53 protein-coding genes (2 of these 53 only partly in view) are annotated in these 56,303 nt (G+C 69.8%); 27 read left to right on the forward strand and 26 right to left on the reverse strand.

What is annotated here, in order from left to right; translation table 11 throughout:
• The 5 genes from D0Z08_RS16005 to D0Z08_RS16025 all read right to left on the reverse strand — a co-directional run.
• Positions 1-2,269, reverse strand: partial view of an ExeM/NucH family extracellular endonuclease gene (locus D0Z08_RS16005; protein WP_182481333.1) — the 5' end (the start) only. 4,778 nt of this gene lie to the left of the window's left edge; the window shows 2,269 of its 7,047 coding nt (coding positions 1-2,269); its start codon is at positions 2,267-2,269; the stop codon falls past the left edge of the window.
• 221 nt (positions 2,270-2,490) lie between these two features.
• Positions 2,491-3,153 (reverse strand): CDP-diacylglycerol--glycerol-3-phosphate 3-phosphatidyltransferase, encoded by a 663-nt coding sequence (pgsA, locus tag D0Z08_RS16010; RefSeq protein ID WP_118926251.1) that lies wholly within the window; start codon positions 3,151-3,153, stop codon positions 2,491-2,493.
• On the reverse strand, positions 3,150-4,610 hold the full coding sequence (gene rimO / locus D0Z08_RS16015) for a 30S ribosomal protein S12 methylthiotransferase RimO (protein ID WP_118926252.1): 1,461 nt from the start codon (positions 4,608-4,610) through the stop codon (positions 3,150-3,152). The genes pgsA and rimO overlap by 4 nt, the downstream gene beginning before the upstream one ends.
• A gap of 73 nt (positions 4,611-4,683) precedes the next feature.
• The gene (locus D0Z08_RS16020; protein WP_220454209.1) at positions 4,684-6,435 is read right to left on the reverse strand and encodes a helix-turn-helix domain-containing protein; all 1,752 of its coding nucleotides are present in this window, start codon (positions 6,433-6,435) and stop codon (positions 4,684-4,686) included.
• A 5-nt stretch (positions 6,436-6,440) separates the two neighbouring features.
• Complete coding sequence (locus D0Z08_RS16025) at positions 6,441-9,050, reverse strand: DNA translocase FtsK (RefSeq protein ID WP_118926253.1); 2,610 nt, start codon at positions 9,048-9,050, stop codon at positions 6,441-6,443.
• A 232-nt stretch (positions 9,051-9,282) separates the two neighbouring features.
• Between D0Z08_RS16025 and D0Z08_RS16030 the strand changes: the two genes are divergently transcribed.
• A complete protein-coding gene (locus D0Z08_RS16030) occupies positions 9,283-12,450 on the forward strand; it encodes a M4 family metallopeptidase (protein ID WP_118926254.1) in 3,168 nt (1,055 codons plus the stop codon).
• A gap of 74 nt (positions 12,451-12,524) precedes the next feature.
• Here D0Z08_RS16030 and D0Z08_RS16035 read toward each other — a convergent pair whose 3' ends face one another.
• Both D0Z08_RS16035 and dapA read right to left on the reverse strand, forming a co-directional pair.
• Positions 12,525-14,210 (reverse strand): ribonuclease J, encoded by a 1,686-nt coding sequence (locus D0Z08_RS16035; RefSeq protein ID WP_118926255.1) that lies wholly within the window; start codon positions 14,208-14,210, stop codon positions 12,525-12,527.
• Positions 14,207-15,097 (reverse strand): 4-hydroxy-tetrahydrodipicolinate synthase, encoded by an 891-nt coding sequence (dapA, locus tag D0Z08_RS16040; protein WP_118926256.1) that lies wholly within the window; start codon positions 15,095-15,097, stop codon positions 14,207-14,209. Before dapA ends, D0Z08_RS16035 begins: the two co-directional genes overlap by 4 nt.
• Before the next feature lie 120 nt (positions 15,098-15,217).
• Here dapA and D0Z08_RS16045 point away from each other — a divergent pair, with 120 nt between their 5' ends.
• On the forward strand, positions 15,218-16,690 hold the full coding sequence (locus D0Z08_RS16045; protein WP_182481334.1) for a sulfatase family protein: 1,473 nt from the start codon (positions 15,218-15,220) through the stop codon (positions 16,688-16,690).
• A gap of 4 nt (positions 16,691-16,694) precedes the next feature.
• On the opposite strand, the gene D0Z08_RS16050 is transcribed toward D0Z08_RS16045, so the two are convergent.
• Positions 16,695-17,639 (reverse strand): LLM class F420-dependent oxidoreductase, encoded by a 945-nt coding sequence (locus D0Z08_RS16050; RefSeq protein ID WP_118926258.1) that lies wholly within the window; start codon positions 17,637-17,639, stop codon positions 16,695-16,697.
• Positions 17,640-17,705: 66 nt separating this feature from the next.
• Between D0Z08_RS16050 and D0Z08_RS16055 the strand changes: the two genes are divergently transcribed.
• Complete coding sequence (locus D0Z08_RS16055; RefSeq protein WP_118926259.1) at positions 17,706-19,055, forward strand: pyridoxal phosphate-dependent decarboxylase family protein; 1,350 nt, start codon at positions 17,706-17,708, stop codon at positions 19,053-19,055.
• A 3-nt stretch (positions 19,056-19,058) separates the two neighbouring features.
• Here D0Z08_RS16055 and D0Z08_RS16060 read toward each other — a convergent pair whose 3' ends face one another.
• Together D0Z08_RS16060 and D0Z08_RS16065 are read right to left on the reverse strand one after the other, a co-directional pair.
• Positions 19,059-19,562 (reverse strand): dihydrofolate reductase, encoded by a 504-nt coding sequence (locus D0Z08_RS16060; protein WP_118926260.1) that lies wholly within the window; start codon positions 19,560-19,562, stop codon positions 19,059-19,061.
• The gene (locus tag D0Z08_RS16065; RefSeq protein WP_118926261.1) at positions 19,559-20,353 is read right to left on the reverse strand and encodes a thymidylate synthase; all 795 of its coding nucleotides are present in this window, start codon (positions 20,351-20,353) and stop codon (positions 19,559-19,561) included. The genes D0Z08_RS16060 and D0Z08_RS16065 overlap by 4 nt, the downstream gene beginning before the upstream one ends.
• A gap of 33 nt (positions 20,354-20,386) precedes the next feature.
• Here D0Z08_RS16065 and D0Z08_RS16070 point away from each other — a divergent pair, with 33 nt between their 5' ends.
• A complete protein-coding gene (locus D0Z08_RS16070; RefSeq protein ID WP_118926262.1) occupies positions 20,387-21,169 on the forward strand; it encodes an aminoglycoside adenylyltransferase domain-containing protein in 783 nt (260 codons plus the stop codon).
• A gap of 25 nt (positions 21,170-21,194) precedes the next feature.
• Here D0Z08_RS16070 and D0Z08_RS16075 read toward each other — a convergent pair whose 3' ends face one another.
• On the reverse strand, positions 21,195-21,464 hold the full coding sequence (locus tag D0Z08_RS16075; protein WP_118926263.1) for a hypothetical protein: 270 nt from the start codon (positions 21,462-21,464) through the stop codon (positions 21,195-21,197).
• Positions 21,464-22,567 carry a glycine cleavage system aminomethyltransferase GcvT gene (gene gcvT / locus D0Z08_RS16080; RefSeq protein ID WP_118926264.1) on the reverse strand — a complete coding sequence of 368 codons (1,104 nt, stop codon included), beginning with the start codon at positions 22,565-22,567 and terminating at the stop codon, positions 21,464-21,466. Before gcvT ends, D0Z08_RS16075 begins: the two co-directional genes overlap by 1 nt.
• A 44-nt stretch (positions 22,568-22,611) precedes the next feature.
• Between gcvT and D0Z08_RS16085 the strand changes: the two genes are divergently transcribed.
• Positions 22,612-24,108, forward strand: coding sequence for a leucyl aminopeptidase (locus D0Z08_RS16085; protein ID WP_118926265.1), 1,497 nt, complete (start codon positions 22,612-22,614; stop codon positions 24,106-24,108).
• A 4-nt stretch (positions 24,109-24,112) separates the two neighbouring features.
• On the opposite strand, the gene D0Z08_RS16090 is transcribed toward D0Z08_RS16085, so the two are convergent.
• Entirely contained in the window at positions 24,113-24,508 is a 396-nt protein-coding gene (locus D0Z08_RS16090) for a hypothetical protein (protein WP_245994012.1), read from the reverse strand.
• A 156-nt stretch (positions 24,509-24,664) separates the two neighbouring features.
• Between D0Z08_RS16090 and lpdA the strand changes: the two genes are divergently transcribed.
• The 3 genes from lpdA (at position 24,665) to D0Z08_RS16105 (ending at position 28,888) form a co-directional block, all read left to right on the forward strand.
• Positions 24,665-26,071 carry a dihydrolipoyl dehydrogenase gene (gene lpdA, locus D0Z08_RS16095; protein WP_118926266.1) on the forward strand — a complete coding sequence of 469 codons (1,407 nt, stop codon included), beginning with the start codon at positions 24,665-24,667 and terminating at the stop codon, positions 26,069-26,071.
• A 37-nt stretch (positions 26,072-26,108) separates the two neighbouring features.
• The gene (gene sucB, locus D0Z08_RS16100) at positions 26,109-27,896 is read left to right on the forward strand and encodes a 2-oxoglutarate dehydrogenase, E2 component, dihydrolipoamide succinyltransferase (RefSeq protein WP_118926267.1); all 1,788 of its coding nucleotides are present in this window, start codon (positions 26,109-26,111) and stop codon (positions 27,894-27,896) included.
• 92 nt (positions 27,897-27,988) lie between these two features.
• Positions 27,989-28,888, forward strand: coding sequence for a TIGR01777 family oxidoreductase (locus tag D0Z08_RS16105; RefSeq protein ID WP_147381441.1), 900 nt, complete (start codon positions 27,989-27,991; stop codon positions 28,886-28,888).
• On the opposite strand, the gene D0Z08_RS16110 is transcribed toward D0Z08_RS16105, so the two are convergent.
• A complete protein-coding gene (locus tag D0Z08_RS16110) occupies positions 28,834-29,445 on the reverse strand; it encodes a hypothetical protein (RefSeq protein ID WP_118926269.1) in 612 nt (203 codons plus the stop codon). The two genes, D0Z08_RS16105 and D0Z08_RS16110, sit on opposite strands and share 55 nt — an antisense overlap.
• Positions 29,446-29,554: 109 nt before the next feature.
• On the opposite strand from D0Z08_RS16110, the gene lipB reads away from it, so the two are divergent.
• The 5 genes from lipB to D0Z08_RS16135 all read left to right on the forward strand — a co-directional run bounded on the left by lipB (position 29,555) and on the right by D0Z08_RS16135 (position 34,117).
• Positions 29,555-30,286 carry a lipoyl(octanoyl) transferase LipB gene (lipB, locus tag D0Z08_RS16115; RefSeq protein WP_245994014.1) on the forward strand — a complete coding sequence of 244 codons (732 nt, stop codon included), beginning with the start codon at positions 29,555-29,557 and terminating at the stop codon, positions 30,284-30,286.
• Between the two features lie 112 nt (positions 30,287-30,398).
• A complete protein-coding gene (locus D0Z08_RS16120; protein WP_118926271.1) occupies positions 30,399-31,349 on the forward strand; it encodes an ABC transporter ATP-binding protein in 951 nt (316 codons plus the stop codon).
• On the forward strand, positions 31,346-32,332 hold the full coding sequence (locus D0Z08_RS16125) for a hypothetical protein (RefSeq protein ID WP_118926272.1): 987 nt from the start codon (positions 31,346-31,348) through the stop codon (positions 32,330-32,332). Before D0Z08_RS16120 ends, D0Z08_RS16125 begins: the two co-directional genes overlap by 4 nt.
• A gap of 75 nt (positions 32,333-32,407) precedes the next feature.
• Complete coding sequence (gene lipA, locus D0Z08_RS16130) at positions 32,408-33,355, forward strand: lipoyl synthase (RefSeq protein WP_118926273.1); 948 nt, start codon at positions 32,408-32,410, stop codon at positions 33,353-33,355.
• A 51-nt stretch (positions 33,356-33,406) separates the two neighbouring features.
• Entirely contained in the window at positions 33,407-34,117 is a 711-nt protein-coding gene (locus tag D0Z08_RS16135) for a DUF4191 domain-containing protein (RefSeq protein WP_118926274.1), read from the forward strand.
• A gap of 98 nt (positions 34,118-34,215) precedes the next feature.
• On the opposite strand, the gene D0Z08_RS16140 is transcribed toward D0Z08_RS16135, so the two are convergent.
• A complete protein-coding gene (locus D0Z08_RS16140; RefSeq protein ID WP_118926306.1) occupies positions 34,216-34,656 on the reverse strand; it encodes an RDD family protein in 441 nt (146 codons plus the stop codon).
• A 232-nt stretch (positions 34,657-34,888) separates the two neighbouring features.
• On the opposite strand from D0Z08_RS16140, the gene glnA reads away from it, so the two are divergent.
• Positions 34,889-36,307, forward strand: a complete 1,419-nt coding sequence (glnA, locus tag D0Z08_RS16145) for a type I glutamate--ammonia ligase (RefSeq protein WP_118926275.1) — start codon at positions 34,889-34,891, stop codon at positions 36,305-36,307.
• 451 nt (positions 36,308-36,758) lie between these two features.
• Here the strand turns inward: glnA and D0Z08_RS16155 are convergent, their stop codons facing one another.
• Positions 36,759-37,256: a MarR family winged helix-turn-helix transcriptional regulator gene (locus tag D0Z08_RS16155; RefSeq protein ID WP_118926276.1), complete on the reverse strand. Its 498-nt coding sequence runs from the start codon at positions 37,254-37,256 to the stop codon at positions 36,759-36,761.
• Positions 37,257-37,354: 98 nt separating this feature from the next.
• Here D0Z08_RS16155 and D0Z08_RS33010 point away from each other — a divergent pair, with 98 nt between their 5' ends.
• The 6 genes from D0Z08_RS33010 (at position 37,355) to D0Z08_RS33025 (ending at position 39,657) form a co-directional block, all read left to right on the forward strand.
• The gene (locus D0Z08_RS33010; protein WP_245994015.1) at positions 37,355-37,579 is read left to right on the forward strand and encodes an NAD(P)-binding domain-containing protein; all 225 of its coding nucleotides are present in this window, start codon (positions 37,355-37,357) and stop codon (positions 37,577-37,579) included.
• Positions 37,558-37,926, forward strand: coding sequence for an NAD(P)-binding domain-containing protein (locus D0Z08_RS33015; protein ID WP_245994017.1), 369 nt, complete (start codon positions 37,558-37,560; stop codon positions 37,924-37,926). Before D0Z08_RS33010 ends, D0Z08_RS33015 begins: the two co-directional genes overlap by 22 nt.
• 39 nt (positions 37,927-37,965) lie before the next feature.
• Positions 37,966-38,475 (forward strand): VOC family protein, encoded by a 510-nt coding sequence (locus D0Z08_RS16165; protein WP_118926277.1) that lies wholly within the window; start codon positions 37,966-37,968, stop codon positions 38,473-38,475.
• A complete protein-coding gene (locus tag D0Z08_RS33020; protein WP_245994024.1) occupies positions 38,472-38,648 on the forward strand; it encodes an alpha/beta hydrolase in 177 nt (58 codons plus the stop codon). The genes D0Z08_RS16165 and D0Z08_RS33020 overlap by 4 nt, the downstream gene beginning before the upstream one ends.
• Before the next feature lie 69 nt (positions 38,649-38,717).
• Positions 38,718-38,987, forward strand: coding sequence for an alpha/beta hydrolase (locus D0Z08_RS33415; protein WP_281271741.1), 270 nt, complete (start codon positions 38,718-38,720; stop codon positions 38,985-38,987).
• Entirely contained in the window at positions 38,980-39,657 is a 678-nt protein-coding gene (locus D0Z08_RS33025) for an alpha/beta fold hydrolase (protein ID WP_281271742.1), read from the forward strand. The genes D0Z08_RS33415 and D0Z08_RS33025 overlap by 8 nt, the downstream gene beginning before the upstream one ends.
• 24 nt (positions 39,658-39,681) lie before the next feature.
• Here D0Z08_RS33025 and D0Z08_RS16175 read toward each other — a convergent pair whose 3' ends face one another.
• Complete coding sequence (locus D0Z08_RS16175; protein ID WP_118926278.1) at positions 39,682-40,644, reverse strand: AraC family transcriptional regulator; 963 nt, start codon at positions 40,642-40,644, stop codon at positions 39,682-39,684.
• 225 nt (positions 40,645-40,869) lie between these two features.
• Here D0Z08_RS16175 and D0Z08_RS16180 point away from each other — a divergent pair, with 225 nt between their 5' ends.
• The 5 genes from D0Z08_RS16180 (at position 40,870) to D0Z08_RS16200 (ending at position 44,680) form a co-directional block, all read left to right on the forward strand.
• On the forward strand, positions 40,870-41,448 hold the full coding sequence (locus D0Z08_RS16180) for a flavin reductase family protein (RefSeq protein WP_118926279.1): 579 nt from the start codon (positions 40,870-40,872) through the stop codon (positions 41,446-41,448).
• 26 nt (positions 41,449-41,474) lie between these two features.
• Positions 41,475-43,091: a 4-hydroxyphenylacetate 3-hydroxylase family protein gene (locus tag D0Z08_RS16185; protein WP_118926280.1), complete on the forward strand. Its 1,617-nt coding sequence runs from the start codon at positions 41,475-41,477 to the stop codon at positions 43,089-43,091.
• Between the two features lie 86 nt (positions 43,092-43,177).
• The gene (locus D0Z08_RS16190) at positions 43,178-43,804 is read left to right on the forward strand and encodes a hypothetical protein (protein WP_118926281.1); all 627 of its coding nucleotides are present in this window, start codon (positions 43,178-43,180) and stop codon (positions 43,802-43,804) included.
• 146 nt (positions 43,805-43,950) lie between these two features.
• The gene (locus tag D0Z08_RS16195; RefSeq protein WP_118926282.1) at positions 43,951-44,262 is read left to right on the forward strand and encodes a transposase; all 312 of its coding nucleotides are present in this window, start codon (positions 43,951-43,953) and stop codon (positions 44,260-44,262) included.
• A gap of 52 nt (positions 44,263-44,314) precedes the next feature.
• Positions 44,315-44,680, forward strand: a complete 366-nt coding sequence (locus D0Z08_RS16200; protein ID WP_118926283.1) for a helix-turn-helix domain-containing protein — start codon at positions 44,315-44,317, stop codon at positions 44,678-44,680.
• A gap of 331 nt (positions 44,681-45,011) precedes the next feature.
• On the opposite strand, the gene D0Z08_RS16205 is transcribed toward D0Z08_RS16200, so the two are convergent.
• Positions 45,012-46,256, reverse strand: coding sequence for a PucR family transcriptional regulator (locus tag D0Z08_RS16205; protein ID WP_147381442.1), 1,245 nt, complete (start codon positions 46,254-46,256; stop codon positions 45,012-45,014).
• Positions 46,257-46,385: 129 nt separating this feature from the next.
• On the opposite strand from D0Z08_RS16205, the gene D0Z08_RS16210 reads away from it, so the two are divergent.
• Positions 46,386-49,031, forward strand: coding sequence for an ATP-binding protein (locus D0Z08_RS16210; RefSeq protein ID WP_220454210.1), 2,646 nt, complete (start codon positions 46,386-46,388; stop codon positions 49,029-49,031).
• Here D0Z08_RS16210 and catC read toward each other — a convergent pair.
• From catC to D0Z08_RS16245, 7 genes are all read right to left on the reverse strand, one after another.
• The gene (gene catC, locus D0Z08_RS16215) at positions 49,021-49,302 is read right to left on the reverse strand and encodes a muconolactone Delta-isomerase (RefSeq protein ID WP_118926285.1); all 282 of its coding nucleotides are present in this window, start codon (positions 49,300-49,302) and stop codon (positions 49,021-49,023) included. The genes D0Z08_RS16210 and catC overlap by 11 nt on opposite strands.
• A gap of 35 nt (positions 49,303-49,337) precedes the next feature.
• The gene (locus tag D0Z08_RS16220; RefSeq protein WP_118926286.1) at positions 49,338-50,441 is read right to left on the reverse strand and encodes a mandelate racemase/muconate lactonizing enzyme family protein; all 1,104 of its coding nucleotides are present in this window, start codon (positions 50,439-50,441) and stop codon (positions 49,338-49,340) included.
• Positions 50,438-51,361 carry a LysR substrate-binding domain-containing protein gene (locus D0Z08_RS16225; RefSeq protein ID WP_118926287.1) on the reverse strand — a complete coding sequence of 308 codons (924 nt, stop codon included), beginning with the start codon at positions 51,359-51,361 and terminating at the stop codon, positions 50,438-50,440. Before D0Z08_RS16225 ends, D0Z08_RS16220 begins: the two co-directional genes overlap by 4 nt.
• Positions 51,362-51,493: 132 nt before the next feature.
• Positions 51,494-52,141 (reverse strand): 3-oxoacid CoA-transferase subunit B, encoded by a 648-nt coding sequence (locus D0Z08_RS16230; RefSeq protein ID WP_118926288.1) that lies wholly within the window; start codon positions 52,139-52,141, stop codon positions 51,494-51,496.
• Positions 52,138-52,917 carry a CoA transferase subunit A gene (locus D0Z08_RS16235; protein WP_118926289.1) on the reverse strand — a complete coding sequence of 260 codons (780 nt, stop codon included), beginning with the start codon at positions 52,915-52,917 and terminating at the stop codon, positions 52,138-52,140. Before D0Z08_RS16235 ends, D0Z08_RS16230 begins: the two co-directional genes overlap by 4 nt.
• Entirely contained in the window at positions 52,914-53,690 is a 777-nt protein-coding gene (pcaD, locus tag D0Z08_RS16240) for a 3-oxoadipate enol-lactonase (RefSeq protein ID WP_118926290.1), read from the reverse strand. Before pcaD ends, D0Z08_RS16235 begins: the two co-directional genes overlap by 4 nt.
• Positions 53,687-54,904: an acetyl-CoA C-acetyltransferase gene (locus D0Z08_RS16245; RefSeq protein WP_220454211.1), complete on the reverse strand. Its 1,218-nt coding sequence runs from the start codon at positions 54,902-54,904 to the stop codon at positions 53,687-53,689. Before D0Z08_RS16245 ends, pcaD begins: the two co-directional genes overlap by 4 nt.
• Positions 54,905-55,135: 231 nt before the next feature.
• Between D0Z08_RS16245 and D0Z08_RS16250 the strand changes: the two genes are divergently transcribed.
• Entirely contained in the window at positions 55,136-56,029 is an 894-nt protein-coding gene (locus tag D0Z08_RS16250) for a LysR substrate-binding domain-containing protein (RefSeq protein ID WP_118926291.1), read from the forward strand.
• 10 nt (positions 56,030-56,039) lie between these two features.
• Here the strand turns inward: D0Z08_RS16250 and D0Z08_RS16255 are convergent, their stop codons facing one another.
• A protein-coding gene (locus tag D0Z08_RS16255) for an IclR family transcriptional regulator domain-containing protein (protein ID WP_118926292.1) crosses the window boundary here: on the reverse strand, positions 56,040-56,303 show its final stretch. 564 nt of this gene lie beyond the right edge of the window; the window shows 264 of its 828 coding nt (coding positions 565-828); its start codon lies off the right edge, out of view — the gene reads right to left on this strand; it ends in the stop codon at positions 56,040-56,042.

Genomic DNA, 56,303 nt, shown 5'->3' on the forward strand with positions numbered 1-56,303 from the left:
GGGTGGTGCCGAAGAGGATGTCCGACTGGCCGACCGGGACTACCGCGGCCGGCTGGTAGATGAACGCGTTGCGGATGACGTCCTGCTCGGCGACGGCGCCGGCGTTGGTCGCCTCACTGGGGCTCTTGACGTACTTCCACTTCGTGGTGCCGGCGGCGTCGTTGAGGAGCTCGACCAGGTGTGCGAGGGCGTCGTCGCGGTTGGTCTCGCCCGGGAGCTTGATGGAGTTCTCCATCTCCTCGAGCGCGATGACCTCCGCGTCGAGGGCCTCGATCGTGTTGACGAGCTTGTCCTCCTGGCGCTCCAGGCTGACCTGGGTGGCGGCACCACGCGGGCCGCTGCCGTTGTTGGTGTTGGCCTCGTTGGCCGGCGTGTCCGGGTTGTCGAGGTTCTGGACGCCGCAGGAGTCGTTGCCGATCCGGTTGCCCTGCCGGTCGTTGAAATAGGTGCACCGGGTGTCGAGCGGCGGGTCCTGGATCGGGCCGGAGGCGGCGTACGCCTCGCCCGTGGTGTTGAAGTAGTTGAGGACGTTGAACGTCGCGATCGAGATGTCGCCGCCCACGTCGGCCGGAGTCAGGTTCTCCGCGCGGGTGTCCTCGAAGGTCACCACGTTCGAACCGGGGTAGGTGGCGTCGCCGGTCACCTGCCGGCGGGGCTGGAACTTCCAGATGCTGTTGCGCCAGTCGAGGATGACCGGCGACTGGAGGGTCGCCCGTGCGCCGACCCGCGGCGGCGAGGCAACCGGGTTGCCGTTGCCGGCGGTGAGCCAGGGCAGCGGCACCGCCTTGTTCGTGTTGTTGGAGAGATAGTTGAAGCTCGCGCCGTCGTCGAGCGTCACGGCGCGAGCCGCGTTGTCGTCGATGATCGCCTGGATGCCTGCGGTGTCGCCGGGCGACGCGAACTCGGTCGGCTGCCGCAGCGGGGTGTTACCGGTGGCGAGGCCGATCTCGGCGAAGCCGTTGGTCTGGAAGGTGTTGGTGATGGTGAAGGTGTCGGTGGGCGCGAGCAGCATGCCCTCCTGCGCCTCGCGGCCCGCGGTGGACGTCGGATAGGCGATCTCGAGACCTGTGACCGCGGCGAGCGGGCTGCCAAGCTCGACGACGTCGGCCGCGCTGGCGGGCGTGATCTGGGTGCTGTCGAAGAACTCGCTGACCGGGCCGGTGACCTGGACGGAGTCGCCGAGGGCGATGCCGACCGGGATGTTGACGGCGTTGCTGCCGCCGAAGATGAAGAGCGCGTCGGAGGCGCCCGGGGTGGCGTCGGTCGCGCCGCCGGTGCCCGCGGTCTGCACGAACATGCCGTTGAAGCCGCCCGTGCGGTAGAGCGCGGTGACGACACCCTGGACCGTCTTGACGTCGCCGGGCGTGTTGCCGGTCGCGGGCGCGAACGGCGAGCGCGAACCGGTGCCCTGGACCTCGTGGATCGGCGTGACCTCGGCCGGCTGGTTGACGGTGAGCGTGAACGTGACATCGTCGGTCGCGGCCGCGTCGTCGGTGACGGTCGCGGTGATCGGGAAGGCACCGGTCTCGGTCGGCGTACCGCTGAGCTCGCCCGCGGTGGACAGCGTCACGCCGGCAGGGAGGGTGCTCGCGGTCGCCCAGGAGTACGGCGGCGTGCCGCCCGTGGCGTCGAGGACGACCGGGGTCATGGGCTCGTCGACGACCGCCTCCGCGTCCGGCTCTGCCGTCGCGGCGAGCGCCACGGGCTCGTCGGTGTCATAGCCGTTGGGCGTGCCCTTGCCGTTCGCGGCCGGACCGGTCCAGGTGTTGTTCTCCAGTCGCTGGAGTGAAAGTCCGGCGAGCTCGGTGCCAGCCTCGGACACACCGATGTCGGTAGACGTCTGACCGTTCGCCGGCCCGTTCGTCGCCGCGAACGAGCCCTCGTACGACAGGAACTCGACAACCGTGCCGCTGTTCACCAGCGCCAATCCGTCCGGCGCACCGTTCTGGAGCCCGGCGATGTCGAACGCGAGTGCTCCCCAGCCGTCTGCCTGGTCGGTCGTCGTGCCCGAGAGGTTGGTCGTGGGTGTGTAGGTGACACCCCCGGTGCCGTTGTAGAGCACGATCGAATAGCCCGTCAGGTTCATGCCCGCGGGCGCGGTGACCTCGACGAACTCACCGACGTCGGCGCCGGTGTTGTCGTAGTGGAACTCGGAGATGAAGACCCCACCGACCGCCTGGGCGGATGGGACAGGGAAGGCAAGGGTGAGACCGGTGACGGTCAGTCCGAGTCCGAGGACTCCGGTCAAGACCTGACGAGCTGAAGGCATGAGGCACTTTCCGCGAAGACGAGCACGACGAGGAGACCTGCCTCGCGGGCGGATTGCTTGGCGTCGCGAGCAGACGTGGGGGAAGTCGCACTGACCCTAAGTCCGATCACCGACAATCGCGCAAGGAATTTGCGAAACCTGGCGCAACGATTTCGGTACGAAACGAGAATTTCAGCGCGAAAGGACTAGACCGGGCCCCGAAAGTTTTACCGACGGGCTGGTCAGGAAGCCGCGGCGGCCTTCTTGCGGATGGCGTGGCGCTGCTTCCAGACGTCCCGGAAGAACTCGTAGCCCGACCAGATCGTCAGGCCGAACGCGATCGCGAGGAACCCGAGGGCGACGACGTAGGTGACCTCACCGGGGACCTCGAGCCAGTCGGCGAGGTTGTCGTCGAGGAGCGGCAGCGTGAGGAAGCCGAGGGCGAGCGCCTGGGCCATGGTCTTCCACTTGCCGCTCTGGGCGGCAGCGATGACGACCGCCTTGAGGACGGACAGGCGGAGCAGGGTCACCGCCCACTCCCGGACCAGGACGACGATGGTGATCGTCCACATCCACCAGGTGTTCATGATGATCGCCAGGCCGACGAACGCCATCCCGGTGATCGCCTTGTCCGCGATCGGGTCAGCGATCTTGCCGAAGTTCGTGACCAGGTTCCGCTTGCGCGCGATGTCGCCGTCGACCTTGTCGGTGATCATCGCCGCGACGAAGATCGCCCAGGCCACCGTGCGCCAGGTGGCCGAGTCGCCGCCGTCGACGAGCAGCGCCCAGCCGTAGAACGGGACCGAGGCGATCCGGAGCGTGGTGAGCGCGTTGGGGAGGTTCCAGTTGCTCGGCTTCTCCGTCGCAGGGGCCGGCGTCGTCGTACCTTCGTTGATGCTGTTCATCGCTTGTCTCCTGTCGCCTCGGCGACCGCACCGATCGTCGCTGTCGCGACCAGGTCCACCCCGTCGCTCTCGACCACCACGGCCCGCACCAGGTCGCCGACCTGGGCGTCGGGGCACCCGCGCACCAGGGTGCTGCCGTCGACCTCGGGGCCCTGGTGGGCCGCCCGGCCCTCGACGTGGCCAGGGCGGTCGGTGGCCAGGTCCTCGACCAGCACCTCGACGGTGCTGCCGATCCGCTCCTCGGCCCGATCCCCATTGAGCGCGGTGACCAGGTCGGTCACGTGCGCGAGCCGGGCGCGGATCTCGTCCTCGTCGTGCTTGCCGTCGTACGTCTCGGCCTCGGTGCCGTCCTCGTCGGAGTAGCCGAACACCCCGGTCACGTCGAGCCGGGCCGCGACCAGGAAGTCGCAGAGGATCTCGAGGTCGCGCTCGGTCTCACCGGGGAAGCCGACGATCACGTTGGAGCGGACGCCTGCCTCCGGGCTCAGGGCGCGGACCTGGTCGAGCAGGGCGAGGAAGCTCTCCGGGTCGCCGAAGCGGCGCATCCGCCGCAGCACGGCGTTGCTCGCGTGCTGGAACGACAGGTCGAAGTACGGCGCGACGCCGGGCGTCGTCGCGATCGCCTCGATCAGTCCCGGGCGGGTCTCGGCGGGTTGCAGGTAGGACACCCGCACCCGGTCGATCCCGTCGATCGCGGCCAGCTCCGGAAGGAGGGTCTCGAGCAGCCGGAGGTCGCCGAGGTCCTTGCCGTACGACGTGGAGTTCTCCGAGACCAGGAACAGCTCGCGCGCGCCCTGGCCGGCCAGCCAGGCGCCTTCAGCCAGTACGTCGGAGGGCCGGCGGCTGACGAACGACCCCCGGAACATGGGGATCGCGCAGAACGTGCAGCGTCGGTCGCAGCCGCTGGCCAGCTTGAGCGCTGCCATGGGCCCCGAGTCGAGCCGGGTCCGGGCCTCGAGGGTCGCGGGGCCTGCCGACGGCCGCTCGGCGGGGCTGATCGGCAGCAGCTTGCGCCGGTCCTGCGGGGTGTGCGCGTGCGGACGCTCCCCCGCCACGATCGCGCGCAGCCGCGAGGCGATGTCGGTGTAGTCGTCGAAGCCGAGGACCGCGTCCGCCTCGGGGAGCGAGTCGGCGAGCTCGGCGCCGTACCTCTCGGCGAGGCAGCCGACCGCGACGACGGCCTTGACGTTGGCACCGGCCCCGTCCTTGAGGTCAGCCGCCGCGAGCAGGGTGTCGATCGAGTCCTTCTTGGCCGCGTCGACGAACCCGCAGGTGTTGACGACGACCGTGTCCGCGTCCTCGGGGTCCTCGACCAGGGCGAAGCCGTCGGCAGCGAGCCGGCCGGCGAGCTCCTCGGAGTCCACGTCGTTGCGGGCGCAGCCGAGGGTCAGCAGGGCGACCGACAGTGTCGATCGGGGCTCGGAACCGGCGGGTGCGTGCGTCTCAGGACTGGTCATGGCTACCGGTCAGTATGGCGGCTGGCCCCGTGAGGCACGAAACGCCGAATCCGCCCCAGCCCCGGTTCGGGGGTCAGCAGGCAGCGAGGGTCTTGGTGGCTTCCGCGCCGGTCTCACCCAGCGGCAGCGGGTCCTTGCAGTCGACGCCCGCGGTCACCGAGCCGTCCGAGGTCCAGATCCGGACCGGTGGTTCGACCTTGAGGTCGGCAGTCTGCCCGAACGCGAGCTTGCCCTCGAAGACGATGTCCCCGCCGCTGTCGCGGACCAGGACCCTCGCCCCGCCACCCGTCGCCGTCAGCGTGACCGGCACGGGGTCCGCCTTGGCACCGCTGCCGATGCCGCCACTGCCGCCGGCCTGCTTCAGCGTCGAGGGCTCGCCGAGCGCGACCGGGCCGTCCATCACCAGCCTGGCGATCGACCAGATCAGGACCGCGGCCATCACCGCGGCGACCAGCACCGACCAGTTCCGGCCCCCGCGGGTGCCGCGGATCGAGCCGCCGACCCCCGTAGCGAGCTCGGACTCGAAGACCCGGCGGGGGTCGATGGGTGCGTCGGCGTACTTCTCGTCGTACGACGCGACGAGCGGGCCGGCGTCGACGCCCAGCACCCGCGCGAGCGTGCGGAGGTGGCCGCGGGCGTAGAAGTCGCCGCCGCACGGGCCGAAGTCGTCGACCTCGATCGCCTCGATCACGTGCGGACGGATCCGGGTGCGCTCCGAGAGCTGGTCGACGGTCAGCCGCAACCGGTCGCGGGCGGACTCGAGCTGCGGGCCGATGACCGGGTTCGACGCCTGGTGCACGACCAGGTCGTCGAGGACGACGGTCAGCGTGTGCTCGACCGCGTCGGGCTCGTCCGCCGGCTCGGAGCGCAGCGCGTTGGCGCCGATCGTCGGGTGCGACCCCGTGGTGGAGTCGAGCGAGCCGCGCGCGAATCCCGCGTGCTGCACCTCGACCCGCGCCGCGCCGACCACCGGGCGACCCGGACCCGGCGACGGCGACGGCGACGGCGGGACAGCGTCGTCGGTGACGGCGTCGTCGGTGACGGCATCGATCTCGTCGGTGGACGCGTTCGCGATGACCGGGTCGATGTTGTCGACGGTGTCGTCGTCGGCCGCGGCGGGCCGAATGCTGGGGAACCGGAACCGCTTCTCGACCTCGGCCGCGATCCCCCGCCGCTCGAGCTTGACCGTGTCCTCCGACAGCGGCCCGATCTCCGCGGGCGCAGCGGCGGGCGTCGGACTCGTGACCTCCTCGGCCTCGGGGACCTCCTCGTCCAGGTCCGGCACCACCTCGACGACGTCGGCACGGCCGTCGGCGAGGCCGGCGAGCTCGTCGCTGATCGTCCGGGAGTCGGCGCCGACCACCCGGGTCGCGAGGGTGAGCGGCACGATCAGCTGCTGCCCGGAGTCCCCCACCACCAGCAGGTGGCCGTCGTGGAACGGCAGCCGCCGCGGCAGGTGCTCGAGGCACTCGATCTGCTCCCACGCGATGCCCTGCCAGTCGGCACCCTCGCGGAGCCGGACACCCAGCTGGTCCGCGACCAGCAGCGGCGCCCGGGCGTCGGCCACGGCCGCGACGTGCAGGATCGTGATCACGCCGAGCACGGCGAACAGGGCCCAGTCGAGCGGGCTGCCGTCGCCGAAGCCGCGCAGTGCGAACGCCACCGTCAGCGCGGCAGCCGTCGCGCCGACGACAGCGGAGAGGACGACGTTGCGTCGTACCTCCACCTGGTCGGTCTCCGCCTCGGCAAGCTCGGCGGGCGTGGTGTCGGCGGGCGTGGTGTCGGCGGTCGGAAGGTCGGGTTCAAGGATCTGGTCGTCGTTCATGTCCGTCACTCCCCCTGGATGGTCGCGATCACGGAGTCGAGCTCGTCGGGTTTCACCAGCACGTCGCGCGCCTTGGATCCCTCGCTGGGACCGACCACGCCGCGACTCTCGAGGATGTCCATCAGCCGGCCGGCCTTCGCGAAGCCGACGCGGAGCTTGCGCTGCAGCATCGACGTCGACCCGAACTGGGTCGACACCACCAGCTCGATCGCCTGGACGACCAGGTCCATGTCGTCGCCGATGTCGTCGTCGAGCACCTTGTTGCTGCTCTGCGGGACCGTGACGTCCTCACGGTAGGTCGGCTCGAGCTGGCTCTTGCACTGCTTGACGACCTCCTTGATCTCCGCCTCGGTCACCCAGCTGCCCTGGACTCTTATCGGCTTCGAGGCGCCCATCGGGAGGAACAGTCCGTCACCCTGGCCGACCAGCTTCTCCGCACCGGGCTGGTCCAGGATGACCCGGCTGTCGGTCACGGACGAGGTCGCGAACGCGAGCCGCGAGGGCACGTTGGCCTTGATCAGCCCGGTGACGACGTCGACGGAGGGTCGCTGCGTCGCCAGCACCAGGTGGATGCCGGCAGCGCGGGCGAGCTGCGTGATCCGTACGACGGAGTCCTCGACGTCGCGCGGCGAGACCATCATCAGGTCCGCCAGCTCGTCGACGATCACCAGCAGGTAGGGGTACGGCGTGAGCACCCGCTCGCTCCCCGCCGGCACCTCGACCTTGCCCGCCCTGACGGCCTTGTTGAAGTCGTCGATGTGGCGGAACCCGAAGTTCGCGAGGTCGTCGTACCGCATGTCCATCTCGCGGCACACCCACGCCAGCGCCTCGGCGGCCTTCTTGGGGTTGGTGATGATCGGCGTGATCAGGTGCGGGACGCCCTCGTAGTTGTTGAGCTCCACCCGCTTGGGGTCGACCATGATCATCCGGACCTCGTCCGGCGTCGCCCGCATCAGCACCGACGTGATCATCGAGTTGATGAAGCTCGACTTTCCGGAGCCGGTGGCGCCGGCGACCAGCAGGTGCGGCATCTTCGCGAGGTTGGCGACCACGAAGCCGCCTTCGACGTCCTTGCCGAGGCCCGACACCATCGGGTGGTGGTCGTTGCGGGCCGCGTTGGACCGCAGCACGTCACCGAGGGAGACGATCTCCTTGTCGACGTTGGGGATCTCGACGCCGACCGCTGACTTGCCGGGGATCGGGCTCAGGATCCGTACGTCCTCGGAACCGACGGCGTAGGAGATGTTGCGCGCAACGCCGAGGATCTTCTCGACCTTGACGCCGGTGCCGAGCTCGATCTCGTAGCGCGTGACGGTGGGGCCCCGCGTGTAGCCGACCACCTGGGCGTCGATGGCGAACTCGTCGAGCACCTGGGTGAGCTTGTCGACGACCGCGTCGCTCGCCTTCGAGCGCGCGCGGTGGGGCGACCCGGGCTTGAGGACGTCGTTGGCCGGCAGGGTGTAGGCGATGTCGCCGGACAGCGCCAGCTGCTCGACCCGCTGCGGCATCGGGCTGTGCGGCGGCGGCTCGAGATCGCCGGTCTCGTCCTGCGCGAGCGCGGCCGGGACGGCGGCGTCGGTGAGCGGGATGTCGATCGGCTCGCGGAGCTCCATCGACTCCTCGACAGCGGCGGCGGCCTTGCGTCCCCGGCGTTTCTTCGTGGGCTCCTCGAGGAGAGGCGTGTCGTACGCCGGGTCGCCCATCAGCGGGTCGATGGTGTCGCCCATGTCACCAGCGCCTCGCTTGACCCGGATCGGCTGGGTCGGCTCGCCTCCGTCGGCGGCGGCCGGGTGCCGGCCGAGCAGCACATCGCTCAGGTCGCGGAGCCGGTCCGGGAGCCGGTAGAGCGGGGTCCCCGTGATCACCAGGATTCCGAAGAACGCCAGCAGCAGGAGCAGGGGTACGACGACCGCCGGTGACCGGAGCAGGTCGAGGAGCAGTGCCGATACGACGTACCCGACGGCGCCACCGCCCTCGCGCAGCGGCGTGGTGTCGCCGCTGACCGGCTGCGGGCTCCCGTTGGCGATGTGCACGATGCCGAGCAGGCCGAACGCGAACGTGGTCCAGCCGATGACCTGGCGGCCGACCGGGCCGTTGGCAACGGGGTCGCGCATCACCCGCCACGCGGCGAGGAGCACGAGGAACGGCACGAACCAGCCGACCTTGCCGACCGTGCCGGCGACGACCGTGCGGACGAAGTCCATGACCCCGCCCGGCATCTCGAACCAGACGCCGGCGGCGACGACGAGCGCGAGACCGACGAGCAGCAGCCCGACGCCGTCACGGCGCTGCTCGGGCTGGATCTCCTTGGCGCCGCCGACGATCCCGCGCACCAACGCTCCGACGCCGTGCGCGATGCCGAGCCAGATCGCGACGATGGCGCGTGCGAGCGCGCCGAAGGCCTGCGACACCGGGCCGGGTCCGTTGCGGACGGCGCGAGGTGCCGGTCGGCGCGATGCCGAGGCCTTCTTCGCGGGTCGCTTCTTACTCGTGCTGCGTTGGGGTGTACTCCGCGATCGCGAGCTGGTGCTGGCCCTCTTGGTGCTGCCGCTGTTGCGGCTCGTGGACGTGCTCCGGCTGCGCGACCGCGTCGGGGAAGACGTACGGGTCGCCATGCTGATGACCCTACTCATTCGTCACATCTGCCCCATGGATCACGGAAGCGTGTCGGCGCCCCAAACGCCCCTTCCTCCACAGCGGCCGGTAATCGTTATGACACGGTGACCAGGCAGCGGAAATCGGGCGAAGCTGGGTATGGACCGGAGCCGAACGCCCTCTTAAGGTGCCGGATGGTGCGGGTCTGTCGACCGCGCTTCCCGGAAATACATCTTTCGAAGGGACCCCTCGGTGAAGAATCTCAACCGGGGCCGCAGTTTTGCGCTCGGCCTCGCCCTCGTTGCCACCGCTCTGGCGGCACCACCAGCGCTCAACGCGTCCGCCGCTCCGGCGGCACGGCCCGACCCCTCCATCGTCGACGAGATGCGCTCGACCGCGTCCGGCAACCTCGCCCTGCGCACGAACCCGGCGACGGGGAAGGTCGGCTTCGCGCGCGTCAAGGGCGCGGACCCCGACCTGCTTCCCGGCGTGGCAGCCGAGGGCCGCCAAGGCGCGATCGACAAGTCCACCCGCTACCTCTCCCGGTTCGCCGGCGCCTTCGGCGCCCGTCCGAGCGAGCTGACCCAGAGCGCGGTCTACCAGGACAAGGCCGGCTGGTCGGTCACCTTCACCCAGGCCCACAAGGGCGTGCCGGTCTTCGGCGCCGAGCTCAAGGCCGAGGTCAACCGCGAGGGTGCCCTGACGTCCGTCAACGGCTTCGCGGCTCCGGGCCTGTCGCTGTCGACGTCCCCCCGGTTCTCCGAGAGCCAGGCGTCGGCGCGAGCCCTCTCGCTCGTGAAGACCAACCCCGACGGCTACGACGACGGCGGTGTCCCGAAGGGCCTCACGAAGGGCCTCAAGGTCCGCTCGATCGACCTGATGGTCTACCGCACCGGCTCCACCCGCGGCATCGACGGCGCCAACAAGCTCGCCTGGGTCGCCGAGGTCTGGAACAAGGCGACCGTCCGCGAGACCGTGATCCTCGACGCAGCGACCAACAAGCCGCTCAACCGCTGGTCGATGATGGCGCACGCGCTCGACCGCGAGCTCTTCGAGGGCAACCCCGACGGCACCTACACCCACGTCTACAGCGAGGGCGACCCGTTCCCCGACGACCTGACCGAGGACCAGCAGAACGAGATCCTGGGTGCCGGCGAGAGCTACTGGATGTTCCGCAACACGTTCGGCTACAACTCGTGGGACGGCGCCGGCGGGACGATGTACACGACGAACAACGACCCGCGGATCAGCTGCCCGAACGCCAACTGGAACGGCTTCTCGACCAACTACTGCACCGGCGTCACCGGTGACGACACGGTCGCCCACGAGTGGGCCCACGCCTACACCGAGTCGACCTCCGGCCTGATCTACCAGTGGCAGGCAGGCGCGCTGAACGAGGCCTACTCGGACATCTGGGGCGAGACCGTCGACATGCTCAACACCCGCCAGAACTTCAAGGGTGAGACTCAGGCCGACAAGATCGAGCGCACCCCGGGCCTGTGCTCGGAGTACACGCGCGCCGCGGTCACCATGGAGATCACCGCGCCCGCCAGCGTGGACGGACCGTGCAACGCCGCTCCGGCCTCGTTCGGCCCGGTCATCACCCAGGCCGGCGTCAACGGCACGGCGATCGTCGGCGTCGACGGCACCGGCGAGCTGCCGGACGGCACACCCGACGACTCGACCGGCAACGGTTGCCTTCCGTTCGAGAACGCTGCGGACATCGCGGGCCAGTGGGTGTACGTCGACCGTGGCACCTGCACGTTCCAGGCCAAGGCCACCAACGCTGAGGACGCCGGTGCCCTCGGTATCGTCGTCGGCGACCACACCGCAGGGCGTGACCCGATCTCGATGTCGGCGAATGCCGAGATCTACGGCGTGATGGTCACCCTCGAGGACGGCCAGAGGTTCAAGTCCGCGGGCGAGCCGGTGGACTTCCACATCGCAGCGGTCCCGGCTGCGACCGACGACACCTACCGGTGGCTGTCGGGCGAGTCCGACCCCGCTTTCGGTGGTGCGATCCGCGACATGTGGAACCCGAACTGCTACGGCCACCCGGGCGCGGTCTCGGACGCCGAGTACCACTGCGACGAGAGCGACTCCGGGGGCGTCCACTCGAACTCGGGCGTGGTCAACCGGACGTTCGCCATCCTGGTGGACGGCCTCCCGGGCACGGTCGACGAGATCGGCCTCGACAAGGCAGCGTGGCTGTTCTGGTACGCGCAGACGCACTACCTGACGCCGACGTCGTACTTCCCCGACCTGGCCGACGGTCTCGAGGCGGCCTGCGCGTCGCTGCAGGGCGTCAGCTTCGAGAAGGTCACGCTCGGCAGCCCGTCGGACCCTGACGGCTCTGACGGCGGCGTGGTCGAGCCCGAGAAGGTGGAGGGTGGCACCACCGCCGCCGACTGCGAGGCCGTGACTGCGGCGATCGCAGAGACCGAGCTGCGGCTCGACCCGACCGAGCAGTGCGACTGGCAGCCGCTGCTGCAGCCGGGCGCTCCGGCGATCGAGTGCGCTGAGGGCACCCACAAGGAGGTGTCCTTCAGGGAGCACTTCGAGGACGGCCTCGCCGGCTGGACGCAGGACGAGGAGCTCGGCTTCGAGTTCAGCGAGGGCATCCCGTGGGAGGAGTCGACGGACGCACCTGGTGGCCACCCCGGCACCGTCGCGTTCGCTCCCGACCCGGTCGCGGGCGTCTGTGGTGACGTGGGTGACCTGACCAGCCGCAACGGCCTGATCAGCCCCGACATCACCGTTCCTGACGGTGCGTCGCCGCGGATGTCGTTCGACCACTACGTCGCCACCGAGGCGACGTGGGACGGCGCCAACGTCAAGGTCAGCGTCAACGGCGGTGTCTTCGAGCTGGTCCCGCAGGAGGCCTACCTCTGGAACGCGCCGGGCGGCGAGCTCGACCCGTCCGCGGGTCCGATGGGCGGCGAGCCCGCCTGGACCGGCACCGACGGGGGCCAGCTGCACGGCTCGTGGGGCAAGTCCGTGATCGACCTGGGCGCCCTCGCGGACGCAGGCGACACGGTGGCCTTCCGGTTCGACATGGGTCGCGACGGTTGCAACGGCGTCGACGGTTGGTACGTCGACAACGTGATCGTCGCGAGCTGCGTCGACGACCCGCTGGCAACCAGGATCCGGGTGGACGCGCCGGCCCGCGTGGAGCGCGGTCGTCCGTTCGACGTCCGGGTCAAGGTGATCGCCGACGGCGCCATTCCGGAGGGTCGGGTCGTGATCATGAAGGGCAAGCTCCGACTCGGTCGGGACGACCTCAACGCCCGAGGCGTCGGCATCGTCACGATCTATCGGGTGTTCGCCATCGGCCGCCATACGCTGACCGCGAAGTACCGACCGGACGAGGGCTTCAGGAGGAGCTCTCGGGACTTCACGATCCGGGTGGTCCGCCGCTGATCAGCTAGCGACGACCAGCAACACCAGACAGCGGTCCCCGCTCTCCTCCGGGAGGGCGGGGACCGTTGCGTCGCTTACGCCTCGACCACGACGGGGATGATCATCGGGCGGCGCTTGTGGGTGCCGCTCACCCAGCGGCCGATCGTGCGGCGCACCGTCTGCTGCAGCTGGTAGGTGTCGTCGGTGCCCTCGGACAGGAGCGCGTTGACGGCATCGATGATCGGCTGCTTGATCGCCTCGAAGTCCGAGTCGGCCCAGACATGCCCGCGGGAGTGGATCTCGGGGCCGGCAGACACCTTCCCGGCGACCGAGTCGACGACCACGATCACCGAGATGAAGCCCTCCTCGCCGAGGATCCGGCGGTCCTTGAGCTCGGACTCGGTGATGTCGCCGATCGAGGTGCCGTCGACGAAGACGTATCCGACGGCGACCTTGCCGGTCACCGAGGCGACGCCGTCGACGAGGTCGACGACCACGCCGTCCTCGGCGTAGACGACGTTCTCGACGCCGGTCTCCTTCGCGAGCGCGCCGTTGGCGAGCATGTGCCGGATCTCGCCGTGCACCGGCAGCACGTTGCGCGGGCGGACGATGTTGTAGCAGTAGAGCAGCTCGCCGGCGCTGGCGTGGCCGCTGACGTGGACGAGCGCGTTGCCCTTGTGGACCACCCGAGCACCCCAGCGGGACAGCCCGTTGATGACGCGGTAGACGGCGTTCTCGTTGCCGGGGATCAGGCTGGACGCGAGCACGACCGTGTCGCCGGCCTCGAGGTGGACGAAGTTGTGGCTGCGGTTGGCGATCCGGGCGAGCGCGCTCATCGGCTCACCCTGGGAGCCGGTCGAGATCAGCACCTGGCGCTCGACCGGCAGGTTCGCGAGCTCCTTCGCCTCGACCATGACCCCGGGAGGCACGGTAAGGTAGCCGAGGTCGCGGGCGACGCCCATGTTGCGCACCATCGAGCGGCCGACGAAGGCGACCCGGCGGTCGTGCTTCACGGCGGTGTCGAGGATCTGCTGCACCCGGTGCACGTGCGAGGCGAAGCAGGCGACGATGATCCGCTGGTCGGCCTCGCGGAAGACCTGGTCGAGGACCGGCGTGATGTTCTTCTCCGAGGTCGTGAAGCCGGGGACCTCGGCGTTGGTCGAGTCGGTGAGGAAGAGGTCGACCCCCTCCTCACCGAGGCGGGCGAACGCACGGAGGTCGGTGATCCGGCCGTCGAGCGGCAGCTGGTCCATCTTGAAGTCGCCGGTGTGCAGCACCAGCCCGGCGCCGGTGCGGATCGCGACCGCGAGGGCGTCGGGGATGGAGTGGTTGACCGCGACGAATTCGAGGTCGAACGGCCCGAAGCTGACCCGGTCGCCGGCCTTGACCGTGTGGAACGCGGTCTGCTTGAGCCGGTGCTCGCGGATCTTGCCGTTGAGCAGCGCGAGGGTGAGCTCGGATCCGACGAGCGGGATGTCGGCGCGCTCACGCAGGAGGTACGGCGTCGCGCCGATGTGGTCCTCGTGCCCGTGCGTCAGCACGAGCGCCTCGACGTCGTCGAGCCGGCCGCGGATCGGGGCGAAGTCGGGCAGGATCAGGTCGACGCCCGGGTGGTGCTCGTCGGGGAAGAGCACGCCGCAGTCGACGATGAGCAGGCGGCCGTCGTACTCGAAGACGGTCATGTTGCGGCCGACCTCGCCGAGACCACCGAGCGGGATCACCCGCAGCCCTCCCTGCGGCAGCTCGGGCGGTGGGCCGAGCTCCGGGTGCGGGTGACTCAAGCGAGGACTCCTGCCGCGTCGAGACCGGCACGCAGGTCGGCGAGCTCTGCGTCGTCGAGCTCGATCAGTGGCGGACGGACCCGCCGGTTCTCCAGGACGCCGATCATCTCGAGCGAGGCCTTGGCCGTGGTGGCGCCGTAGTTGGGCGCGCCCATGATCGCGTCGATCGCGGGGAGCATGCCGGTGTAGATGTCGAGCGCCGCCATCGGGTCGCCGTGGTGGAACGCGTCGTACATCGAGCGCAGCCGGTCGCCGACCACGTGACCCGCCACCGAGACGAAGCCGGTCGCCCCGTGCGCCAGCCAGGCCAGGTTGGCGACGTCGTCCCCGGAGTAGACGGCGTAGCCCATCTCCCTGATGCGCACGCCGCGTGCGAGGTCGCCGACGGCGTCCTTGACGGCGACGACCGGCTCCCAGCCCGCCATCTCCTGGTAGGACTCGAGGGCGATCGTGCTGGCGGTGCGGCCCGGCACGTCGTAGAGCATGACCGGGAGCTCGGCCGCGTCGACGACGAGGCGGAAGTGGTTGAGGATCCCGCGCTGGCCGGGCTTGTTGTAGTACGGCGTCACGAGCAGGACACCGTCCGCGCCGACCTTCGCCGCCTGCTGGGCCAGCCAGATCGACGTGTGGGTGTCGTTGGTGCCGACGCCGGCGACGAGCTTGGCCCGATCACCGACGGCGTCCTTGACGGCGGCGAGGATCTCGCCGTCCTCCTCCTTGGTGGTCGTGGCGGACTCTCCGGTGGTGCCGGACACCACCAGTCCGTCGTGGCCGTGGTCGACGAGGTGGCGGGCGACGCGCTGCGTCGCATCCAGGTCCACCGAGCCGTCCTCACGGAAGGGCGTGACCATTGCGGTCAGCACGGTGCCGAAGGGCGCGGAGCTCATGGTGCAAGGCTATCGCTTCACCCGGGGACGGCCGACTCGCGATGCCGGTCACAGCGTGTGCGGGCCGTCTGTGATGTGATGCCGCTTCCCTTCGTCCCTGGCCGAAAGGTTGCCTCTGTCGTGCGAGTGCGCTCCCTCTTCGCACCTCTGATCGTCCTTCTGACCGTCGTCGGCACCGTGCTGGCGCCGGGTCCACCGCGGACCCCGCAGGAGGCGAGCGAGGACCACGTGGCGCACGTCGCCGCCAACCACATCCGTCCCAACATCGTGCTGATCCTCACCGACGACATGCGCGCCGACGAGCTCCGGCTGATGCCGCGCGTGCGTCGGCTCCTCGTCCGGAAGGGCACGAGCTACAGCAACGCGCTGTCTCCGCACCCGGTCTGCTGCCCGGCCCGCGCCGAGCTCCTCACCGGCCAGTTCGGCCAGAACAACGGGGTGCGGAACAACAAGGGCCCTTGGGGCGGCTACCAGGCCCTGATCCAGCCCGGCAACACGGTCCCGGCCTGGCTGCAGGACGTCGGCTACCTGACCTCGCACCACGGCAAGTACCTCAACGGCTACGAGCGGGTGGCGTCGACGGACGAGCCTGGCTGGTCCCAGTGGGACACGCAGGTCGGCGGCACCTACAGCTACGACCGGACGGCTCTCTTCGCCAACGGCGACCGGGTCGACGACGAGTACGTCACCCGGGTCATCGGGCGCCGTACGAACCGTGCTTTGACAAGGTTCTCCCGGAGTGGTGCTCCGTTCTTCACGGTCGTCAACCACGTGGCGCCGCACGGGGCGCGCCGCGACGGCCGCTGGCGGGTCCCGGTCGCCGAGCGGAGGTTCGGCGACGCGTACGCCCGCCTGATGCCGCCGTCGTACGGCGAGCCGTCCTTCCAGGAGCAGGACGTCAAGGACCTCCCGGCGGACCTCCAGCGCTCCCGGATCCCGACCCGCGACCTGGTCCGGCTGGTGCGCCAGCGCGCCCGTGCCCTGCTCTCGGTCGACGCGGCGGTCGCCCGGACCGTCGCCAAGCTGCGGGACCTCGGCGAGCTCGCCAACACCTATGTCGTGTTCGCCTCCGACAACGGGTTCCAGATCGGTGAGCACCGCCTGCGCGGCAAGAACCTGCCGTTCGACGAGACGTTCAACATCCCGCTGGTGGTCCGCGGTCCGGGGATCACGCAAGGAGCCAGGGTCGACGAGCCGGTCACCCTGGTCGACCTCGCCGCGACCTTCCTCGACTGGGCCGGGCAGGTGGCCCCGGGCCGGACGCCCGACGGGGTGAGCCTCGACCGGCTCGGGGCGCATCCCCGCGACACCCTGCTGGTGCAGATCGGGGACTCCACCGACGACGACACCGACGGCTGGAGGTACCGCGGCGTGACCACCGATCGCTACCTGTTCCTCACGCCTGCCGGCAGCCCCACCGACGGCATCCTCTTCGACCGTGCGCTCGACCCGCACGCAATCGTGAACCGGTTCGACGACCCTGGGTACGCCGAGATCAAGCGCGAGCTGCTGGCCCGCAGCCGGGAGCTGGAGCGGTGCTCGGGTGTGGACGCGTGCAACCAGGTGTTCGGCGTGCTGCCGGAGCCCGGCTGACCCGCTACACGTGTGGCATGACCTCCGCGGCCACCAGGTGGAGATGCTCGAGGTCGGCGAGGTCGAGGGTCTGGAGGTAGATCCGCTGTGATCCGAGGTCGGCGAAGCGGCCGATCTTGTCGACCACCTCCTGGGGTGTTCCGGCGAGCCCGTTGACCCGCAGCTCGTCGACCTCGCGTCCGATCGCCGCAGCCCGGCGAGCGATCTCGTCCTCGTCCCGACCGACGCACAGGACGAGCGCGTTGGACCAGGTCAGGTCGTCGGGGTCGCGACCGATCTCCTCGCAGGCGGCGCGCACCCGCCCGAACTGCAGGCCGGTGAACTCCTCGTCGACGAACGGCAGGTTGAACTCGTCGGCGTACCGCGCCGCGAGCGTGGGGGTCTGCCGCTTCCCCTTGCCGCCGATCAGCACCGGCGGGCCGCCACGGTGGCCGCCGGTCTGCGCGGGCTTCGGCAGCGCCGGCGAGTCGGCCAGCTGGTAGTGGGTGCCGGAGAACTCGTAGGTCTCCCCCACCGGTGTGCCCCACAGGCCGGTCACGACCTCGAGCTGCTCCGCGAACCGCTCGAACCGCTCCTTGGTGTCGGGGAACGGGATGCCGTAGGCCGTGTGCTCCTGCGCGAACCAGCCGGCACCGATGCCCAGCTCGACCCGGCCACCGCTCATCGCGTCGACGCCCGCCACCTGGATCGCGAGCACCCCGGGGTGCCGGAACGTCGCGCTCGTCATCATCGTGCCGAGCCGGATCGTCGAGGTGTCCCGTGCGAGCCCGGCCAGCGTGGTCCAGGCGTCCGACGGGCCGGGCAGTCCGTCGCCGCCCATCGTCAGGTAGTGGTCGGAGCGGAAGAAGGCGCCGAAGCCGAGCTCCTCCGCGGTGCGGGCGACCGCGAGGAGGTCGTCGTACGACGCGCCCTGCTGGGGCTCGGTGAACACCCGGAGCTCGACTGTCATGACGTCAGCCTCTCAGCCGGCTCCAACGGCGGCCCACCGCCGACCCAGAGGTGGTACGACTGGCGCATGGATGCTCTCCGCGACGCTGCCGCAGCGGCCCTCGACTACGCCGCGTCGGTCGACGGCCGGCCCGCCTTCCCGACGCCCGAGGCGGTCGCCGGGCTCGCGGCGTTCGACGAACCGCTGCCGGAGACCGGCGCCGACATCGCCGAGACGCTGCGGCTGCTCGACACCGCGGGGTCGCCCGCGACCGTCGCCAGCACCGGGAGCGAGTACTTCGGCTTCGTGATCGGCGGGGTCCATCCGGCCGCGCTCGGCGCCGCCTGGCTGGCTGACGCCTGGGACCAGAACGCGGCGCTGCCGGTGATGTCGCCGGTGGCGGCCCGCCTGCACGACGTCGTACGACGATGGCTCGTCGACCTCCTCCGCCTGCCGGACCCCACCGGGGTCGTGTTCACCACCGGCGCGACGGTCGCCAACGCCACCTGCCTGGCCGCCGCGCGGGACTCGCTGCTGGAGCGGGCCGGGTGGGATGTCCAGGCAGACGGCTTGTTCGGTGCCCCGCCGGTGACGGTCGTGGTCGGCGCCCACCGGCACTCGACCCTGTCGAAGTCACTCGGCCTGGTCGGCCTCGGCCGGCGCCGCGTGCTCGTCGTCCCGGCCGACGACCAGGGGCGGACGCGGGCCAAGGACCTCCCGGACGTGTCCGGACCGGTGCTGGTGTGCGCGCAGGCCGGCGAGGTCAACAGCGGGGCCTTCGACCCGTTCGACGCGATCGCCGACTGGGCGGCCGAGCGGGATGCCTGGCTGCACGTCGATGGCGCGTTCGGGCTCTGGGCCCTGGCCGACCCGTCGCGCAGTGACCTGGTGGCCGGCCTCGACCGCGCCGACTCGTGGGCGACCGACGGGCACAAGTGGCTCAACGTCACCTACGACTGCGGCATCGCGTTCGTGCGGGACGCGGCCGCGCTGCGCCGTACCTTCACGGCGGTGGCCGGCTACCTGCCCGCGGACGCCGCGTTCGAGGCGATGCACCACACGCCGCAGTCGTCCCAGCGGGCGCGTCAGGTCGAGGTGTGGGCGGTGCTGCGGGCGCTCGGCCGGGCGGGAATCGCGGACCTGGTCCGGCGCACCAGTGACACCGCCGTCGCGATCGCCGACCGGCTGCGCGAGGCCGGCCTGGACGTGCTCAACGACGTCGTCCTCAACCAGGTCCTCGTGCGCCTGGTCGACGACGCGACCACGACGGCCCTGGTCGCGGAGATCCAGGCCGACGGGCGGGTCTGGTGCGGCGCCACCCAGTGGCACGACGCGGCCGCCATGCGGATCAGCGTGTCGTCCTGGAAGTCGGCGCCGGCGGACGCCGACCGCGTCGCGGGGATCATCCTGGAGTGCGCCGCCCGCGCCCGTGGGTGATCCTCAGGCGCTGCCGCCGCAGGCGAAGACCCGCTCCCAGGTGACGATGTCGAAGCCGTCCCGCGGCTCGCGGGAGACCTCGCGCCAGCGGCTGCGGCTGAACTCCGGGTAGTGGGTGTCGCCCTCGGGCGCGGCATGGACCTCGCTGATGACCTGCGCGTCCGCATAGGGAAGCGCGGCCTCGTAGACCACGGCTCCCCCGCCGATCATCACATCGCCGGGCATGGTGTCAGCGAGGGTGAGGGCGTCGGGCAGCGTGGGCGCGACGTACACGCCTTCGCCCCGCCAGTCCGGGTCCCGGGTGAGGACGATCGTGGTCCGGTCCGGGAGCGGCTTGCCGATGCCCTCGTGGGTCGTGCGGCCGAGGATCAGGATGTGGCCGGACGTGGTCTGCTTGAAGTGGGCGAAGTCCTCGGGCAGGTGCCACGGGATCTTGCCGCCCAGCCCGATCACGCCGTTCTCCGCCACCGCGGCGACCATGGTCACCCGCTTGCCGCCCGGCGTCATACCGCGATCGGAGCCTTGATGCCCGGGTGCGGGTCGTAGCCCTCGACGCTGATGTGCTCGAGGTCGAACCCGTCGATCTCGGTGATCGAGGTGTCCAGCACCAGCCGCGGCAGCGGCCGTGGCTCACGAGTGAGCTGCAGCCGGGCCTGTTCGAGGTGGTTGGTGTAGAGGTGCGCGTCGCCGAGCGTGTGCACGAAGTCGCCGACCTGCAGACCGGTCACCTGGGCGACCATGTGGGTCAGCAGGGCGTACGACGCGATGTTGAACGGGACGCCGAGGAAGACATCGGCCGAGCGCTGGTAGAGCTGGCAGCTCAGCCGCCCGTCGGCGACGTAGAACTGGAACAGGCTGTGGCACGGCGCGAGCGCCATCTCGGGGATGTCGGCCGGGTTCCACGCCGAGACGATGTGGCGCCGGCTGTCGGGATTGCCGCGGATCTCGTGGATCACCTGGGCGAGCTGGTCGATGTGCCGGCCGTCGGGGGTCGGCCACGACCGCCACTGGGCGCCGTAGACCGGCCCGAGGTCGCCGTTCTCGTCGGCCCACTCGTCCCAGATCGTGATGCCGCGGTCCTGCAGCCACTTGACGTTGGTGTCGCCGCGGAGGAACCACAGCAGCTCGCCGAAGACGGACCGGGTATGGACCTTCTTGGTCGTCACCAACGGGAAGCCCTGGGTCAGGTCGAACCGCATCTGGTGGCCGAACACGCTGAGCGTGCCGGTGCCGGTACGGTCGCCCTTCTCGACGCCCTCGTCGAGGATCCGCTGGACAAGGTCGAGGTAGGCCTGCACGACGTCAGGTTAGTCCGCCTAGGGTCATCCGCGATGGACATCCCAGCGCAGGTCGCCGACGTCTGCGACCACTTCCTCCGGATCGCGCCGGCCGGGCTCGTCGAGGGGCTGCACCTCCACGGCGGTCTCGCGTTCGGCGAGTGGGTGCCGGGCCAGTCCGACATCGACTTCGTGGCGGTGCTGAGCCACCGGCCGACGGACGCCGAGGTGGAGCTGCTGCGCGAGACGCACGAGGCGATGGCGTCGTACTCCCCCATCCACTTCGACGGGATGCACGTCCTGGCCGGGGACCTGGCCGGCGACCCGCGGGCGTGCCCCGACGTGCCCACCATCCTCGGCGGGTACTTCAGCGAGGGCGTGCTCGACCCGGTCATCGCCTGGCACGAGCTGGCGCGGAGCGGCATCACCGTGCACGGACCGCCGCTCGCGGACCTCGCGGTGTGGACGTCTCCGGACGTGCTGCGGGACCACACCCTGGACAACCTGGACACGTACTGGCGGGCGAACGCCGAGGCCCTCGCGAAGATGCCGTCCGAGGGCGCCGCCGAGGACGCCTGCTGCTGGTGCGTCCTCGGGGTTGCCCGGCTGCACCACCTGCTCGTCACCGGCGAGATGACGTCGAAGTCGGCAGCCGGCCGTTGGGGCCTCGAGCACTACCCCGAGCGCTGGCACCGGGTGCTGCGCGACGCGGTACGGGTCCGCGAGGGCGGTGCCGATGAGTACGGCGACGACCGGGCCGCGCGCGGGCTCGACACGGCCGCGTTCACGGCGTCGGTCGTCACCGAGGCGACCGGCCGGCCGATCTCGAGGCGCTGAGCGCGGCAGCGACGCGCTCGCGCAGTCAAGCGCTGAGCGACATCGGGCCGTAGACGACCCGGTCCAGGTCGAACAGGGTCACCTGCTCGACGCCCGCATCCTTGAGGCCGGACCAGATCTCGCCGATCCACGACTCGGCATCCGCCTGGCTCGGGAACCGGCGCTCGCCGTACTCCTCGGCGGCCTCGCCGGACAGGGTGACCTCGGCGCCGTCGGCGTCCTCGAGGCGCCACCACCACGGTCGCTCGGACGGAGTCGGCTGGCGGAAGGCGGAAGGGGGCTCGGGAAGGTTCATCAGGATTCCCTGACCGAGGTGTCGACGAACGGCGGCTTGACGATCTTGAACACCTCACGGCGACCACGGACGTCGACAGCGACCTCGGCGTCGTCGGCGACGACGCTGGCGACCAGCGCCAGGCCGATGCCCTGCTTGAGGCTCGGGGAGAACGTGCCGGAGGTGACCTCGCCGAGAAGGACGTCCGGAACCAGCGAGACCGACATGTGCGGCCGCGGAATCGCGCGGCCGGTGGAGACCAGGCCGACCAGCTTGCGGCGGGCGCCCTTCTCCTTCTCGGCCAGCACCGCGTCGCGGCCCCAGAACTCGGGCTTCTTCCAGCCGACGGCCCAGCCGAGGCGGGCCTCGTTGGGCGTGACGGTCGGGCCGATGTCCTGGCCGTGCAGCGGGTAGCCCATCTCGGTGCGGAGCGTGTCGCGCGCGCCGAGCCCGCACGGGACGATGCCGTGGTCGGCACCGGCCGCCAGCACCGCGTCCCAGAGCCGGGTCGCGACGCCGCTCGGGGCGATCAGCTCGTAGCCGCGCTCGCCGGTGTAGCCGGTGCGGCAGACGATCACCGGCTCGCCCTCGTAGTCGGCCTCGACGAAGGTCAGGTAGTCGTGCCCCACCGGGAGCCCGACCGCGGCCAGGACGTCGTCGGACTTCGTGCCCTGCACGGCGAGCACCGCGAAGTCGGCGTGGTGGTTGGTCACCTCGACGCCGGCCGGCGCAGCCGCCGCGAGCCGCTCGAAGACCTCGGCGTTGTTGGCCGCGTTGGGGACGAGCAGCACGTGGTCGTCGTCGCGGTAGTAGCTGAAGATGTCGTCGACGATGCCGCCGGTCTCGGCGTCGAGGCACAGCGTGTACTGCGCCCGGCCCGGTCCGATCCGACCGAGGTCGTTGCTGAGGGTGGCGTTGACGAAGTCGGCGGCGCCGTCGCCGCGCACCACGATCTTGCCGAGGTGGCTCACGTCGAAGATGCCGACCGAGGAACGCACCGCGTTGTGCTCCTCGACGATCCCGGAGTACTGCAGCGGCATCTCCCAGCCACCGAACTCCGCGAACTTCGCGCCGAGCGCCTCGTGCCGGTCGTGCAGCGGCGAGCGGGACAGTGTGGCGTGCATGCCCCGGACTCTACTCAGTGGTTCCGCCGTCTACCCTCCGGCGTATGACGACCTTCGCGCTGCGCACCGCCAGCCCTGCCAAGACCCGGGCCGACGTGGTGGTGGTCGGCGTCGTGCCCGGCGGACGCGGTCGTACGGCGACGGCCCGGCTCGCGGCGGGCGGCGACGATGTCGCGCAGGCCTACGGCCGCAAGCTCGCACCGCTGCTGGCGACGCTCGGCCTCACCGGCAAGCCGGGCGAGGTCGCGAAGATCCCGACGAACGGCACCATCGGGTCTCCCCTCCTCGTCGTGGTCGGCCTCGGCGCCCAACCGGGTGACCAGCCCGACCCGCTCGCGATCAGGCGGGCGGCCGGTGCCGCTGCACGCGCGGTGACCAACGCGGCGTCCGTCGCCCTGGCGCTGCCGGCCGACACCCCGGAGCTGGTGCGCTCGGTGATCGAGGGCTACCGCCTGGGCGGCTACACGTTCACCCGCTACAAGAGCGGCAGCACGGCCTCGGCGCCGGCCGAGATCGTCGTACTCTCGCCCGCCGCGCGGCGCAAGGAGGCGATCGCCGCGTTCGACGAGGCGCAGCTGGTGGTCGACGCCGTCGTCGCGGCGCGCGACTGGGTCAACACGCCCCCGGGCGACCTCACCCCCGGCCTCTTCGCCGACGAGATCGTCGCGGCCGCGAAGCCGGTCGCCGGCGTCAAGGTCAAGGTGTACGACGAGGTCCGGCTCGCCGAGCTCGGCTGCGGCGGCATCCTCGGCGTCGGTGCCGGATCCGCCGCACCCCCGCGGCTGGTCGAGCTCGACTACCGCCCCACCGGCGCCACGACCCACCTCGCCCTCGTCGGCAAGGGCATCACGTTCGACTCCGGCGGCCTCACCATCAAGCCGGCGACGAGCATGCCGACGATGAAGGAGGACATGGCCGGCGCGGCGGCGGTCGTGCAGGCAGTGCTCACCATCGCCCGGCTCGGGCTGCCGGTCCGGGTGACCGGCATCGCCGCGCTGGCGGAGAACATGGTCGGCGGCGCGTCGTTCCGGCCCGGCGACGTCCTGACGACGTACGGCGGCACGACCGTCGAGATCACCAACACCGATGCCGAGGGCCGGCTCGTGCTCGCCGACGCGCTCGGCCGGGCGGTCGAGCGCAAGCCCGACCTGGTCGTCGACGTCGCCACCCTGACCGCGCACATGTCGCTCGCGCTCGGAGACCGGATGTGCGGCGTGATGGGCGACGACGCCACCGTCGAGCGGGTCCTCGCCGCGGCGGTCGCCGCCGGCGAGGAGGCGTGGCCGATGCCGATCCCCGAGCACATGGAGGAGCGGATCCGCACGACCAAGGTCGCCGACCTCTCCCAGCACGACTGGATCCGCTGGGGCGGCGGCCTGTTCGCGGCGGCCTTCCTCCGGGAGTTCACCGGCGGGCTGCCCTGGGCGCACCTCGACATCGCCGGGCCGGCGTTCAACAAGGGTGGCCCGTCCGGGCACTGGACGTCCGGCGCGACGGGCTACGGCGTGGCAACGCTGGTCGAGCTCGCCCGCTCCCTCTGAGGCCCTACGTCTCGCGCGGCTTGTACTGCGGGTAGTCCTCGGCCTTCTGCGCCTTGCGCGCCCGCGAGTTGAAGTCCCGCATCCGCTGCGGGATGCCGACCACGGCGGCGTCGTACGACGGCACCTGGTGCTTGTTGCAGAAGTCGTGCGCCCACTTCACGCCGGGCACCCGGCGGCGGGTCCACTCGCCGTCGTGAGCGACGAGCAGCAGGGTCACCTCACTGACCGCGGTGCGGGGCTCGACGAAGCCTTCGACACCGCGGCGGTTGGTGACCCACTCGTGCAGGTGCGCCTCGTCGACCTTGTCGGACGCGCGCACCCGGGTGGAACCCGTGCGCGCTGCATCGTGCGCCGGCCCACTCATCTTCGGTCCCTTCCGGAACCGGCTGAACAACCCCATGCGACAAAGTCTGCCGTACGACGCCAGCGCCGGGGTCCTTACGGGCATCAGGTGCCTACCGACGAGTACGCGACCCGTTGCGCTGGGCCTCGGGGGTGGTGCAAGGATGGGCGCCGCACTTGAAGCGCAGGCCGACAGGAATGTGGGAGGACAGCGGTGGCCGACGGCGACAACGAAGTCGACGTTCTCATCCTGGGCGCGGGGTCAGGCGGCTACGCCTGTGCCCTTCGCGCCGCTCAGCTCGGACTCAGCGTCGCGCTGGTCGAGCAGTCCAAGCTCGGCGGCACCTGCCTCCATGTCGGGTGCATCCCGACGAAGGCGCTGCTGCACGCGGCCGAGATCGCCGACGCCACCCGCGAGGCCGAGAGCTTCGGCGTGCTGGCGAAGTACGACGGCGTCGACGCCGCCGGTGTCCTGGCCTATGCCGACGGCGTGGTCTCCCGGCTCTTCAAGGGGCTCACCGGCCTCGTGAAGAGCCGCGGCATCCGAGTCGTCGAGGGCCGGGGCACGCTGACCGGTTCGCACGAGGTCACGGTCGAGGGAGCCGACGGCACGGTGACGCTCACCGGTCGCAACGTCGTGCTCGCGACCGGGTCCACCCCGCGGCTGATCCCCGGCATCGAGATCGACGGCACCCGGGTCCTCACGTCCGACGACGCGCTCCGGCTCGACCGGGTGCCACGATCGGCGATCGTGCTCGGCGGCGGTGTCATCGGCTGCGAGTTCGCGAGCGTCTGGCGCAGCTTCGGCACCGAGGTGACGATCGTGGAGGCACTCCCCCGGTTGCTCCCGCCCGAGGACGCCGCGTCCTCCGCCGCGCTCGAGCGCGCGTTCCGCAAGCGCGGCATCACCTCCCGCACCGGCACGTCGGTGACCGGCGTGACGACCAGCGACGAGGATGGTGGCGGCGTCGTGGTGACGCTGTCCGACGACACCGAGCTGCGCGCCGACGTACTCCTCGTTGCCGTCGGCCGGGGACCCCGCACCGAAGGCCTCGGCTACGAGGAGCAAGGCGTCACCCTCGACCGCGGGTTCGTGACCGTCGACGACCACTGCCGCACCGGCGTCGACGGCGTCTGGGCCGTCGGCGACATCGTGCCCGGCCTCCAGCTCGCGCACCGCGGCTTCCAGCAGGGCATCTACGTGGCCGAGCAGATCGGCGGGCTCGACCCGCGTCCGATCGACGAGCGCGGGATCCCGCGGGTCACCTACTCCCGGCCGGAGGTCGCATCGGTCGGCCTCACCGAGGAGCAGGCCAAGGAGCAGTACGGCGACGACGGCGTCGCCACGCTCACCTACGACCTCGCCGGCAACGGGCGGTCCCAGATCCTGCGTACCCAGGGGTTCGTCAAGCTGGTCCGTGAGGTCGACGGACCGGTCGTGGGGGTGCACCTCGTCGGCGAGCGGGTGGGCGAGCTCATCGGCGAGGCCCAGCTGGTCTACGGCTGGGAGGCGCACCCGGACGACGTCGCCCCCCTGGTCCACGCCCACCCCACGCAGCACGAGGCGCTCGGCGAGGCGTTCCTCGCCCTGGCCGGCAAGCCCCTGCACACCCACAGCTGACAGCAGTCACCGAACACCAAGCGAAGTCGAGGATTCCATGGCCACCGAAGTCAACCTCCCGGCACTCGGCGAGTCCGTCACCGAAGGCACCGTCACCCGCTGGCTCAAGCAGGTCGGCGACAGCGTGGCCGTCGACGAGGCGTTGCTCGAGGTCTCCACCGACAAGGTCGACACCGAGATCCCCTCACCCGTCGCCGGCACCCTGCTGGAGATCAAGGCCTCCGAGGACGAGACCGTCGAGGTCGGCGCCGTGCTCGCGGTGATCGGTGACGAGGGCGAAGGCTCCGGCGGTGGCGGCGAATCGTCCGACGAGGCCCCGGCCGAGGAGCCTGCGCAGGCGGAGGCGCCCGCGCAGGCCGAGGAGCCCGCCCCCGCCGAGGAGTCAGCGCCCGAGCCCGAACCGGCCAAGGAGCCGGAGCAGCCGGCAGCCGAGTCGTCCGGTGGTTCGGGCGGCGACGGCACGCCGGTCACGCTCCCGGCGCTCGGCGAGTCGGTCACCGAAGGCACCGTCACCCGCTGGCTCAAGAAGGTCGGCGACGAGGTCGCGGTCGACGAGCCGCTGCTCGAGGTCTCCACCGACAAGGTCGACACCGAGATCCCCTCGCCCGTCGCCGGCACCCTGATCGAGATCAAGGCCGAGGAGGACGAGACCGTCGAGGTCGGCGCCGAGCTGGCCATCATCGGGTCCGGCTCGCCCGCCCCCGCCAAGGAGTCCGAGCCGGAGCCGGCCAAGGAGCCCGAAGCCAAGCCCGAGCCCGCCAAGGAGCCGGAGCCCGAGCCGGTCAAGGAGCAGGAGCCGGCCAAGGAGCCCGAGCCCGCGAAGGTGCCCGAGGCCAAGCCCGAGCCCGCACCGGCCCCGTCGGCTCCGGCCGCGCACGCTGCCCAGTCGGCGGGAGCGGACGGTCCCGGTTACGTCACCCCGCTGGTCCGCAAGCTCGCGGCCCAGCACAACGTCGACCTCGGATCGGTCAACGGCTCGGGTGTCGGCGGCCGGATCCGCAAGCAGGACGTCCTCGACGCCGCTGCCGCCCAGAAGTCCGCGGCCCCGGCTCCGGCAGCCTCGTCCGCCCCGGCGGCGTCCGCTCCCGCCGCTCCCGCGACGAGCCCGTCGCCGCTGCGGGGCCAGACGGTGCCCGTCAGCCGGCTGCGCAAGATCATCGCCCAGCGCATGGTCGAGTCGGTGCAGATCTCGGCCCAGCTCACCCAGGTGGTCGAGGTCGACGTCACCAACGTCGCCCGCCTGCGCGAGGCGACGAAGGCGGACTTCCTCGCTCGCGAGGGGGTGAAGCTCTCCTACCTGCCGTTCTTCGCGAAGGCCGCGATCGACTCGCTCAAGCAGCACCCGTCGCTCAACGCCACCCTCGACCTCGAGGCCGGCCAGGTCACCTACCACGACCGCGAGAACATCGCGTTCGCCGTGGACACCGAGAAGGGGCTGCTCACCCCGGTCGTCAAGGATGCCGGCGATCTCTCCATCTCCGGCCTGGCCAAGAAGATCGCCGATGTCGCCGGTCGCACCCGCTCCAACAAGATCGGCCCCGACGAGCTCTCCGGCGGCACGTTCACGATCACGAACCTCGGCAGCGTCGGTGCCCTCTGGGACACCCCGATCATCAACCAGCCGCAGGTCGCGATCCTCGGTCCGGGCAGCGTCGTCAAGCGCGCGGTCGTCATGGACGACCCGGACCTGGGCGAGACCATCGCGATCCGCCACATGGTCTACCTCGCGCTGACCTACGACCACCGCCTGGTCGACGGCGCCGACGCCGGCCGGTTCCTCCAGGAGGTCAAGAAGCGCCTCGAGGCGGGCCAGTTCGAGGTCTGACGACTCAGACGTCCTACGGCGCGGGCCCCCGGCGGCCCGCACCGTAGGACGTTGTGCCGGTCGTCGCTGACCCGCATGGCAGGGTGAACGGCATGGCACCGTTGTCGATCGTCATGGCCGGCAGCTCCGGCTTCCTCGGGACCCACCTCCGCAGGGAGCTGGAGCGTCGTGGGCACCGCGTCACCGCGCTCGTCCGACGCCCGACGAAGCTGCCGGACGAGTCCTCCTGGGATCCCGACGCCGGTCGCGTCGACAGCGACGTGGTGGCCGCTGCAGATGTGGTCATCAACCTCGCCGGCTCGCCGACGCTCGGCAATCCCCACTCGCGGAAGTGGTCGCAGGCGCTGCACGACTCGCGGGTGCGCACGACGGCGGTGCTCGCCGAGGCGATCGCCGGCGCGCAGGAGCCGCCGTACTTCCTGGCCGGCAACGCCGTCGCTTGGTACGGCGACCACGGCAGCGCCGAGCTGCCCGAGACCGCTGACACCCGGGGTCACTCCCTGATGACCACGGTGTGCCGCGACTGGCAGGCTGCCGCGCGACCTGCTGAGGACGCCGGCGCGCGCGTCGTCTACCTGCGGACCGCCCCGATCATGGAACGGTCGAGCGCGCCGCTGCAGCAGCTGCGGCTGCTGTTCAAGACCGGGCTCGGCGGACGGATCGGCAGCGGCCGGCAGTACATGCCGATGATCTCGCTGCGGGACTGGGTCGGCGCCGCGTCGTACCTCTGCGAAGACCCGACGGCCGAAGGACCGGCCAACCTGTGCTGCGTGGAGACGCCGACCAATGCCGAGTTCACCCGGGCGCTGGCCGACGCCCTGCACCGGCCGGCCTTCGCGGCGGTCCCGGCGCCCGTCATCAAGCTGGCGGCCGGCCGGGTGGCGCCCGAGCTGCTGGGCTCGATGAACACCCGGCCGCAGAAGCTGCTGGACCTCGGCTACGAGTTCGCCGACCCCGACGTGACGGCGGTGCTGGCCAGCGGCCTCTCGTAGGCCGCGGCGAGCACCCACCGGCCCCCGGTCCTCCGGAACGAGAGGCGCCGGGTGGTCAGCCCGTCACGCGGTAGCGCCTGCGGTCCCCCACCGCCGATCGTCACGGCGGCCGCGTCGGCGAGCCGGTCGGTGACGTCGAGGACGATCCGGCGACCGGTGCGCACGCGGAGCTCGACGGTCAGCACCTGCATCACCATCCGGCGCACCCGGAGGCCACGGTCGACCCAGCGACGCAGCATCGCGACGTCGCGGACGCCCACCGACGAGCCCGGGGCGTAGATCCGCCGCAGCGCCGCGACGTCTCCACGCGCCCAGGCCGTCGACCGGGCTCGGTCCCAGTCGCGCAGCACCGCCAGCGACGCCACGGCCTCGGTGACGGTGACCGAGGGCGCCAGTCGTGGCCCCGGCGCTGTCACCGGTGCCGGGCTGCTGCGGTCCTCCCCCGGCGTCGACCGCAGCAGCCCGGTGGTGACCAGCCCGACCACGGCCACCACGATCACGGCCGCGACGGCGAGCGTCACGCGGATCGGCGGAGGTGAGACGAGGTCGGCGGTCATGGCGTCAGTCCTACCCCTGGGACGGGCCGGGCGCATCCGGCTATCCACAGGGTCTCGAGACAGTCGATGCGCGACTTCCTCGACCACCGACGGCGAGTACGCTCGACGCGTGACAGATCTGGAGTTCCAGGAGATCGGCCTCGGCGCCGACGCCCTCGACTACCTCGCGGCCTGGGAGCTCCAGCGGCAGGTGCAAGAGCAGGTCACGGCGGGCGACCGTCCCGGCACCGTGCTGCTCCTCGAGCACCCACCGGTCTTCACCGCCGGCAAGCGCACCGACCCGCACGAGCGGCCGGCCGACCCCGGCGGCGCCGCTGTCATCGACGTCGACCGCGGCGGCAAGATCACCTTCCACGGTCCCGGGCAACTGGTCGGCTACCCGATCGTCCGGCTCCCCGACCACGTCAAGGTCGTCGACTACGTACGCCGGGTCGAGGAGGCGCTGATCGCCGTGTGCGCCGACTTCGGGGTCACCACCGCCCGCATCCCCGGGCGCACCGGCGTCTGGCTCCGTGCCGACGCCCGCGGGCCCGAGCGCAAGATCGCCGCGATCGGGATCCGGGTCCGCCGCGGTGTGACCATGCACGGCTTCTCGCTCAACTGCGACGTCGACCTCGGCTGGTACGACCGGTTCGTCCCCTGCGGCATCGCCGACGCCGGCGTCACCTCGCTCACCAACGAGCTCAGCCGGGACGTCACCGTCACCGACGTGCTGCCGTCCGTCCGCCAGCACCTGGGCGAGCTGTTCGCCTGGCGGCCGTACGACGCCACCCCCGACTACGAGGCCCGGCCCGAACCGGGCCGCATCCCGCGCATCCCGCTCCTGACGCCGAGCAGCTGACCGACACCTGAACGGCCGCTGAAGTCCGGCGTGTCCGACACTTCGGGCAACCTTTTGCGTGGTCCCATCGTCTGATCCCCCGAGGGGACGGACTTCAAGAGGGGACATTCGGGTGAGCGACCTGGTCATCGAGACGACCGGCCTGCGGAAGGAGTTCCGCAGCCTGCGCGGCGAACTGCGGGTCGCCGTACAGGGCCTGGACCTGGCGGTGCCGTCCGGCGGCGGCGTGCACGGCTTCCTCGGACCCAACGGGTCCGGCAAGACCACGACGATTCGGATGCTGCTCGGGCTGGCCCGCCCGACCCGCGGCACGATGCGGCTGTTCGGTCAGCCGGTCCCCGCGCAGCTGCCGCAGGTGATCGGCCGGGTGGGCGCGGTCGTCGAGTCACCGAAGTTCTCGCCGAACTTCAGCGGCCGCCGCAACCTCCAGCTGCTCGCGGGCGCGATCGGTGCCCCCACAGCGAGCGTCGATGCGGCGCTGGAGACCGTGAAGCTCACCGGCCGCGAGAAGGACCGCTACAAGTCCTACTCGCTCGGCATGAAGCAGCGGCTCGCCATCGCCGCGACGCTGCTCAAGACCCCGGACCTGCTGATCCTCGACGAGCCGACCAACGGCCTCGACCCGGCCGGTATCCGCGAGATCCGGGAGACCATCCGCGACCTCGGCGCCTCGGGCGTCACGGTGCTGCTGAGCTCGCACATCCTGGCCGAGGTCCAGCAGGTCTGCACCTCCGCCACCATCATCGGCAACGGCAAGCTGCTGGCTTCCGGCACGGTCGACGAGCTGCTCGGCAGCGGTACGGCGTACCGGGTCGTGGTCCCGGAGCCGACCGCAGCAGCCGACGTGCTCACGCGCGCGGGGCTGGCGCCGTCCCACGTCGACGGGGTGCTGCATGTCGAGGCCCAGCGGCCGGCCGAGATCACCCAGATCCTCGGCGAGTCCGGCATCTGGCTCACCGAGCTGACACCGTTGCGGGCGGACCTCGAGGCCTACTTCCTCCAGCTCACGGAGGCCGAGGAGCTCGGCCATGACACTCACGACACCACCGGGGCGATCGCGTGAGCCGGCTGCTCCGCGTCGAGCTGACGCGGCTCCTGTGCCGGCGGGCCGTGCTCGTCATCCTCGCCGTGGCCGTCGCGATCCCGACCGTGATCGGCGTGGCGACCGTCCTCAACACCCGGCCGCCGTCCGACGCCGACCTCGCCTACGCCGAGGAGCAGGTCGCTGCCGAGAGCGCCCTTCCCGGCGTCCAGCGCCAATTGGAGAAGTGCCTCGACAATCCCGAGCGGTTCCTCGGTCGGCCCGTCCCGGACGACGTCCGGGCAGCCTGCGAGGAGAACTACCTGCCGCAGCCGGAGTGGTTCGTCTACTGGGAGCAGCTGAGCCTCGCCGAGGAGCGGGACAACGGCTCCGGGCTCGCGGTCGTGATCGTGCTGGCGATCCTGACGATGCTCGCCGGCACCACCTTCGCCGGCCACGACTGGGCCAGCGGCTCGGTCAGCAACCAGCTCCTCTTCGAGCCCCGCCGCCCGCTCGTGTGGGCCGCCAAGGGGGCGATCGTCACGGGGGTGGCCGGGCTTTTCTCCGGCTTCGTGGTGACGGCGTACTGGCTGCTCCTGGGCCTGGTCGCCGGCTCGCGCGACATCCCGACCGGCGACGGACTCCTGCTCGACTGCCTGCAGAGCGGGTGGCGCGGCGCGGGAGTCGCCGCGGGAGCGGCCTTGGCGGGCTTCGCGCTCACGATGCTGTTCCGCAGCACCGTTGCAGCGCTCGGCGTGCTGCTCGCGGCCAGCGTGGCCGGCGGCATCGTGCTCGCGGTCATCGGCGTCGACTCGGTCTGGAACCCCGGGCTCAACATCGGGGCGGTCATCCTGGACGGGGCGAAGTACTACGCCGACGCGCCGTGCCCGGGCAACGAGGAGGTTGGGTTCTGTTCGGTGGAGCGGACGTTGCCGATCGGGCGCGCCCTCTGGTTCCTGGGGTCGGGCCTGGTGCTGTTCACGGTCGCCTCCCTCGCGTCCTTCCAACGTCGCGACGTGCCCTGATCGCATCTGGAGACGGGCGTTCGAGAGACGACCTCGACCAACGGGTTTCACGGTCCCGGAGGTAGTCTTGCGGGCGTGTCAGCCCCTGTTCCCGAAGGCCGCAAGCTCCTCCGTCTCGAGGTCCGCAACGCGGAGACCCCGATCGAACGGAAGCCCTCCTGGATCAAGACCCGGGCGAAGATGGGACCGGAGTACACCGCGCTCCAGAGCCTGGTGAAGTCCGAGGGCCTGCACACGGTCTGCCAGGAGGCCGGCTGTCCCAACATCTTCGAGTGCTGGGAGGACCGCGAGGCGACGTTCCTCATCGGCGGCGACCAGTGCACCCGCCGCTGCGACTTCTGCCAGATCGACACCGGCAAGCCGCAGCCGCTGGACCGTGACGAGCCGCGTCGGGTCGCGGAGTCGGTCAAGAAGATGGAGCTGCGCTACGCGACGATCACGGGCGTCGCCCGTGACGACCTGGAGGACGGCGGCGCCTGGCTGTACGCCGAGACGGTGCGCGCCATCCACGAGCTCAACCCCGACACCGGGGTCGAGAACCTGATCCCCGACTTCAACGGCATCCCCGACCTCCTGCAGGAGGTGTTCGAGTCCCGTCCCGAGGTGCTGGCCCACAACGTCGAGACCGTGCCGCGGATCTTCAAGCGGATCCGGCCGGCCTTCCGCTACGACCGCTCGCTGGACGTGCTGACCCAGGCCCGCACGTTCGGCCTGGTCACCAAGTCGAACCTGATCCTCGGCATGGGCGAGACCCGCGAGGAGGTCAGCCAGGCGATGCGCGACCTGCACGACGCGGGCTGCGAGCTGCTGACGATCACGCAGTACCTCCGTCCGTCCGTGCGTCACCACCCCGTCGAGCGGTGGGTGAAGCCGGAGGAGTTCGTCGAGCTCCAGGCGGAGGCGACCGAGCTCGGGTTCGCCGGTGTGCTCTCAGGGCCGCTCGTGCGTTCGTCGTACCGTGCCGGTCGGTTGTACCGTCAGGCGATGGACGCCCGGGCACTCAACAGCACGGCCTCGGCCTGAGCGCTCTCACCACCCAGCAGACCCACGAAGTCAGGTAGGCAGCACCCCGCGATGTCGAACCAGCCTCTCGACCCCTCGACCATGAGCCGACGTCGGCAGATCCTCGAGACCTTCCGGATGACCAAGGAGGTCGACCGGGCCGTCGGCTGGTGGATGCTGCTCGCATTCCTGGTCTTCGGCGGGATCGGCTTCGGCATCTTCTGGCTACTGCCCGGCAGCGGCACCATCAGCCTCGTCATGGCGATCGTCGGCGGTGTGCTGCTCGGCTTCCTCGGGATCATGATCGTCTTCAGCCGGCGCGCCCAGAAGGCGGCGTACACCCGGCTCGAGGGCCAGGTCGGCGCCGCTGCCCGCGCGCTGAGCATGCTGCGCCGCGGGTGGAAGGTCGAGGAGGTCGTCGGCTTCACCAAGCAGCAGGACATGGTCCACCGCGTGGTCGGCCCTCCGGGCATCGTGCTCGTCGGCGAGGGCAACCCCCACCGCCTTCGCCAGCTGATGATCAGCGAGCGCAAGAAGCACGAGCGGGTGGCCGCGGACTTCCCGGTCCACGAGATCCTCGTCGGCACCGACGAGGGCCAGGTGCCGCTGCCCAAGCTGGTCCGCCACGTGCAGAAGCTCGGGCGCCAGGTGAAGCCGGCCGACCAGACCGACCTGCTCCTGCGGCTCCGGGCGCTCGACGCCCAGCGGCCGAAGGTGCCGCTCCCCCGCGGCCCCGTGCCGACCAGCATGAAGGGCATGCGCGGCAACCTCCGCGGCAAGTGATCGTCGCCGCTGGTTGAGGTGCGAGCGAAGCGAGCCTCGAAACCAAGGCTCAGCTCGCCGGGTCAGGGGTGCACGGCGTGAGGAACTCCGTGCCGTGGCTACACGCCGCGCGTCGTGAGGATCCGGTAGGTGTCCATGGTGACAGTGGCGGTGCCGGCGAGGATGTCGTGCAGGCCGCGCCCGTCCGACCGGAAGACCAGCGGCGGGATCACCAGCGCTATCGCGACCTGACGGCCCAGCAACGGGAGCGGGTTGGACAGGCGGCCGCGGCCGACAGCGGGTACGACGCGCAGGCCGGTCACGAGCTTCCCGAACGAGCCGCCGAGGAGCCACGTGAACAGGGCGGCCTCGAGCACGAAGACGCCCAGCGTGTAGAGCTGCGCCGGCGACCCCGGCTCGCCGTACTCGTCGAGGCCGACGAACGCGAGCACCACCAGGGTCGAGGCGGCCCAGTCGACGAAGAGCGCGAGGATCCGGCGCCCCCAGGACGCGGTCGGGAACGGGACGGTGGAGGCGGGCTGGCCAGGCTGGACGGACATCGGCGCCACCCTAGTGACCGGCAGCGGGAAGAGGCTCAACGCGGTCTCAGGAACCTGTTACATCCCTGAAACAATATGGTCATGGTCGAGAAACGGCCCCTCCGTAGGTTCCTGGACAGGCGGTCGTCGCGCAACGTTGCGTAGGTACGATGCCGCGGACCGACACCCCTCGATTCCGGAACTTGCCGGATCCAGACTGGTGGCTGACCTGGGGTCAGCCGAGGAGGAACGAATGTTCAGCAACAGCGAAGAACTGCTCAAGTTCATCGCGGACGAGGGCGTCGAGATGGTCGACGTCCGTTTCTGCGACCTGCCCGGAATCATGCAGCACTTCACGGTTCCGGTCTCGTCGTTCGACCAGTCGGTCTTCGACGACGGTCTCGGCTTCGACGGCTCGTCGATCCGTGGGTTCCAGGCCATCAACGAGTCGGACATGGCGCTCTTCCCGGACCCGACGACGGCGTACGTCGACCCGTTCCGGAAGTCGAAGACGCTGAACCTGAACTTCTTCATCCACGACCCGATCACCGGTGAGCCGTACTCCCGCGACCCGCGCAACATCGCGAAGAAGGCGCTCGCCTACCTGAACACCACGGGCGTCGCCGACACCGCGTACTTCGCGCCCGAGGCCGAGTTCTACATCTTCGACCAGGTCCGCTACTCGACCGGCCCGAACGAGGGCTTCTACCACATCGACTCCGTCGAGGGCTGGTGGAACTCGGGCGCCGAGGGCGACAACCTGGGCTACAAGACCCGCTTCAAGGGCGGCTACTTCCCCGTCGCGCCGTACGACCACTACGGCGACCTGCGCGACGACATGTGCAAGAACCTCGAGGCCGTCGGCCTGCAGGTCGAGCGCGGTCACCACGAGGTCGGGACCGCCGGCCAGGCGGAGATCAACTACAAGTTCGACACGCTGCTCAAGGCCGCGGACGACGTGATGAAGTTCAAGTACATCATCAAGAACACCGCGTGGGAGCAGAACAAGTCGGTCACCTTCATGCCGAAGCCGATCTTCGGTGACAACGGCTCGGGCATGCACGTGCACCAGTCGCTGTGGAAGGGCGGCGACCCGCTGTTCTACGACGAGACCGGCTACGGCGGCCTCTCCGACATGGCCCGCTGGTACGTCGGCGGCATCCTGAAGCACGCCCCGGCGCTGCTGGCGTTCACCAACCCGACGGTGAACTCCTACCACCGCCTGGTCCCCGGCTTCGAGGCGCCGATCTCGCTGGTCTACTCCTCGCGGAACCGCTCGGCCTCGGTCCGGATCCCGATCACGGGCACCAACCCGAAGGCCAAGCGCATCGAGACCCGGTTCCCCGACCCGTCGGCGAACCCGTACCTCGCGTTCTCCGCGTTGATGCTCGCGGGACTCGACGGCATCCAGAACAAGACCGAGCCGGCCGCCCCGATCGACAAGGACATCTACGAGCTCCCGCCGGACGAGATGGCCGAGATCGACCAGGTCCCGACCTCGCTCGGTGCCGTGCTCGACGCGCTCGAGGCTGACCACGAGTTCCTGACGGTGGGCAACGTCTTCACGCCCGACCTGATCGACACCTGGATCACCTACAAGCGTGAGCAGGAGATCGCCCCCGTGCAGCAGCGCCCGCACCCGCACGAGTTCGAGCTCTACTACGACATTTAGTCACTTGTGCACGTAGAGCTCGAACTCATTTGAGCACGAGGGCTCCGGCTTGCCCGGGGCCCTCGCTGCATTTCGCGTTTCGGCGTGGGCAGGCCCGAGCTGCAGACGCTGATGGGGATCTCGGTGAACTCTGAGTCAGGAGGCGCAAGCTGTATCAAGGCTCGACTCAGGACCCGATTGAACGAGGTTGATGACAGGCTTCCCACGAAGTAGCCGACCTTGTAGTTGCAAGTAGTCCTCTTCAGGTGAGCGTCCCGAGATTCATGGAGATGACTTGGGAGCGGCCCCCGGCGGGACGGGTGTCTCCAACGTAGTCCTGAGCCGGCGTAGCCCAGTCGTCGACCCGGGCTTTGGAGCGCTGCCACCTGAACTCGAGTCACGACCCGCCACTTGCACCCGGGCTTGCAGGCAGGCTGGCCTCGCCCGAACGTGCGTGAATCGATCGCCGGGATCAGGCGCGACTTTCCCCACGGCCGTGGAGACCGGACATGCGCCCCTCGGGGTCGAGCCTGGCCAGCAGCGCGTCAGCGATGCCTCGCAGTTGCTGCAGCTGCGGGGGCGTGAGTGCGTCGATGACATGATGGCGCACGTTCGCGACGTGACCGGGCGCGGCCGCCACGACCTCGGTCATCCCCGACTTCGTGATTTGGGCGTTCGTGGCCCGCCCGTCCTCGGGACAGGGTGAGCGCACCACCAGGTCGCGGTCCTCCAGGCGTCGTACGACGTGGGACAGCCGCGGCAAGCTGGCGTTCGTGCGCTGGGCGAGCGCGGTCATCCGCAGGGTGTGGTCGTCGGCCTCGGAGAGCATCGCCAGCACGAAGTACTCGAAGTGGGTCAACCCGGAGTCGCGACGCAGTTGCGAGTCGAGGACCCCGGGAAGTAGCTCGACCACGGCGATCAACTTGACCCACGTGTCGAGCTGCTCATCGTCCAGCCACTGAGTGTCCATGGCCGAAGCGTATCGCTGATTACTTGACGCAACAACTAAACCGCGTAGAGTGTTACTTGAATCAACAACCAAATACTAATACCTTCGGGAGCACCTCCATGGCACACCTCTCCATCATCGGCACCGGCAACATGGGCCAGGCCATCGCCTCGGTCGCGGGCAAGGGCGGCCACACCGTCCAGCTCCTCGGCGAGAACGACGCCGCCACCTCGGCGAGCGGCGACATCGTCGTCCTCGCGGTTCCCTACCCGGCCGTTTCTGCGGTCATCGCCGAGCGCAGCGCCTCGCCGGGAAGATCGTCGTGGACGTCACCAACCCGCTGAACTTCGAGACCTTCGACTCCCTGGTCGTCCCGGCCGACGGTTCCGCTGCCGCGGAGATCGCGGCTGCCCTTCCGCAGTCGCGTTTGCTGAAGGCGTTCAACACCACCTTCGCCGGAACCCTCGCTGCCGGCACCGTCGGCACTCTGACCACCACGGTGCTGATCGCCGGCGACGACGCCGACGCCAAGTCCACCCTGGCCGGCATCGTCACCTCCGGCGGCCTGAAGGCCATCGACGCGGGCTCCCTCAAGCGGGGCCGTGAGCTCGAAGCCCTGGGCTTCCTGCAGCTCACGCTGGCCGCGGCCGAGAAGATCTCCTGGACCGGCGGCTTCGGCGTCATCGCCTGACCCACCCCCGACACCACCACGCCTCAGGAAGGCAGCACCATGACCGTCAACGCCGTACGCCTCAACCACGCCGTGCTCTTCGTGGCAGACCTCGAGCGCAGCATCGCCTTCTACCAGCAGGCCTTCGACATGGGCGTCGCTGCTCGTGAACTCCGGGTCAACGCCGCGTTCCTGCGGCTGCCCAGGTCCGGCAACCACCACGACCTAGGGCTGTTCGGGGTCGGCGCGCAGTCGGCGCGGCCGCGGGGCAGCCTGGGGCTTTACCACCTGGCCTGGCAGGTCGACACCATCGAGGAGCTCGAGGAAGCCCGGTTCACCCTGGCCAACCTCGACGCCCTCACCGGGGAGTCCAGCCACGGCGCCACCAAGAGCGTCTACGCCCACGACCCGGACGGCAACGAGTTCGAGGTGATGTGGATGCTGCCTCGTGCCAGCTGGGGCGAGTTCGAGAACGCCGCACTGGTCGAGCGACTCGACCTACCCGGTGAGGTACGCCGCTGGGCCGGGGTCCGCACCGCTGCCGAGCTCGTCCCGCTGGATGCGTCATGACCGGGGAGGGATTCGCCGCTCCGGTGGTGGCCACCTACGGCGGAACCGACCCTGCAGCGCCACTCGTCGTGCTCCTCCACGGCCGCGGATCGAACGAGCAGGACATCCTCGGACTGGCCGCACATCTGCCGGTCGGACCGGCGTACGCCGCGGTGCGGGCACCGATCGCCTAGGGCGGCGGGTACGCCTGGTTCGCCAACCGGGGCATCGGGCGCCCCGTCGCCGAGTCCCTGCGCATCACCATGGACTGGTTCCGCCCCTGGCTCGACGACATCGCACCCGCGGGCCGACCCGTCCTGCTGGTCGGCTTCAGCGGCGGCGCCGCATTCGCCGGCGGACTGGTGCTCGACGACCCGGACCCGTACGCCGGGGCAGCGATCCTGTACGGAACCCTCCCCTTCAACGCAGGCGCGCCGGTCACCGCCTCGCCGGGACGGGTGAGCCGGTGCTCCTCATCCACGGCTCGGGACCGGGGTGACGGCGTGGGCCAACTGGCGGCTGACCATGCCTGATCTCAGCCAGCGCTTCCGCGTGATCGCGCCGGACGTTCCGGGGTTCGGGTACACCGAACGCAACGACTCGGTGAGCTACGACATGAACGGCTGGACCAGCCACCTGGTGGCCTTCCTCGAGGCGCTCGACCTGCAACGAGTCCACATCGTCGGCAACAGCCTCGGCGGTGCGCTCGCACTCAGCATCGCCACGCGCCATCCCGAACTGGTCGACCGTCTCGTCCTAATGGGCTGTGCCGGCGTCCCGTTCGAGCTCACTGCTGGCCTCGACGCCGTCTGGGGCTTCGAGCCCTCCCTCGAGAACATGAGGGAGCTGCTGAACGTGTTCGCCTACGACCACTCCCTCCTCAGCGAGGAGTTGGCCAAGTCGAGGCTCGAGGCCGCGACGAGGCCTGGGGTCCAGGAGGCGTTTGGTGCCATGTTCCCGGAGCCACGTCAGGACTGCGTCGATGCGTTGACGCTCAATGAGCAGGTCATCGCAGGGATCGACCGACCCGTGCTCGTCGTCCACGGACGGGACCACCAGGTGATCCCGCTCGGAAACGCACTACGGCTGCTCGAGCTGATCGAGCAGTCACAACTCCACGTCTTCGGGCGGTGCGGCCACTGGGTGCAGATCGAGCACGCAGCCGCCTTCAACCGCATCGTCGGGGACTTCCTGGCGGAGTAGACGCGACGGCCGAGCGGCCGGTCCCTAACGAGCAAGCGTCTCGGAGGGCGACCGGCCGTAGCGCAGTCGGTAGTCCGCTGCGAAGCGGCCGGTGTGGGTCAGACCCCACCGCATCGCGACCTCGGTGACCGTGGCGCCCCCGTCGATCAGGTCGAGGTGCGCCCGCTCGAGGCGGACGTCGCGGAGGTACTGGAACGGCGTCTTCCCGACATACTCCCGAAACCCCTGCTGGACCCGGCGCACGCTGACCCCGGCGAGCTCGGCCATCTCTGCCGGCGTCCAGGGTCGAGCCGGGTCGTCCTCGATCGCGTCGATGATGCGACGGACGATGCGGGGCCTGGTGCCGTTTCGGTCGTTGCTCTCCTCGGGCGTGGTGGCCAGCAGGAATCCAGTGATCAGGGTGCTACTCAGCTGCGCGAGCAGTCGGGGATCAGTGGTGACGCGCGAGCGGCTGTCTCGGACGTGGATCATGGTCGCCTGCAGCAGCGACAGCCACTCCCGGCCATCGTCGCACCGGAGGTCAATCTGCGGATGGAGGGGCTGGGGCCGCCGAGCGAGGACCCGCTCGTACTCACGGGCCAGGAGGTCTGCGTCGACCCGGAACCCGAGCAGCCGGCACGAGGGTTCCAACCCGGGCATCTTCGTCGGCGTGTCCGGCGGGCACACGGTCGCCTGTCCGACGGCGGACTCGACCGTGCCTGAGCCGATTTCGGTACTCAGGACTCCGGCGAGCGGGATGTTGATCGCGTAGGCGCCGGGGTGGTCGGTCCGCAACGACACCGTCGCTCCGAGCGCTATGTGTGCGACGCGGCAGGGCCCGAGGTCGACTCCGTCGAGGGCGGAGGCGGAGGCAGGGCCGGCCGTGATCGGGCGCATCAGGTTGGGGAAGTACGCGTTGGCGAGAGCGTCGCGGACCCCGTCCCAGTCATCGAAGGAGGGGGACGACGCACGCAACGGCGGTGCGGTGCTCGGGTCGTCTTGGTCCATCTCGTCCTTGGCCTCCCATCGCGGTCGGACCTTCAGTGTTCATCTGTGACGGCAATCACTCAAGTGTCGTCCACGAGTGGTTGCGCCCAGCGGACCGTCGTTTCGCTCGGCGGACAGGACCGATGGTGGTTGCGCTGCCCGGATCGTCCGTACGCCGGATGGATCGCGGCCGTGTGACCCCGGTCATACGTTTCGGTGACCCCACCAGCCCACCGAGAGGAAGTCATGGACTCCCGCCTGATGAGAGACGTCTTCGGGGCCTTCGCTACCGGGGTCACCGTCGTGACCTGCGCAAGTGGTGACGAGGCCGAGGCCGCGCCCCATGGAGCGACGGTCACGGCCTTCACCCCGATCTCGCTCGATCCGCCTCTGTGCCAGGTGGCGATGACTAGGACGTCGAAGGCTTGCCAGTTCTTGGACGGACGGTCCTTCGCCGTCAACATCCTGGCCCAGGACCAGGTCGACGAGGCTTGGCACTTCGCCGGCCGGCCGACGTACCCGGCCCCCGCGGTCGTCGACGGGCCGGCAGCGCCCGTGCTCGAACGTGCGGCCGCCACCATCTCGTGCCGCCCGTGGGCGACCTACGACGGCGGGGACCACCTGATCTTCATCGGCGAGGTCGTGGACGTGAACCTCGGGGACGAGGCCCCGTTGCTGTTCCACCGCAGCTCCTTCAAGTCCCTCGGCCCGCGGCTGCACGCCTCGGCCTGGCTGGGCTGCTCGGACGACCCGAGCACCGGCTGGTTCGACGCCGAGACCGTCTTCATGCCCTTGACCCGCCCTCTGTCCTCCACCCCGGCCTGAGGCCGTCCCACCCGAAAGGAACTGTCATGACCTCCACGATGGACCCGCCGCCCGAGACGATCATCGACACCAGCACGAACCCCGCTGCCGACTCCCCGGCGAACCAGCAGAAGAACTTCGCATCCGCACCGATGACCGGCGACGAGTACATCGCCTCGCTGCAGGACGGTCGCGAGGTCTACATCCACGGTGAGCGGGTCGAGGACGTCACCACCCACGCCGCCTTCCGCAACCCGATCCGGATGGTGGCCCGGCTCTACGACTCAATGCACGAGGGACCCCAGAAGGACATCGTCACGGTCCCGACCGACACGGGCAGCGGGGGCGTCACGATGCCCTTCTTCCGCACCGCGACCTCCAACGAGGACATGCTCAAGGATCGCGACGCGATCGCGGCCTGGGCGCGGATGACGTACGGCTGGATGGGGCGCAGCCCCGACTACAAGGCGGCCCTCTTCGGCACGCTCGACGCCAATAAGGAGCTGTACTCCCCGTTCGAGGCCAACGCCGAGCGGTGGTACCGCGAGTCGCAGGAGAAGGTCCTGTACTGGAACCACGCGATCATCAACCCCCCCGTGGACCGGCAGCTCCCGCCCGACGAGGTCGGTGATGTGTTCATGAAGGTCGAGAAGGAAACCGACGCCGGCCTGATCGTCTCCGGCGCGAAGGTGGTTGCCACCGGGTCGGCCATCACCAACTACAACTTCATCGCCCACTACGGTCTGCCGATCAAGAAGCGGGAGTTCGCGCTCGTCTGCACCGTCCCCATGAACCAGCCGGGAGTGAAGCTGATCTCCCGCGCGTCCTACGCCCAGAACGCCGCCATCGTCGGAACGCCTTTCGACTACCCGCTGTCGAGCCGGATGGACGAGAACGACGCGATCTTCATCTTCGACAAGGTTCTCGTCCCGTGGGAGAACGTCTTCATCTACGGCGAGGCCGACAGAGTGAACTCGTTCTTCCCGCAGTCCGGGTTCCTGCCCCGCGCGCTGCTCCAGGGATGCACCCGTCTCGCGGTGAAGCTCGACTTCATCGCCGGCCTGCTGATGAAGGCGCTGGACTGCACCGGCGCCGGCGACTTCCGTGGCGTCCAGACCCGGGTCGGCGAGGTCATCGGCTGGCGCAACCTGTTCTGGTCGCTCAGCGAGTCGATGGCACGCAACCCCGAGGAGTGGATCGGCGACGCGAAGCTGCCGAAGTTGGAGTACGGACTGACCTACCGGATGTTCATGATGCAGGGCTACCCCCGCATCAAGGAGATCATCGAGCAAGACGTCGCCTCCGGACTGATCTACCTCCCGTCCTCGGCCGCGGACTTCCACTCGGCCGAGGTTCGGCCCTACCTCGACAAGTACGTGCGAGGCTCTGACGGCATCACCGCCGTCGACCGGGTGAAGGTGATGAAGGCGTTGTGGGATGCGATCGGCTCCGAGTTCGGCGGCAGGCACGAGCTCTACGAGCGCAACTACTCCGGCAATCACGAGAACGTGAAGGCCGAGCTGCTCTTCGGGGCGAAGGCGACCGGTGCGTCCGACGGCATGCGCATGCTCGCCGACACCTTCCTGGGCGAGTACGACCTCGACGGCTGGACGGTGCCCGACCTCATCGGCAACGACGACGTCAGCTACTTTACCAAGCGCTGAGCACGGTCCGGGTCGAGTCGCGGCGTGCGTCGCGACTCGGACCGGGCCAGCCCGGAGTGCCGGAATCGTCAGCTCGGAGGAACGCCATGTCCAGCTCGATCGTCCTCGACGTCTGGCCACGTCCGAGCCTCTCCCGCCGCGAGGTCGGCCGGATCGCGCGGTGCCCGGGGGACCTCGGCCCCGACTGGGGTGGCTGCGTCGCGACCGTCGGAGTCTTCGACGGACTGCACCGGGGCCACCAAGCCGTGCTCCGTGCGGCGACCGAGCAGGCCTCGCGGCTCGGTCTGCCGTGCGTGCTGGTGACGTTCGACCCCCACCCGCTCTCCGTCGTCGATCCTGCCCGCGCACCGCAGCTGCTCACCGATGTCAGCCAGCGAGCGGCCCTGGCCTTGGAGGCCGGCGCGGACCGGGTCTACGTACATCCGTTCACCTCCGCGGTGGCCCGCACCCCCGCAACCCAGTTCGTCGCGGACTTCCTCATCGGCGTCCTCGGCGTTGCCGGCGTCGTCGTCGGCGATGACTTCCGCTTCGGGGCGGGCAACACCGGTGATGCCGCCCTGCTGCGCTCAATCGGACTTGACGCCGGGTTCGATGTGCAGGTAATCAGCGCCCAGCACGAGCACGGTCGTCGGTTCTCGTCCACCGCGCTGCGCTCCCACATCGCTGCCGGTGAACGCCACGAGGCCGAGCGAGTCCTGGGCCGCCGCCTGTGACCGCCGTCGTGAACGGGCCGCGGCTCCCAGGGTGTACTGATCGGGCACGTTGTTCGAGATCGTGAGACGACACGATCTGTGGGCTTGCCCAGGTTTGACGGACACCTGATGGCGGGACGTGTGGGTCTCGCGGGAAGGTGGCTGTTATGGCCGAACCGAGGAAGCGGCGTCGGCACTCCGCGGAGTATCGGCGTGATGCTGCCCGGCTGGTGATCAACTCGAATCGTTCGTTGCGGGATGTCGGCGACGAGCTCGGGCTCGATCACGAGACCTTGCGTAGGTGGGTGAACACCGAGCGAGCGCGCGAGGAGGCCGGGAAGGTGGAGTCGCAGGAGTCGTTGAGTGCGCGGGAGCGGCTGGAGCTTGAGGAGCTTCGGCGTCGCAACGCGCAGCTGGAGAAGGATGTTGAGTTCCTGAAAAAAGCGTCGGCCTTCTTCGCCAGGGAGTACGACCGGTAGATGTGGCTACCGGCTGATCGAGGCGGAGAAGGCGAACTTCGACATCGTCCGGATGGTCGAGTTGTTGGGGGTGTCGAGGTCGGCTACTACGACTGGCGCAACCGAGCAGCTGGGCCGCCCGGGCCGAGGGCGGCGCGGGCGCGAGGAGCTCAAGTCCGCGGTGCTTGCCGCGCACCAGGCCTCCGACGGCGTCAACGGGGCACCACGGATCACCGCAGACCTGCGGGCGGCCGGGCAGGCGGTGAACCGCAAGACGGTCGCCAATGTCATGGCCGAGCTGCAGATCCAAGGGGTCTCAGGTGGCATTCTCATCGAGCTCGTCGACGAGGGCCTTGCCAGGTTCCAGGCTTCGGCCCGCGATGGTGACGTGGGCGCCCATCCCGCCGAGAGTACGGGCGGTCTCGGCACCGAACCCTGAGGTCCCTCCGGCACGACGACGCCGATGCCCGTGACGTCGCTGCTCGTGGTTGTCTCCTGGATCTGCTGGTAGACCGCGTCCAGCTAGTAGGCCAGGCGATCGGCCTCGTAGGTCTTGCCTGTGCCGAAGCGCTCAGGCACCGCCTTACTCTTCACCGTCCGCACCTCATGTTGTAGGGCAATCAGGCCCAGGGGTACCGGTGTTCCGGTGTGCGGCACGTTTCTGCCCTGAGCGCTATGTCAGCGAAGAACGCAAGCCTTCAGAGTTGAACGTCTTCGTCTGGCAAACGGCCGCCTGCTCGACACCGCAGTTCCCAGTCGGGGAGCGTGCCTCAACCAGGAGTCGCATCCCGCGAGGTCGGCGCCAGCGTGTCCCGCAAGTGCAGTGCCAGTTCGAGGGCAAGGCGTCGCTCGCCGACAGGTCGACCCAGGGCACGTTCCGCTTGCTCCAAGCGGTAGCGCACAGTGTTGTGATGGATGCCCAGCTTCGTGGCTGTGGCACGGAAGTTGCTGTTCGCGGCGTAGAAGGCCGACAACGTTTCCCGGATGCGCCGAGTGCGTTCGTCGTCGGCGGACAGCGCAGCGAGCTCTGTTCGAACGAAGTCGCGGGCACGATCCACATCCGCTGTGCACATCGCCGCAACGTTGACGTCCTCGAAATGCGTGAGAGTAGCGGCCCGCCTGCCCGTGATCCCAGCGATACGCAACGCATCCAAGGCTTCAAGATGGCTTCGGCGGAATCCGGCGATTCCGTCCCATGGGCGTCCCGCGGCCATGAGTACAGGTGCGGCGGGGACCGGAAGCTCGCGCGACTGGTCGTGCGTCCATCGGAGCCAGCACCACACGGTCCGCCTGTCCGCGTAGACCGCAAGGCGGTTGGTCACATCCAAGGCACCGGTCAGATCTCGTAGCGCGGAGTCCAGGGCGGCGCCGCTGTTGCGGCCCTCCGTCACGTCCCGGAGCGCGATGGCAAGGTGGCAGTCCGCCAGGCGGTAGCCCAAGCGACGGCTGGCGGCTTCGATCTCGATGTCGAAGTTGTTCAGGATTTCGCGGATGTCTTCCAGCCTTGCCTGGGAGCGCTCTTTCGCGAGCCGGCTCACCTCGCCGCGATACTCGTCAGCCAGCTGGTTGCTCATCACCCCCAGCCACTCGAGCAGATATGCGGTCCCTCCTTTGATGACACCGATCGCCGCGGCCCCGGGGACCTGCTCGGCAGCTGCGTCAGTCCACCGCGTGATGAGGTAGGCGGTCCCCAGTCGGTAGGCCTGCATGATCGAGTCCAGCGGAAGTCCATCGCGGACGAACCCCCGGGTGTAGTCGATCAGCTCCGGAGAGGGGGCAATGGACTCCACTGGCACGGCGCGGGCAAGGTTGTCAAAGAGTGCCGTGATGTTCGCGCGACAGCTCTTGAGCACCAGGTCCTCGACGCCCACCTCACGTAGCTCGGGCATGTGCACGATGAGGTATTCCGCGAGGTCCGCCGCAAGCAGCGAGCGAGTGGACAACAACCGCGAAACCACATCCTGAACCCCCTGAGCAGCGGCCAGGTCGTTGTCCCGAGGGTTCGTCTTAACCACGGCACCACTCTTCCCCCGAATGCGCCATTTGGTCAAAAGCGGGTTCGAGAACTGACCAACAGAACGTGGCCATCGTCACGTCGACGTGGCTAACTAGATCCGTTCGTCAAGCGGCAAAGGAGTGGGACGATGTCACCTGATCACGCTCCGGGCCAGGAGACCGCGGACAGGACCGGCCACTTGACGGTCTTGCAGCGCACGCCCAACTTCGCCGCGCCTCTGGGCAACGAGGCGGTCGAGCCTGAACAGCGGCACCGGAACGCTGAGAACCACGCCTTGGTCCCGGCGGACTCGCGCGAGCAGCTGATCGGCGCGCCGTATGACGATGCCATTAAATCGGCGCCCGACGTGACCGCGGAGGAGCGCCGGGCCGATTCCGACAATGATTGGGAGCGCGAAAGCGTCTCTCTCGTCTCGACGTTCAACGGCCACCTGCCTCAGCGAGGAGGAACTCCGGTCGGTCCGTCGATGAACCGGCTGATCGCCAGGAGGCACGAGCTCGCCGAGGCGGTAGCGTCACTGGCCGGATCCCGGCTGCTCACCTTCACCGGACCCGGCGGCGTGGGTAAGACGAGGTTGGCGCTCGAGGTCGGCTACAGGGCACGAAGCGGCTATTGCGACGGCGTGTGGCTCGCCGAACTCTCAGACCTGCGCATTGACGCTGGGGTCGCTGAGGTCGAGGCGGCCTTGATTAGCGCGTTGGGAGTCGTCGAGCAGTCCGCACGCGAACCCCGAGACAAGTTGTTCTCCTTCCTCCGCAAGCGCCGGGTTCTGCTGATTCTGGACAACTGCGAGCATGTGCTGGCATCAGTCCGCGCGGTTCTGCCGCTGCTCCTGCGCGAGGTTCCGCAGCTTCGAGTTGTAGCGACCAGCCGAGAGCCCCTTGCCGTCGAAGGGGAGGTCTTGCGACCGGTTCGCCCCTTGACCGCTCCCGAGCCCGGCACTCCGGTGGCTCAGCTCGTCATCGACGGGTCGGTGAGCCTGCTGATAGATCGGGCAAGGGCGGTCGACCCGGCGTTCGACGTGACCGAGGAAAACGCCGAGGCTGTTATCGCGCTGTGCCGTCTGCTGGAGGGTGTTCCGCTCGCCATTGAGCTCGCTGCGGCGAAGTTCAGGGCGCTGACCGTCGAGCAGGTGGTGGATCGTTTTGCAAGTCGGCTGACCTCGCTCAGCGCGCCCGGCGCCCTGGCATCGTCGCGGCACCGGTCCCTCGGTGCGATGGTTGAATGGAGTTACGAGCTGTGCTCCGCGGAAGCTCAGGTGTTGTGGCGTCGCCTCTCGGTCTTTCCCGCAGGATTCGATCTCGATCTAGCGGAGGCTGTCTGCTGCTTCGGTGAGCTGGCCCCGGTGGATGTCGTCGACACCATCGAACGCCTCGTGGGTCAATCCATCCTTCTGGCCGACCGCAACGCCGGCGTGATGAGGTACCGACTACTCGTCCCGCTCCGCGAGGTCGCGGCTGAGCTCGCCGACAACGCTGGCGAGACCACGCAACTGGAGCGCCGTCATCGCGATGTCATGGTCCGGCGGTCCGAAGAGATGCTGGACCGATGGTCAGGACCGCGTCAGGACGCACTGATCAGCCGAATGCGGCAGGACCACGCCAGCTACGTTGCGGCCATCCAATGGAGTGAAGCGACCAGCGGCGAGCAGGAGACGGGGCTGCGGCTGTTGGGGCGGCTGCGGTACTACTGGCTGGGACGGGGCGCTCTGGCCGAGGGGCGCACGCGACTCGAATCCATGCTCGTCGCCGCACCGGAACCGTCACGGGCTCGAGCCGAATGTGTCTGGGTCGTCACCTGGATTGCCTTGCTCCAAGGCGATCACGACGCGGCAGCGGCGCGGCTCACCGACCTCCGCTCCCTAGCTGCCGAACTCAACGACCGGAGCCTCGACGTCCACGTACGACACTGGAGCGGGCTGTTGGCGATGTTCACCGGGGATCCCGCCAACGCGGTCAGCGGACTCCAGGCCGCCGTTGAAGGGCATCGGGCTTTCGCGGACTCGTTCCTGGAACTGACTGCTCGGTACATGCTGGCAACCGCCCTCGTCTGTGCGGACAGGCCGGGCGATGCCCTCGCCATGAGCAGGGAAACCATCGAACTGTGCGAGCAGTGCGGTGACCAGACCGCCCGGGCCTATGCCGTGTGGGCTGCAGCCGTCGCCGAGTGGCGGCTGGGACGCCTCGACGAGGCCGAGCAACGCGCGTGCGAAGCCCTACAGCTGCAACGCGCGTTGTCGGACGGGATCTGCGTCGCCCTTTCGACCAACCTGCTCGGCTGCATCGCGCATGACCGTCGCCAACGCCGGCGCGCGTTGTCACTTGCCCTGGCTGCTGGGCGCATCTGGCGCTCGCTCGGCACGTCTCTGGAGGCTTTCGGGCCACAACTGGCCGAACTCGGGCAACTCCACACGCCGTCGCTTCCCAGCACTGCGGAACTTGAGGGCTTGCCCGCCTTCGGGAAGCTCCCCGATCTCGAGGACGTCATCGACCTCGGTCTCGGCATTGCGCCGGGATCTACCAAGGGGCAGCGGGCATATGCCGAGGTGTTGACGAAGCGTGAGATCGAGGTTGCCGCAATGATCGAGAGGGGCCTTTCGAACCGTGAGATCGCTGAACGCCTGGTGATTGCCAAACGCACCGTCGACGGGCACGTCGAGCGGATCCTGGCAAAGCTCGGCTTCACCTCACGCGCGCAGGTCGCGGCATGGATGTCGCGGCGAGGACTAGGGACGCGCGACTCCGGCGCGTCGGATGGCGGCCTCAGACGTTGATGTCCGAGGGGTGCGTGGCCAGCGGGGTGACCTTGATGTCCATGAAGGAGAACAAGGGCAGCCCCGAGATCAGTGCGTGCAGCTCGTCGGTGGAGTCCACGTCGAAGATGGAGATGTTGGAGTACTCGCCAACGATTCGCCACAGGTGCGGCCACTTGCCGGCCCGTTGCAGGTCCGCGGCATAGACCTTCTCGCGGGCCACAATGTCGGCGCGCACCCCCGGGTCCATGTCGTGCGGGATCCGGACGTCCATCCGAACGTGAAACAGCATGGGTGCTTCTCCTTGGGTGGGTTCTTGTTAGGTGGTCAGTGATCGGTTCGGTATCGGGCCAGCTTCTCCGGGTCGAGCTCCACACCGAGACCAGCACCTGGGCGCACGTTGAGGTGGCCGTCGTGGATCTCCAGTGGCTCGGTCAAGAGGTCGTCGCTCATGTCGAGGAAGTTCGACAGCTCGCCCGCCCGCTGGGAGGTGAGCCGGTACGCCGAACCGAAGGCGACCGTGCACATCGAGCCCAACTGCCCGTCGATCTGGTTGCCCATCACCACCTCGATGCCGAGGCCCTCGGCAAGGTGGTGGACGCGCTGCGAGGAGGTGAAGCCGGTCCGGGCAACCTTGATGCTGACCGCGGTGGCGGAGCCACCGAGGATCTCGCGGGTCACGTCGGCCGGGGTAACGGCGGACTCATCGGCGATGAACGGCACGTCGCACTGCTGCACGAGCCAGCGGCGACCCAGGACGTCGTCCGCGGGGCACAACTCCTCGGCGAAGAGCAGCCCCAGATCGGCCATCTCGTGCATGGCGCGCGCGGACTCCGCGGGCGACCAGCCCCTGTTGCCGTCGACGTAGAGATCGACCTGCTCGCCGAGTCCTTCACGTAGGGCGCGGACAACTGCGGTGTCCAGCTGAAACGGCTTCCGGCCGACCTTCACCTTGAAGGTGGTGATGCCGTAGACATCGCGCATGCGTTCGGCCTCGGCCACCATCGCAGCGGGTTCGTCGAAGCCGAGCATATGAGAGACGCGCATGCGGTCGGTGTAGCCGCCCAGGAGGTCGGTGACCGGAAGGTCGAGGGTACGTCCGAGAGCGTCCCACACGGCCATGTCGACCGCCGACTTGGCAGTGGGGTTGGCGACGGTGCGCTGCAGCACGGCCTGCATCCGCTCCCGCTCCAGGAGCGACATGCCGGTAACGGCCGGTGCGAAGAACTTCTCGATCACGGCGACCACGCCGGCCTGGGTCTCGCCGTAGGTGAAGGGGCGCGGCACGGCGTCGGCGATGCCGACGACGCCTTCGTCGGTATGGACGCGCACAAGCACGTGCTCGGCGACGGTGACCTCGCCGCTGGCGAAGCGGAGTGGCTTGGCGTACGGGATCGCGTAGGGGATTGCCTCCACGCGCGTGATCTTCATCGGGCTCCCTCGGTGACGTTGTCGGGCAGGTCGGGATCAGACTGATCGGAGAAGAGGCCAGCTGCTTCGAGCACGGCCAGGATGGACCGGACCAGCGTGGAGGGCTCGTCGCGCCAGGCGAGGGCGAGCTCGACGGTTCCGGCGTCCGCGACGTCGCGGAACACGACGTCGGCCAGGGGTACCGCGCGGGCCGACGCTGGCACGAGCGCGACGCCGAGACCCGCAGCGATCAGGGCCAGAAGCACCGCTGTGCCCGGGGCCTCGTGCTCGCGGCGGGGCGTGAAGCCCGCGTCGCGGCACGTGCGCAGGACGGCGTCGTTCACCACGGAGGGCTTGTAGAGCACGAACCCCTCGGTGCGCAGGTCGGCCAGCGCGACCACCTGCTCGGCGACCAGGCGGTGACCAGCCGGCAGGGCGAGCACGAGCGGCTCAACCTCGATGACGCGGACGGTGACGCCCTCGCCGGCGGCTGGCGGACGGAGTACGGCCAGGTCGAGGGAGCCGTCCCGGAGCCCGTCGCTCTGTTCAGGTGTGAGCAGGTCTGCGTGGATCTCCAGCGCGACGTCGGGCAGCTCGCGCTGCAGGGTGCGGGCGATGAACGGCAGTTGGGTGAAAGAGGCGGTGCCGGTGAACCCCAAGCGGGCCAGGCCCTTGCGTCCCTCGGCCACCCGACGTACGCCGGCGACGCTGTCGTCGACCGCCCGCAGAACGCGCTGCGCCTCGTCGTACAGAAACTCGCCCGCGGCAGTCAGGCTGACTTGGCGGGTGGTCCGGAAGAAGAGAGACGCGCCGAGCTCCGACTCCAGCTGCCGAATCGCTTGGGAGAGAGCAGGCTGGGCCATGTGCAGCCGCTCGGCCGCACGGCCGAAGTGGCACGTCTCGGCGACAGCGACGAAGTAGCGCAAGTGACGCAGCTCCATGAAGCTCAGCTCCTCGAGGGGTGCCGATCCACCGGCGGGATTGATTCACGGTAGGTATTGATATTGAGTCAGCACAAGGTCGGAGTTCGAATGAAATGATCGGCTCAGCGAATCAATCTTGGCTCGCGTGGGTCAGGCTCCGGCAGGCACGGGCGCGACGACGGGCGCAGCCGTTGCGGCGATTACGTCGCCATACGTCACCCCGGGCGCGAGCTCGACCAGCTCGAACACCTCGCCGGTCACGTCGAGCACAGCGAGGTCGGTGATCACCCGGGAGACGACGCGTCGCCCGGTCAGCGGGAGCGAGCACTCTCGGACCAGCTTGGCGTCGCCGTTCCGAGTGACGTGGTCCATCAGCACGACCACGCGCCGGGCGCCACTGACCAGGTCCATCGCACCCCCCATGCCCTTGACCATCGCGCCTGGCACCATCCAGTTCGCCAAGTCGCCGGCGACCGAGACCTGCATCCCTCCGAGGACGGCGGCGTCGATGTGGCCACCGCGGATCATCGCGAAGCTGGTGGACGAGTCGAAGTACGTCGCGCCGGGGAGCACGGTGACGGTCTGCTTGCCCGCGTTGATCAGGTCGGGGTCGACCTCGTCCTCGTAGGGGAACGGGCCGACGCCGAGTATGCCGTTCTCGGCGTGCAGGGTGACCGTCGAGCCGGCCGGCAGGTGACCGGGGATCAGCGTGGGCAGGCCGATGCCGAGGTTGACGTACTCGCCGTCGTTCAGCTCTCGGGCGGCGCGGGCGGCCATCTCGTCTCGGGTCCAGCTCATGCCAGGGTCTCCTCGCGGGGGCGGGTGGTGCGCTTCTCGATGTCCTTGCGGGTGGCCTGCTGGGGGGTCAGCTCGACCACCCGCTGGACGAAGACGCCGGGGAGGTGGACCTCGTCGGGTCCGAGCTCACCGACCTCGACGACCTTCTCGGCCTCGACGATCGTGAGGCGCCCGGCCATGGCGGCGGGCACGTTGAAGTTGCGGGCCGAGGCGCGGAAGACGCAGTTGCCGGCCCGGTCCACCACAGCGGCGCGCACCAGGGCCACGTCGGCGACGATCGACTCCTCGAGGACCATCTCGGTCCCGTGGAAGGTGCGGACCTCCTTGGGCTCCGAGGCGAGGCCGACGGTGCCGTCGGGGTGGTAGCGCCACGGCAGGCCTCCCTCGGCGACCAGCGTGCCGACCCCGGTCGGGGTGAAGAACGCACCGATGCCGGCGCCGCCGGCGCGCATCCGCTCGGCCAGGGTGCCCTGCGGGGTGAGCTCGACCGTCAGCTCGCCGGCGAGGTACTGCCGGGCGAACTCCTTGTTCTCGCCGACGTACGACGCGATGACCCGGCTGATCCGGCGGCGCTCGAGGAGCAGGCCGAGACCGGCGCCGTCGACGCCGCAGTTGTTGGAGACGACCGTGAGGTCGTCGGCACCCTGGTCGAGCAGCGCCTCGATGAGGAACCACGGAATGCCGACCAGGCCGAAGCCGCCAACAGCGAGGCTGGAGCCGCTCGCGATGTCGGCGACCGCATGGGCAGCGCTGGGGACGACCTTGTCGAGATTCATGGGGACGCTCCGGTGAGATGGGCGATGATCGCGGGGGTGATGGTCTCCGGTTGTTCGGCGTTGGCCAGGTGGGCCGACTGCGGTACGACGAGTAGTCGCCCGTCCTGCACACCCTCGGCGATCGCCTGCAGGAATGGCGGCGGGGTGGCCCGGTCGTCGGCGCCCGCGACCGCGAGGGTGGGCGCGGAGATCGCCGGCAGGTCCGGGCGGAGGTCCATGGTGGCGATGACCTCGCAGGAGGACGCGTACCCCTCGGCAGGAGTGCCAGCAACGGTTGCCTCGCAGGCGGCCTTGGTGTCGGGGTTGGCGTCGAGGTACGGCGCGGTGAACCAGCGCTGCACGACGGCCTCGGCCACCGCGGCGGTGCCGTGCTTGCGCACCGTGGCAGCACGGTCGTGCCAGGCGCTGGAGGGCTCCAGTCGGGCGCCGGTGCACAGCACCACAAGGCGGTCGACCCGCTCGGGGTTGCGGGCGGCGAGGCGGACGCCGGTCATGCCGCCCAGGGACAGGCCCACGACGTGCGCCTGCTCCACACCCAGTGTGTCGAGCAGGGCAACCACGTCGTCGGCGAGGTCGTCGATGTCGTAGGGGCCGGCGGGGACGGGAGACTGGCCGTGCCCACGGGTGTCGTAGCGCACGACCCGGAAGTGCCTGGCGAGGGCCTCGGCCTGGTGATCCCACATGGTGTGGGTGGAGCCGAGGGAGTTGGAGAGGACGACGACGGGCGCGTCCTGTGGCCCGGTGACGAGGTGGTGGACGGCGACGGCAGTCATGAGGCGACCCTCTCGAAGATCGCGGCCAGGCCCTGGCCGCCGCCGATGCACATGGTCTCGAGGCCGTAGCGGGCCTCCCGGCGCTGCATCTCGTGGGCCAGGGTGGCGAGGATGCGGCCGCCGGTGGCGCCGACCGGGTGGCCGAGCGAGATGCCGGAGCCGTTGGGGTTCAGTCGGTCGTCGGTGGGGTCGACCTTCCACTCGCGCAGGCAGCCGAGCACCTGGGCGGCGAAGGCCTCGTTGAGTTCGATGACGTCGATGTCGTCCAGTGTCAGCCCCGCGCGCGAGAGGGCTGCTGCGGTGGCCGGCACCGGTCCGATCCCCATGACCTCGGGGCCGACGCCTGCGACGCCCCATGACTTGAGGGCGAGCATCGGGCGCAGGCCCCTCCGCTCGGCTTCCTTGCGGGTGGTGACCACGCACAGGGCGGCGCCGTCGTTCTGCCCACTCGCGTTGCCTGCGGTGACGGTGGCCTCGGGGTCGAGCTTCTCGCGGACGGGTCGGAGGGCGGCGAGTTGCTCCAGCGTGGTGTCGGGGCGCGGGTGCTCATCCCGCTCGACGACCACGTCAGGCTTGCCGTGACGGCCGGGGACGGTGACCGGCACGAGCTCGTCGGCGAAGTTGCTGGCGTCTTGGGCGGCGCCTGCGCGCTGCTGGGAGCGGACGGAGAACTCGTCCTGCTCCTCACGGGAGATGGAGTATTCGCGGCGCAGGTTCTCGGCGGTTTCGAGCATGCCACCGGGGACCGGGTGGTCCTTGCCGCCGGCGGTCTCCCGGGCGCGGACGAGGCGATCCATCAGCTCGACGCCGCCGCTGCGGATCCCGGTCCGCAGGCCCAGGGCGTAGTGCTCGACGTTCGACATCGACTCGACGCCGCCGGCGACGACAAGACTGGCGGCCCCCGTGGCGAGCTGACCGGCGGCGTACAGCACGGCCTGGAGGCCGGAGCCGCAGCGGCGGTCGAGCTGCAGCCCCGGGACTCCGGTGCCGAGGCCCGCGTCGAGAGCGGCGAGGCGCCCGATCGCCGGGTTCTCCCCGCTCGGGTAGCAGTTGCCCAGGATCACGTCGTCGACCTCGCCCTCCGCGAGCCCGGTACGTCGCACCAGCTCTGCGAGGGTGGTGGCGGCCAGGTCGACGGCGCTGAGCGAGGAGAACGCTCCGCCGAGCCGACCCACGGGGGTGCGGATGGGTTCGCAGATCACGATGTCGGGCACGACTCGACGGTAGGTGAGGGTGACCGATATTGAGAAGTATCCATTTGTCGACTATCAAGACGTTGTGAGACTTAATGAATATCACGGTTCGGGCAGGTCCGTGTCTGGCACGTGCGCCGGAGAGGGACTCCGTGCCGGACAACGCGCACTCGACGTGGACGGACCTGACGCACTCATTGATATCTGTGAGTAGCCGTCGACTGGTCAGCAAAACGCTGTGAGTATGACTGGGTGGAACTTCGTCACCTGCGTTACTTTCGCACCGTCGCTGAGGAGAGGCACTTCGGCCGGGCTGCCGCTCGCCTGCACATGGCGCAGCCGCCGCTGTCCCAGCAGATCAAGCAGCTCGAGTCCGAGCTGGGTGTCGCGTTGCTGCATCGCACCACCCGCCGCGTCGACCTGACCCCGGCGGGCGAGGCCTACCTCGTCCGGGTCCGGGCGATCCTCCAGGCCGTGGACGCGGCCGGGGAGGAGGCGAAGCGCATCGGCGGCGGCCTGGAAGGGCGGCTGGTCGTCGGGTGCGTCGGCTCCGCGACGTACTCGTTGCTCCCGGCACTCGCGCGGGCGCTGCGCGACCAGCTCCCTGGCGTGGACTTCGCCTTCCGGGGCGAGATGCTCACACCCGACCAGGTCGCAGCGCTCCGCGACGGCTCGATCGACCTGGCCCTGATGCGGCCGCCGGGTCACGCGACGGAGCACGGTGACCTCGCGGTGGCCACCCTCCGGGAGGAGAAGTACGTCGTCGCGCTGCCCGAGGACCACCGGCTCGCGGCCCGCAGTCGGGTGCGTGTGGCAGACCTGCGCAACGAGGGCCTGATCGTGCACTCCGGCCACGGCCGCTCGGCAATGCACGACGCGGTCGTGGGGCTCTGCCGCAAGGCGGGCTTCGAGCCGGTCATTCAGCACGAGGTGGCAGAGACCTCGACCCTGGTGACCTTCGTGGCGGCGGGTCTCGGGGTGGCGGTCGTCCCCGAGCCGGTGGCCGAGCTCGTCGTCCCAGGGGCCACTTACCGGCCGCTGGCAAGCCGGGCCCGGATGGACCTCGTGGTGGCGACCCGGGCCGGCGACGACTCGGCGGTGCTGGCCCGGACGTTACGGGTGCTTCGCGGGCAGGTCGGGGCCTGAGCGACTGGTCTCAGAAGAACCCGTCGCGGGCGTCGACCCGCAGTCGACGCGAGCGCTCGGGCAGCGCGGCCAGGTCGCGGCCGATGTCGGCGGCGACCTCCAGCAGCACCGGCACCACCGTCCTCTCGAGGTCCTCGATGCTGTGTCGGCCACGCGCGGTGGAGTAGGCCAGGGCCGCGACCACGTCACCGGTTGCGTCGCGCACCGGAACGGCCGCCGAGAGGAAGCCGTCCTCCAGCTCGCTGTCCACGATGGCGTAGCCGGCACGGCGTAC

The organism is Nocardioides immobilis, from assembly GCF_003515065.1.
In the GTDB taxonomy this organism is placed as follows: Bacteria; Actinomycetota; Actinomycetes; order Propionibacteriales; family Nocardioidaceae; genus Nocardioides; species Nocardioides immobilis.

Coding starts and splice junctions, on each gene's coding strand:
- pgsA (WP_118926251.1), bottom strand. CDS start 3,153: ATGAACAGCATCAACGAAGGTACGACGACGCCGGCCCCTGCGACGGAG.
- rimO (WP_118926252.1), bottom strand. CDS start 4,610: ATGACCAGTCCTGAGACGCACGCACCCGCCGGTTCCGAGCCCCGATCG.
- D0Z08_RS16020 (WP_220454209.1), bottom strand. CDS start 6,435: ATGAACGACGACCAGATCCTTGAACCCGACCTTCCGACCGCCGACACC.
- D0Z08_RS16025 (WP_118926253.1), bottom strand. CDS start 9,050: ATGGCGACCCGTACGTCTTCCCCGACGCGGTCGCGCAGCCGGAGCACG.
- dapA (WP_118926256.1), bottom strand. CDS start 15,097: ATGAGCTCCGCGCCCTTCGGCACCGTGCTGACCGCAATGGTCACGCCC.
- D0Z08_RS16050 (WP_118926258.1), bottom strand. CDS start 17,639: ATGACAGTCGAGCTCCGGGTGTTCACCGAGCCCCAGCAGGGCGCGTCG.
- D0Z08_RS16055 (WP_118926259.1), top strand. CDS start 17,706: ATGGATGCTCTCCGCGACGCTGCCGCAGCGGCCCTCGACTACGCCGCG.
- D0Z08_RS16060 (WP_118926260.1), bottom strand. CDS start 19,562: ATGACGCCGGGCGGCAAGCGGGTGACCATGGTCGCCGCGGTGGCGGAG.
- D0Z08_RS16070 (WP_118926262.1), top strand. CDS start 20,387: ATGGACATCCCAGCGCAGGTCGCCGACGTCTGCGACCACTTCCTCCGG.
- D0Z08_RS16075 (WP_118926263.1), bottom strand. CDS start 21,464: ATGAACCTTCCCGAGCCCCCTTCCGCCTTCCGCCAGCCGACTCCGTCC.
- gcvT (WP_118926264.1), bottom strand. CDS start 22,567: ATGCACGCCACACTGTCCCGCTCGCCGCTGCACGACCGGCACGAGGCG.
- D0Z08_RS16085 (WP_118926265.1), top strand. CDS start 22,612: ATGACGACCTTCGCGCTGCGCACCGCCAGCCCTGCCAAGACCCGGGCC.
- D0Z08_RS16090 (WP_245994012.1), bottom strand. CDS start 24,508: ATGGGGTTGTTCAGCCGGTTCCGGAAGGGACCGAAGATGAGTGGGCCG.
- sucB (WP_118926267.1), top strand. CDS start 26,109: ATGGCCACCGAAGTCAACCTCCCGGCACTCGGCGAGTCCGTCACCGAA.
- D0Z08_RS16105 (WP_147381441.1), top strand. CDS start 27,989: ATGGCACCGTTGTCGATCGTCATGGCCGGCAGCTCCGGCTTCCTCGGG.
- D0Z08_RS16110 (WP_118926269.1), bottom strand. CDS start 29,445: ATGACCGCCGACCTCGTCTCACCTCCGCCGATCCGCGTGACGCTCGCC.
- D0Z08_RS16135 (WP_118926274.1), top strand. CDS start 33,407: ATGTCGAACCAGCCTCTCGACCCCTCGACCATGAGCCGACGTCGGCAG.
- D0Z08_RS16140 (WP_118926306.1), bottom strand. CDS start 34,656: ATGTCCGTCCAGCCTGGCCAGCCCGCCTCCACCGTCCCGTTCCCGACC.
- glnA (WP_118926275.1), top strand. CDS start 34,889: ATGTTCAGCAACAGCGAAGAACTGCTCAAGTTCATCGCGGACGAGGGC.
- D0Z08_RS16155 (WP_118926276.1), bottom strand. CDS start 37,256: ATGGACACTCAGTGGCTGGACGATGAGCAGCTCGACACGTGGGTCAAG.
- D0Z08_RS33010 (WP_245994015.1), top strand. CDS start 37,355: ATGGCACACCTCTCCATCATCGGCACCGGCAACATGGGCCAGGCCATC.
- D0Z08_RS16165 (WP_118926277.1), top strand. CDS start 37,966: ATGACCGTCAACGCCGTACGCCTCAACCACGCCGTGCTCTTCGTGGCA.
- D0Z08_RS33020 (WP_245994024.1), top strand. CDS start 38,472: ATGACCGGGGAGGGATTCGCCGCTCCGGTGGTGGCCACCTACGGCGGA.
- D0Z08_RS33415 (WP_281271741.1), top strand. CDS start 38,718: ATGGACTGGTTCCGCCCCTGGCTCGACGACATCGCACCCGCGGGCCGA.
- D0Z08_RS33025 (WP_281271742.1), top strand. CDS start 38,980: ATGCCTGATCTCAGCCAGCGCTTCCGCGTGATCGCGCCGGACGTTCCG.
- D0Z08_RS16175 (WP_118926278.1), bottom strand. CDS start 40,644: ATGGACCAAGACGACCCGAGCACCGCACCGCCGTTGCGTGCGTCGTCC.
- D0Z08_RS16180 (WP_118926279.1), top strand. CDS start 40,870: ATGGACTCCCGCCTGATGAGAGACGTCTTCGGGGCCTTCGCTACCGGG.
- D0Z08_RS16185 (WP_118926280.1), top strand. CDS start 41,475: ATGACCTCCACGATGGACCCGCCGCCCGAGACGATCATCGACACCAGC.
- D0Z08_RS16190 (WP_118926281.1), top strand. CDS start 43,178: ATGTCCAGCTCGATCGTCCTCGACGTCTGGCCACGTCCGAGCCTCTCC.
- D0Z08_RS16195 (WP_118926282.1), top strand. CDS start 43,951: ATGGCCGAACCGAGGAAGCGGCGTCGGCACTCCGCGGAGTATCGGCGT.
- D0Z08_RS16200 (WP_118926283.1), top strand. CDS start 44,315: ATGGTCGAGTTGTTGGGGGTGTCGAGGTCGGCTACTACGACTGGCGCA.
- D0Z08_RS16210 (WP_220454210.1), top strand. CDS start 46,386: ATGTCACCTGATCACGCTCCGGGCCAGGAGACCGCGGACAGGACCGGC.
- catC (WP_118926285.1), bottom strand. CDS start 49,302: ATGCTGTTTCACGTTCGGATGGACGTCCGGATCCCGCACGACATGGAC.
- D0Z08_RS16220 (WP_118926286.1), bottom strand. CDS start 50,441: ATGAAGATCACGCGCGTGGAGGCAATCCCCTACGCGATCCCGTACGCC.
- D0Z08_RS16225 (WP_118926287.1), bottom strand. CDS start 51,361: ATGGAGCTGCGTCACTTGCGCTACTTCGTCGCTGTCGCCGAGACGTGC.
- D0Z08_RS16230 (WP_118926288.1), bottom strand. CDS start 52,141: ATGAGCTGGACCCGAGACGAGATGGCCGCCCGCGCCGCCCGAGAGCTG.
- D0Z08_RS16235 (WP_118926289.1), bottom strand. CDS start 52,917: ATGAATCTCGACAAGGTCGTCCCCAGCGCTGCCCATGCGGTCGCCGAC.
- pcaD (WP_118926290.1), bottom strand. CDS start 53,690: ATGACTGCCGTCGCCGTCCACCACCTCGTCACCGGGCCACAGGACGCG.